60 protein-coding genes and 1 pseudogene are annotated in these 56,205 nt (G+C 50.6%); 32 read left to right on the top strand and 29 right to left on the bottom strand.

All coding sequences use genetic code 11. The annotated features are described in order from the left end of the window. Positions 1–167 precede the first annotated feature (167 nt). Positions 168–1,286 carry a hypothetical protein gene (locus tag H6F76_RS05595; protein WP_190506610.1) on the bottom strand — a complete coding sequence of 373 codons (1,119 nt, stop codon included), beginning with the start codon at positions 1,284–1,286 and terminating at the stop codon, positions 168–170. A gap of 225 nt (positions 1,287–1,511) precedes the next feature. Here H6F76_RS05595 and H6F76_RS05590 point away from each other — a divergent pair, with 225 nt between their 5' ends. Further along, a complete protein-coding gene (locus H6F76_RS05590) occupies positions 1,512–2,150 on the top strand; it encodes a hypothetical protein (protein ID WP_190506608.1) in 639 nt (212 codons plus the stop codon). On the opposite strand, the gene H6F76_RS05585 is transcribed toward H6F76_RS05590, so the two are convergent. The 6 genes from H6F76_RS05585 to H6F76_RS05560 all read right to left on the bottom strand — a co-directional run bounded on the left by H6F76_RS05585 (position 2,134) and on the right by H6F76_RS05560 (position 10,404). Beyond that, positions 2,134–3,237: an AAA family ATPase gene (locus H6F76_RS05585; protein WP_190506606.1), complete on the bottom strand. Its 1,104-nt coding sequence runs from the start codon at positions 3,235–3,237 to the stop codon at positions 2,134–2,136. The genes H6F76_RS05590 and H6F76_RS05585 overlap by 17 nt on opposite strands. A 260-nt stretch (positions 3,238–3,497) precedes the next feature. Continuing rightward, positions 3,498–5,303, bottom strand: coding sequence for a DNA polymerase (locus tag H6F76_RS05580; RefSeq protein WP_190506604.1), 1,806 nt, complete (start codon positions 5,301–5,303; stop codon positions 3,498–3,500). 70 nt (positions 5,304–5,373) lie between these two features. Next, entirely contained in the window at positions 5,374–6,750 is a 1,377-nt protein-coding gene (gene dnaX / locus H6F76_RS05575) for a DNA polymerase III subunit gamma/tau (RefSeq protein ID WP_190506602.1), read from the bottom strand. Between the two features lie 71 nt (positions 6,751–6,821). Then, entirely contained in the window at positions 6,822–7,313 is a 492-nt protein-coding gene (locus H6F76_RS05570) for a hypothetical protein (RefSeq protein WP_190455628.1), read from the bottom strand. Position 7,314: 1 nt separating this feature from the next. After that, a complete protein-coding gene (locus tag H6F76_RS05565; RefSeq protein ID WP_190506600.1) occupies positions 7,315–8,658 on the bottom strand; it encodes a ParM/StbA family protein in 1,344 nt (447 codons plus the stop codon). A 468-nt stretch (positions 8,659–9,126) separates the two neighbouring features. Continuing rightward, the gene (locus tag H6F76_RS05560) at positions 9,127–10,404 is read right to left on the bottom strand and encodes an RNA-guided endonuclease TnpB family protein (protein WP_190506598.1); all 1,278 of its coding nucleotides are present in this window, start codon (positions 10,402–10,404) and stop codon (positions 9,127–9,129) included. Positions 10,405–10,463: 59 nt separating this feature from the next. Between H6F76_RS05560 and tnpA the strand changes: the two genes are divergently transcribed. Next, a complete protein-coding gene (gene tnpA, locus H6F76_RS05555) occupies positions 10,464–10,877 on the top strand; it encodes an IS200/IS605 family transposase (RefSeq protein WP_190455616.1) in 414 nt (137 codons plus the stop codon). A 762-nt stretch (positions 10,878–11,639) separates the two neighbouring features. On the opposite strand, the gene H6F76_RS05550 is transcribed toward tnpA, so the two are convergent. From H6F76_RS05550 to H6F76_RS05530, 5 genes are all read right to left on the bottom strand, one after another. After that, a complete protein-coding gene (locus H6F76_RS05550) occupies positions 11,640–12,149 on the bottom strand; it encodes a hypothetical protein (protein WP_190455613.1) in 510 nt (169 codons plus the stop codon). 1 nt (position 12,150) lies between these two features. Then, positions 12,151–12,642 (bottom strand): hypothetical protein, encoded by a 492-nt coding sequence (locus tag H6F76_RS05545; protein WP_190455611.1) that lies wholly within the window; start codon positions 12,640–12,642, stop codon positions 12,151–12,153. A gap of 123 nt (positions 12,643–12,765) precedes the next feature. Beyond that, the gene (locus H6F76_RS05540; RefSeq protein ID WP_190455608.1) at positions 12,766–13,935 is read right to left on the bottom strand and encodes a tyrosine-type recombinase/integrase; all 1,170 of its coding nucleotides are present in this window, start codon (positions 13,933–13,935) and stop codon (positions 12,766–12,768) included. 63 nt (positions 13,936–13,998) lie between these two features. Beyond that, the gene (locus H6F76_RS05535) at positions 13,999–14,187 is read right to left on the bottom strand and encodes a hypothetical protein (RefSeq protein WP_190506596.1); all 189 of its coding nucleotides are present in this window, start codon (positions 14,185–14,187) and stop codon (positions 13,999–14,001) included. Positions 14,188–14,604: 417 nt separating this feature from the next. Continuing rightward, positions 14,605–15,258: a hypothetical protein gene (locus tag H6F76_RS05530; RefSeq protein WP_190455599.1), complete on the bottom strand. Its 654-nt coding sequence runs from the start codon at positions 15,256–15,258 to the stop codon at positions 14,605–14,607. Positions 15,259–15,833: 575 nt separating this feature from the next. On the opposite strand from H6F76_RS05530, the gene H6F76_RS05525 reads away from it, so the two are divergent. From H6F76_RS05525 to H6F76_RS29620, 5 genes are all read left to right on the top strand, one after another. Beyond that, entirely contained in the window at positions 15,834–16,490 is a 657-nt protein-coding gene (locus H6F76_RS05525; protein WP_199321944.1) for a hypothetical protein, read from the top strand. Positions 16,491–16,510: 20 nt separating this feature from the next. Further along, positions 16,511–17,323 carry a hypothetical protein gene (locus H6F76_RS05520; RefSeq protein WP_190506595.1) on the top strand — a complete coding sequence of 271 codons (813 nt, stop codon included), beginning with the start codon at positions 16,511–16,513 and terminating at the stop codon, positions 17,321–17,323. A 243-nt stretch (positions 17,324–17,566) separates the two neighbouring features. Then, positions 17,567–17,689: a hypothetical protein gene (locus tag H6F76_RS30925; RefSeq protein ID WP_277881192.1), complete on the top strand. Its 123-nt coding sequence runs from the start codon at positions 17,567–17,569 to the stop codon at positions 17,687–17,689. 5 nt (positions 17,690–17,694) lie between these two features. Next, on the top strand, positions 17,695–17,880 hold the full coding sequence (locus H6F76_RS29625) for a hypothetical protein (protein ID WP_199321943.1): 186 nt from the start codon (positions 17,695–17,697) through the stop codon (positions 17,878–17,880). 54 nt (positions 17,881–17,934) lie between these two features. Then, positions 17,935–18,081 (top strand): hypothetical protein, encoded by a 147-nt coding sequence (locus H6F76_RS29620; RefSeq protein WP_199321942.1) that lies wholly within the window; start codon positions 17,935–17,937, stop codon positions 18,079–18,081. Positions 18,082–18,140: 59 nt separating this feature from the next. Here H6F76_RS29620 and H6F76_RS05510 read toward each other — a convergent pair whose 3' ends face one another. After that, on the bottom strand, positions 18,141–18,917 hold the full coding sequence (locus H6F76_RS05510; protein ID WP_190455592.1) for an SDR family oxidoreductase: 777 nt from the start codon (positions 18,915–18,917) through the stop codon (positions 18,141–18,143). 154 nt (positions 18,918–19,071) lie between these two features. Between H6F76_RS05510 and H6F76_RS05505 the strand changes: the two genes are divergently transcribed. Further along, entirely contained in the window at positions 19,072–19,437 is a 366-nt protein-coding gene (locus tag H6F76_RS05505; RefSeq protein WP_199321941.1) for a helix-turn-helix domain-containing protein, read from the top strand. On the opposite strand, the gene H6F76_RS05500 is transcribed toward H6F76_RS05505, so the two are convergent. The 3 genes from H6F76_RS05500 to H6F76_RS05490 all read right to left on the bottom strand — a co-directional run bounded on the left by H6F76_RS05500 (position 19,403) and on the right by H6F76_RS05490 (position 21,631). Further along, positions 19,403–19,945: a hypothetical protein gene (locus H6F76_RS05500; RefSeq protein ID WP_190455589.1), complete on the bottom strand. Its 543-nt coding sequence runs from the start codon at positions 19,943–19,945 to the stop codon at positions 19,403–19,405. The genes H6F76_RS05505 and H6F76_RS05500 overlap by 35 nt on opposite strands. Before the next feature lie 120 nt (positions 19,946–20,065). Beyond that, positions 20,066–20,587: a MarR family transcriptional regulator gene (locus tag H6F76_RS05495; RefSeq protein WP_190455585.1), complete on the bottom strand. Its 522-nt coding sequence runs from the start codon at positions 20,585–20,587 to the stop codon at positions 20,066–20,068. Positions 20,588–20,692: 105 nt separating this feature from the next. Continuing rightward, a complete protein-coding gene (locus tag H6F76_RS05490; RefSeq protein WP_190506593.1) occupies positions 20,693–21,631 on the bottom strand; it encodes an AraC family transcriptional regulator in 939 nt (312 codons plus the stop codon). Between the two features lie 108 nt (positions 21,632–21,739). Between H6F76_RS05490 and H6F76_RS05485 the strand changes: the two genes are divergently transcribed. From H6F76_RS05485 to H6F76_RS05435, 12 genes are all read left to right on the top strand, one after another. Then, the gene (locus H6F76_RS05485; RefSeq protein WP_190506591.1) at positions 21,740–22,636 is read left to right on the top strand and encodes an NmrA family NAD(P)-binding protein; all 897 of its coding nucleotides are present in this window, start codon (positions 21,740–21,742) and stop codon (positions 22,634–22,636) included. 417 nt (positions 22,637–23,053) lie between these two features. Beyond that, the gene (locus H6F76_RS05480; RefSeq protein WP_190506589.1) at positions 23,054–23,593 is read left to right on the top strand and encodes a MerR family transcriptional regulator; all 540 of its coding nucleotides are present in this window, start codon (positions 23,054–23,056) and stop codon (positions 23,591–23,593) included. A gap of 121 nt (positions 23,594–23,714) precedes the next feature. Then, complete coding sequence (locus H6F76_RS05475; protein WP_190506587.1) at positions 23,715–24,494, top strand: glucose 1-dehydrogenase; 780 nt, start codon at positions 23,715–23,717, stop codon at positions 24,492–24,494. Positions 24,495–24,518: 24 nt separating this feature from the next. After that, positions 24,519–24,845: a putative quinol monooxygenase gene (locus tag H6F76_RS05470; RefSeq protein WP_190506585.1), complete on the top strand. Its 327-nt coding sequence runs from the start codon at positions 24,519–24,521 to the stop codon at positions 24,843–24,845. Between the two features lie 2 nt (positions 24,846–24,847). Then, positions 24,848–25,495 carry an aldo/keto reductase gene (locus H6F76_RS29615; RefSeq protein WP_199321940.1) on the top strand — a complete coding sequence of 216 codons (648 nt, stop codon included), beginning with the start codon at positions 24,848–24,850 and terminating at the stop codon, positions 25,493–25,495. Then, positions 25,468–25,848: an aldo/keto reductase gene (locus tag H6F76_RS29610; protein WP_199321939.1), complete on the top strand. Its 381-nt coding sequence runs from the start codon at positions 25,468–25,470 to the stop codon at positions 25,846–25,848. The genes H6F76_RS29615 and H6F76_RS29610 overlap by 28 nt, the downstream gene beginning before the upstream one ends. Positions 25,849–26,128: 280 nt before the next feature. Continuing rightward, positions 26,129–27,124: a gluconolaconase gene (locus H6F76_RS05460; protein WP_190506583.1), complete on the top strand. Its 996-nt coding sequence runs from the start codon at positions 26,129–26,131 to the stop codon at positions 27,122–27,124. A gap of 209 nt (positions 27,125–27,333) precedes the next feature. After that, positions 27,334–28,386 carry an alpha/beta hydrolase gene (locus H6F76_RS05455; protein ID WP_190506581.1) on the top strand — a complete coding sequence of 351 codons (1,053 nt, stop codon included), beginning with the start codon at positions 27,334–27,336 and terminating at the stop codon, positions 28,384–28,386. 42 nt (positions 28,387–28,428) lie between these two features. Continuing rightward, on the top strand, positions 28,429–29,181 hold the full coding sequence (locus H6F76_RS05450) for a glucose 1-dehydrogenase (RefSeq protein WP_190506579.1): 753 nt from the start codon (positions 28,429–28,431) through the stop codon (positions 29,179–29,181). Positions 29,182–29,210: 29 nt separating this feature from the next. Then, positions 29,211–30,092: a glucose 1-dehydrogenase gene (locus tag H6F76_RS05445; protein WP_190506576.1), complete on the top strand. Its 882-nt coding sequence runs from the start codon at positions 29,211–29,213 to the stop codon at positions 30,090–30,092. Positions 30,093–30,119: 27 nt separating this feature from the next. Beyond that, positions 30,120–30,533, top strand: a complete 414-nt coding sequence (locus H6F76_RS05440; protein ID WP_190506574.1) for a nuclear transport factor 2 family protein — start codon at positions 30,120–30,122, stop codon at positions 30,531–30,533. Between the two features lie 48 nt (positions 30,534–30,581). Then, complete coding sequence (locus H6F76_RS05435) at positions 30,582–31,142, top strand: GNAT family N-acetyltransferase (protein WP_190506572.1); 561 nt, start codon at positions 30,582–30,584, stop codon at positions 31,140–31,142. A gap of 10 nt (positions 31,143–31,152) precedes the next feature. On the opposite strand, the gene H6F76_RS05430 is transcribed toward H6F76_RS05435, so the two are convergent. Continuing rightward, positions 31,153–31,995 (bottom strand): AraC family transcriptional regulator, encoded by an 843-nt coding sequence (locus tag H6F76_RS05430; protein WP_190506570.1) that lies wholly within the window; start codon positions 31,993–31,995, stop codon positions 31,153–31,155. A 103-nt stretch (positions 31,996–32,098) separates the two neighbouring features. Further along, the gene (locus tag H6F76_RS05425) at positions 32,099–32,302 is read right to left on the bottom strand and encodes a hypothetical protein (RefSeq protein ID WP_190506568.1); all 204 of its coding nucleotides are present in this window, start codon (positions 32,300–32,302) and stop codon (positions 32,099–32,101) included. Positions 32,303–32,688: 386 nt separating this feature from the next. On the opposite strand from H6F76_RS05425, the gene H6F76_RS05420 reads away from it, so the two are divergent. Further along, positions 32,689–33,081, top strand: a complete 393-nt coding sequence (locus H6F76_RS05420) for a hypothetical protein (RefSeq protein WP_206754331.1) — start codon at positions 32,689–32,691, stop codon at positions 33,079–33,081. Positions 33,082–33,242: 161 nt separating this feature from the next. Here the strand turns inward: H6F76_RS05420 and H6F76_RS05415 are convergent, their stop codons facing one another. From H6F76_RS05415 to H6F76_RS05395, 5 genes and pseudogenes are all read right to left on the bottom strand, one after another. Continuing rightward, complete coding sequence (locus H6F76_RS05415) at positions 33,243–33,587, bottom strand: hypothetical protein (RefSeq protein WP_190506566.1); 345 nt, start codon at positions 33,585–33,587, stop codon at positions 33,243–33,245. Positions 33,588–34,015: 428 nt separating this feature from the next. Continuing rightward, positions 34,016–34,327 (bottom strand): annotated as a pseudogene (locus H6F76_RS31365) (nuclear transport factor 2 family protein); the annotation flags it as partial. A 126-nt stretch (positions 34,328–34,453) separates the two neighbouring features. Beyond that, the gene (locus H6F76_RS05405; protein WP_190506565.1) at positions 34,454–34,867 is read right to left on the bottom strand and encodes a nuclear transport factor 2 family protein; all 414 of its coding nucleotides are present in this window, start codon (positions 34,865–34,867) and stop codon (positions 34,454–34,456) included. A gap of 44 nt (positions 34,868–34,911) precedes the next feature. After that, positions 34,912–36,717, bottom strand: a complete 1,806-nt coding sequence (locus tag H6F76_RS05400) for an amidohydrolase (RefSeq protein WP_347275981.1) — start codon at positions 36,715–36,717, stop codon at positions 34,912–34,914. Positions 36,718–36,973: 256 nt separating this feature from the next. After that, positions 36,974–37,219: a hypothetical protein gene (locus H6F76_RS05395; protein WP_190506564.1), complete on the bottom strand. Its 246-nt coding sequence runs from the start codon at positions 37,217–37,219 to the stop codon at positions 36,974–36,976. A 102-nt stretch (positions 37,220–37,321) separates the two neighbouring features. On the opposite strand from H6F76_RS05395, the gene H6F76_RS05390 reads away from it, so the two are divergent. Both H6F76_RS05390 and H6F76_RS05385 read left to right on the top strand, forming a co-directional pair. After that, complete coding sequence (locus H6F76_RS05390) at positions 37,322–37,600, top strand: winged helix-turn-helix transcriptional regulator (RefSeq protein ID WP_242036542.1); 279 nt, start codon at positions 37,322–37,324, stop codon at positions 37,598–37,600. A gap of 140 nt (positions 37,601–37,740) precedes the next feature. Then, positions 37,741–38,286 carry a dual specificity protein phosphatase family protein gene (locus tag H6F76_RS05385; RefSeq protein WP_190506675.1) on the top strand — a complete coding sequence of 182 codons (546 nt, stop codon included), beginning with the start codon at positions 37,741–37,743 and terminating at the stop codon, positions 38,284–38,286. A 112-nt stretch (positions 38,287–38,398) separates the two neighbouring features. Here H6F76_RS05385 and H6F76_RS05380 read toward each other — a convergent pair whose 3' ends face one another. The 3 genes from H6F76_RS05380 to H6F76_RS05370 all read right to left on the bottom strand — a co-directional run bounded on the left by H6F76_RS05380 (position 38,399) and on the right by H6F76_RS05370 (position 40,808). Further along, positions 38,399–39,202 carry a hypothetical protein gene (locus H6F76_RS05380; RefSeq protein WP_190506563.1) on the bottom strand — a complete coding sequence of 268 codons (804 nt, stop codon included), beginning with the start codon at positions 39,200–39,202 and terminating at the stop codon, positions 38,399–38,401. Positions 39,203–39,349: 147 nt separating this feature from the next. Next, positions 39,350–39,910, bottom strand: coding sequence for a YdeI/OmpD-associated family protein (locus H6F76_RS05375; RefSeq protein ID WP_190506561.1), 561 nt, complete (start codon positions 39,908–39,910; stop codon positions 39,350–39,352). A gap of 139 nt (positions 39,911–40,049) precedes the next feature. After that, positions 40,050–40,808: a GNAT family N-acetyltransferase gene (locus H6F76_RS05370; protein ID WP_190506559.1), complete on the bottom strand. Its 759-nt coding sequence runs from the start codon at positions 40,806–40,808 to the stop codon at positions 40,050–40,052. A gap of 685 nt (positions 40,809–41,493) precedes the next feature. On the opposite strand from H6F76_RS05370, the gene ltrA reads away from it, so the two are divergent. Further along, the gene (gene ltrA, locus H6F76_RS05365; RefSeq protein WP_242036540.1) at positions 41,494–42,828 is read left to right on the top strand and encodes a group II intron reverse transcriptase/maturase; all 1,335 of its coding nucleotides are present in this window, start codon (positions 41,494–41,496) and stop codon (positions 42,826–42,828) included. A 158-nt stretch (positions 42,829–42,986) separates the two neighbouring features. Here ltrA and H6F76_RS05360 read toward each other — a convergent pair whose 3' ends face one another. Continuing rightward, complete coding sequence (locus H6F76_RS05360; protein WP_190506557.1) at positions 42,987–43,478, bottom strand: MarR family transcriptional regulator; 492 nt, start codon at positions 43,476–43,478, stop codon at positions 42,987–42,989. Positions 43,479–43,597: 119 nt separating this feature from the next. Here H6F76_RS05360 and H6F76_RS05355 point away from each other — a divergent pair, with 119 nt between their 5' ends. Both H6F76_RS05355 and H6F76_RS05350 read left to right on the top strand, forming a co-directional pair. Beyond that, on the top strand, positions 43,598–44,053 hold the full coding sequence (locus tag H6F76_RS05355; protein WP_190506555.1) for a DMT family transporter: 456 nt from the start codon (positions 43,598–43,600) through the stop codon (positions 44,051–44,053). Positions 44,054–44,379: 326 nt separating this feature from the next. Further along, positions 44,380–44,676 (top strand): hypothetical protein, encoded by a 297-nt coding sequence (locus H6F76_RS05350; RefSeq protein ID WP_190506553.1) that lies wholly within the window; start codon positions 44,380–44,382, stop codon positions 44,674–44,676. Between the two features lie 8 nt (positions 44,677–44,684). Here the strand turns inward: H6F76_RS05350 and H6F76_RS05345 are convergent, their stop codons facing one another. Then, a complete protein-coding gene (locus H6F76_RS05345) occupies positions 44,685–45,059 on the bottom strand; it encodes a hypothetical protein (RefSeq protein WP_190506551.1) in 375 nt (124 codons plus the stop codon). An 875-nt stretch (positions 45,060–45,934) separates the two neighbouring features. Between H6F76_RS05345 and topA the strand changes: the two genes are divergently transcribed. Next, positions 45,935–47,719, top strand: coding sequence for a type I DNA topoisomerase (gene topA / locus H6F76_RS05340; protein ID WP_190506549.1), 1,785 nt, complete (start codon positions 45,935–45,937; stop codon positions 47,717–47,719). Between the two features lie 90 nt (positions 47,720–47,809). On the opposite strand, the gene H6F76_RS05335 is transcribed toward topA, so the two are convergent. Then, positions 47,810–49,675, bottom strand: a complete 1,866-nt coding sequence (locus H6F76_RS05335; RefSeq protein WP_190506547.1) for a hypothetical protein — start codon at positions 49,673–49,675, stop codon at positions 47,810–47,812. A gap of 232 nt (positions 49,676–49,907) precedes the next feature. On the opposite strand from H6F76_RS05335, the gene H6F76_RS05330 reads away from it, so the two are divergent. The 5 genes from H6F76_RS05330 to H6F76_RS05310 all read left to right on the top strand — a co-directional run. Continuing rightward, on the top strand, positions 49,908–52,058 hold the full coding sequence (locus H6F76_RS05330; protein ID WP_190506545.1) for a SpoIID/LytB domain-containing protein: 2,151 nt from the start codon (positions 49,908–49,910) through the stop codon (positions 52,056–52,058). Positions 52,059–53,020: 962 nt separating this feature from the next. Beyond that, complete coding sequence (locus H6F76_RS05325) at positions 53,021–53,437, top strand: hypothetical protein (RefSeq protein ID WP_190506543.1); 417 nt, start codon at positions 53,021–53,023, stop codon at positions 53,435–53,437. A gap of 565 nt (positions 53,438–54,002) precedes the next feature. Beyond that, positions 54,003–54,281: a hypothetical protein gene (locus H6F76_RS05320; RefSeq protein ID WP_190506541.1), complete on the top strand. Its 279-nt coding sequence runs from the start codon at positions 54,003–54,005 to the stop codon at positions 54,279–54,281. A gap of 312 nt (positions 54,282–54,593) precedes the next feature. Next, positions 54,594–54,884 (top strand): hypothetical protein, encoded by a 291-nt coding sequence (locus tag H6F76_RS05315; protein ID WP_190506539.1) that lies wholly within the window; start codon positions 54,594–54,596, stop codon positions 54,882–54,884. A gap of 366 nt (positions 54,885–55,250) precedes the next feature. After that, positions 55,251–56,205: chemotaxis protein CheB (locus H6F76_RS05310; RefSeq protein ID WP_277881191.1), on the top strand; the 955-nt coding region annotated here is incomplete at its 3' end.

Raw genomic sequence — 56,205 nt, 5'->3', positions numbered from 1 at the left:
CCGTACTTGCAGAAGTGAGCAGGCGCGAGAAGGAAAGAGTGCGGCGGCGGCGGCGGCGAAAAACCAACCCCTCTAGCTTGACTAGAAGAGTTGGTTTTTACTAGCAGCGAGAACGCAGAAGTTTGCAACTGGGCTGGTTGTGACCGTTTGTGTAATTGCGGAGTTGGCTACTCCGCAATAGTGACGGTAGCCTCAGATTTGCGGTGAAACTGCACTTTGTACTCCTCCAGCATTTCAATTAGAGCGTTCATGTACCAGGTGCCCTCAATCCGTTTGGTGTCCATGAATGACACCAGCACAGGCGCTTGTCCTTCGCGTGCTTGAAGGTGCGGGATTTGGAGCGGCTTGCGCCACTTGCAATCTATGTCTTGCAACGCTCCAACCGTCCCTAAGGGGAACTCGTTTTGTGCGTCCCGAAAGGCTCGAATGAGCACTCCTTGAGGTGCTGCTTTCCGTTGTTCGTCAGCGTAGGTAAAGCTGCTTTGTTGGTTGCGAAGGCGCGCCAAGCACTCCCACTCACTCGTATTAAAGTCCAGCAGCAGCACACAGTACTGCCCCACACCTGATTGCTCTGTAACGACGAAGTTAGACGCACCAGGTTGAGCGACGGGTCCACCTCTCGCCATGACTGTGTCAATGTGGCTCTCTTTATGAGTATTCGAGCGATTGCCGAATTGGCGCTGTCTCGCTTCGAGTTCTTGTTGATTCAGTCGTAACAAACACTGTCGCATGTGCTTTCGCTGCTCCTGTTCGCTAACCTCAACCGGACGACCGTCCTCTAGCTTGACTTTAATGATTTCAGGCTGCCGCTTTTCAGTGTCAGGGTTGAGCTGCACTTCTACCCAGTACCGTTCCACTGCAAGGTCGAGCAGGCGCTCAATGAGAGCCCGGATCGTTTGTTCGCTATTGGCACCAAAGTTCTTGAGAAACTCAGCCTCTGTGCCTGCCGCTTGCAAGTTTTGCTCCATATATGCCTCGACTGCGGCTTTGACAGGCGCATAGATCATACGTCTGCGAGCTTCCTTGTACTCAGCCATTGCTGAAGGCAAGTTTTCGTCGGAGCGACGGGGCAGCTGATCGCGTACCGCCATGTACTGACGATCATTGATAAAGTTCGTCAGCAGGGTCTTAAAACCATATCTCAGACTGTTGTACAGCTTGTAGAGAGCCTGAGCTGTTTCTAGTTCCTCGCTGGTCTTTCCCATCGTGGGATTCAACACAATGTCTTGGGCCAACGCGAACGCTTGGGGGTCGCAATCAGAGGGAGTGGGAGTACGTTTTTGCATAGCGATAAGTTTGTTCCTGAACGTTGTGTCACTGGGGCGTCAGCCCTCACAACGGATACAAGCAAGGGAGAAAGGGCAGGAAAGAGAAGGAAAGGCGTTACAGCGAGCAACTTTTTGCTTTGCTGACTAATTTTTTGCGGTTCGACGACACGCTTAGAAAGCTGAGGTAAACTTGTTTGGCTTAGTAATTTTGTACTGTTTTATCAATATTAGGAGGCTGTTCTTATGTTTATAAAGGTTAGTGAGCTAGAAGACGGGGTACGGATGTGGTTTAACTGTGCCCTCAAGCTGCTTTATGTCAACACTATGCCCGCACTGCCGGGCTCGCCTGAAATGCTTATGGAGCCAGCTTATTGGGAAGCAAAACTAGCGCTCGATATTGTAATTCACGAACGTCCTCGTTGGGCAGAGGCTTACTACCACCGTGGTGTGGCCTTTGCAGCTCTGACGGAAGGCGTTTGGGTTAGTCCGTTAACAGGACGGGCTTTACAAGACTTTGGCACAGCGCTTAGTCTTGACCCTAACTTTGCTGAGGCTTACCAGGCACGCGCTGCTTTGTACTCTCAGCAACGCCCTCAACGAGCGATCGCTGACTTGGGCAGCTTAATTACGATTCAACCCACTGTGGACACATACTTGAAGCGGGCAAGCCTGCTACGTTGGCAGGGAGAGTATGCTGCTGCCGTTGCTGACTACCGGGAAGCCTTGAGACGCTATATATCGTATTGCGGGGTGGTCGAGCGTCAACAAGTTGAAGGTTATATGGATCGAGTGTCTCTAGAGTTGCAGAACGGCAATCTGCAGGGTGTCCTGAACAGCCTCGTTATGTTCTGGGAGCAGCACAGCTTTATGAGCTACCAGTAACAGTGCGCTTTGGGAATAGAGTGAGCTGTTTTAGGGCTGGTGTTTGTGGTGTTTGTACGTCTGAGGTGGCTGTTGTCTGTTCTACGTCAACTGGTATCACTGTTGCTATGCTTTTTGTTTTCTTTGAGCCGTTGGACTTTTGAGCCTGACGGCTTTTTGCTAGCTTGGTCCGCTCTACTGCTTCTTCGGCAGTGACTGGCATGGGTGCGTGCAGGCTTACTGGCTCTGGTAAGGTCACCGCCCAAACCCCATTGCGGTTCAGTTGGAGCAAGAGCACGTCCCAAGCTAGCTCTGGTTGTACGGACTGCTGGAGCTGGGCGATCGCGTGATCGAAGCATTCCAACAGGTGCGGCTGGTCAAACAGTGAGCGCTGCCACCACTGTATGAGCCACATCTGTTGGGTTTGCGTCAGTGCTTTGAGGCTTTGCGCTAGTCCTAAACACTCATGGGGTGACCGCACGCCTTGTGCCAAAGCACTGCTTATCGGTGCCAGTGCATTAACCATTCGGCAATGCTGCAAGATTTGCCCTGGTTGACCGGGTGCCAGTGCTACTAACTCAGCCGGTGCTGGTGTGACATAGGGCGCTAATACAGCCTGACACTCGGACTCTGAAAGCGCCTGCAGGTAGAACGTTTGGCAACGCGAACGGATTGTTGTGGACACTGCGTCTAGTTGGTCTGTAGTCAATAGCAACACCGCTTTACGCGGCTCTTCCAAGGTTTTTAGTAACGCATTGGCCGCACTGACTGTCAGCGTGTCCGCTTGGTCAATCAATATGACACTACGACTGCTGACCAACGGCTGTTGACGTAAGTAGCGAATGAGGGACTGCACCGCGTCTACTTTGATAACAGCGCGTTTGCCAGTTTCAGTGTCAAGCGGTTCCAGGGTATAGAAGTCTGGGTGTCCGTCCAGTAGTAAGCGTCGTTGACCGGGCAGATACAGCAACTGATCGGCAAGCCAGCGGGCTAGCGTCCGTTTGCCAACGCCTTGGCTGCCAACGAACAGGTAAGCATTGTGGATTCGCTCTTGGTCTAAAGCGTTTTGTAGTAGCTGTACACTCAGGGCATGTCCAATTGGTTTCATAAGAAGATTTGACGAATTTGGGACAGAATGGGTCAGGTAAGGTCAGCTTTGGGGCATTTAAGGCAACTTTAGGACTTACTGGGTCAATTTGGGACAGAATGGGAGAAAATGGGACGACTTGGGACAACACGGGATATTTCAGGTCTGATATGGGACAAAGCGGGTCGGTCTGATATGACTTTGGCTTTACCTTGAAAGCTGCGGTTAACCTTCTACCTTGTGTTTACGAAGAGAGGGGGGAAGAGAGAGGTACAAATTTTTTACGCCGGGTTGCAATTTTGAAATATTTCGGCTTGCACTGCGATCGCAATTTGTGGATACGTTTGTGTCAATTGAGCGCTTAGTTGAAGTTCTAGTTGCTCTGCTAAAGCCTTACTTTGGTCTGCAGGGCTGGAAATGTAAAAACTTGTCTGGTTGAGAAAGACAATGCGGTCGGTTCCTTCGGGACAGTCTTTTACCGTGCCAACGGCCGTTTTTAAGACCTCGTCCGAGGAACCCCACACTAGGAAATGACGCACGTCTCGATCAGACGCTCCCTTCCACCACCGCAGTCCGCCCAATAAGGTGCATCGGTCTCGGTAACGTCTTTTGTTAATCTCTGCGTGGAAACGGCTCAGTCCTGGGTAGAGCCTTGCCAATAAGTTTTGAACCGTTTTCGTTACAGAAGGAGAGCAGATTAGCCCTCGTTCCGCGTAAAGCCACTGACGGAGGTAAAAGTGTTTGATATTTAAAATGCCAAGTCCGTGCCAGAAAGCCTCCGCAACACGCTTCCTCTCATAGGGCGTTAATTTCACGTTTGCGTCTGCTAGTGCTTGCATTAGTTTCCGGGTGGGCGACACTCCCTTTGCAAAATCTTCTAGTAGTTGCGCCTCCTGACTGTAAAACGCAAGCAAGCGTAGTTCGAGTTCAGGGAAACTAACTCTAAGGAGTTTTTGGCCCGGGTTGACTTGGAGTAGACAAAGCGGCACTTTACGATAGCTCTGAGCCAAATTTTCCAGTGGTTCCACTCTTGTCCGTGAACCACTCATAACCCCACTCATTTTTTCGACCTGATTATGTTGAGGGTGTAATCTCCCTGTGACTGGATTGACACCTGCCACAGTTTGTTGGCACAGTGTCAGCTGTTTGAGCAAGACTCGGTGCTCCAGCGCTAACGCAATCTGCGGCATTTTTACCAGTCCTTTGAGTAGCTCTGCTTCCGTGCCAGCTTCAAGCTGAAAGGCTGTTTGTAATTCCTGCTCGGTGAATTTTGTGGGAATAAACGCTACAGGTTTGCCGAAATTGAGTTTCAACTGCTTTAAGTTGGGTCTCAGAAGACCAACTAACACCTTTTCGATTGTTTCAAGCCTGAGCTTTACGTCCTGTTCTAGCTCTGTGAGTGCGTCTTCATTGACAGAGAAGCCCCTCAGTTCTAGTGCAGCTAGCAGCGGCAAAAAGCCCTCTTCTCGCTGAGCACGGGCAACAATTTTGCTTCCTTCAAACTGATCCTTTCGTTCGAGCTTCGCTGTAATAATCTCAACTAGTGCTTCAAGGAACTCAACGTCTGCGGCGCAATAAGTAATTTGCTCAGTCGTTAAGGGTGCTCGGCTTTCATCACCGACAAACTTTTTCTGTTCATCTTTGTCCAACTTTACCTTAAGGTGCTCATAGACGATTGATCCGAGGTCGTGGTTGTAGACAGAATCCCCTAGATGCAGCAGTTTCGAGCGGAGGCAAGTGTCCTTGATGCTGCCGTTTAAAGGCAAGTCTTCAGCAGACAGCATTTTCAGATCAAACTTGGCGTTTTGGAGGACATTTAGACGTGATTCTGCTAAATATTCCCGTAGCGGTGCCCAGTCGCTTTTAGGGATTCTTTCGATTTGAAGGACGTAAATGGGAAGACCTCTGACTGCGATTTGCACAACTTTGAGCCTGTCAAAATATGGTCTGGCACCTGTAGTCTCTGTGTCGACAGCCCTAGGTTCAAACAATGGTCTTTGGCGTAATTTATGGACGGCGAGATGCAACGCTGCTGCACTGTCTACGTACACTACGTCTGACCGTTTCGCTTCATTTTGTGGCGGCATGGTGTTGGGCTGAAAATTTGCCCACTGTCAGGAGAGAGGGGCAGCAACGTTGAAAAAGGAGGAAGCTTGCTTATTTATGGCTGTTTACAGCCCTGGTTGTGCCCTGTGTATGCACTCGAAGTGCCACAGAGTAACCCAAGGCTTTGAAGGCGTTCTCAATGTTTTTGCTGTACGCCTTTACGGTTGCTGAAGCAACAGGTGTAGGAGCGTCTAGCGTCGCTACTTGCTCCTGTAGCTCCACCAGCTTGATGGGTTGTAAGAGCCGGTGCTGGTTAGGCGGTGTGTGTTCTACAACACGTTGCCACAGGTCATCCAGGTCAGACAAACGGTTGCTGCTCTTTGCTGCTGTGACTGTGACTTGTTCATTAACTGCCAGGTCAAGGATGCAACGCTCTAACCAGACGACTGGCTGACTGGTTAGCCGTATGAGTCCGATCGCACTGGACAGGTGCACACTGAGTAGCTGCAGCTGTGGGACACTCACACTTTTAGCTAAGATACTGAGCTGCGCCACGGTAGTTGGCAGACTAGCGTACAACCGTTCTTTTGACCCGGTTGTACACAACTGTTGCAGGTCAGTGAGGAAGCGTAGCAGTCCTTCGACAATGGCAACGGGTGTCCGTCCTTGGTCGCAGAGCCGTCGTAACGGTTTAAGTGGGCTAAGCTCTGGCTGCAGAATAGCGCTTAAGACTTCCAGCAGGTCTGGTTCACTGAGACCACCGCTTACCTGCCACACGTGTTGGGGTGTGATTTCTTCACTGAGCAAACTGAGTTGGTCTAACAACGTTTCGGCGTCTCGTAAACCGCCTTGAGCGATTTGAGCAACGAGCATCAGAGCACTGTCTGTGATGGCGATTCTTTCTGCGTTCGCAATGTGTTTTAAGTGCTGCGCGATTGCTTTAGTCGGAAGCCGCTGGAAGTCAAATCGTTGACAGCGCGAAATAAGCGTCTGCAACAATTTCTGTGGGTCTGTAGTTGCTAGCACGAACACCACGCGCTCGGGTGGCTCTTCAAGTGTTTTCAGCAACGCATTCGATGCCGCGTTGCTTAGCATGTGCGTTTCGTCTATGCAATAAACCTTGTAACGGTACTGCATAGGTTGGAATTGGGACTGCTCAATGAGCTCACGTATATTGTCGACACCGGTATGACTAGCCGCGTCAATCTCAATAACGTCAAGTGCACCTCCTTTAGTAATACTGATACAGGCTGAGCAGGTGCCACAGGGTTCTGGTGTCGGCACATTTGCGCTGAAGCAGTTTAGTGACTTGGCCAAAATACGAGCACTCGACGTTTTGCCGGTACCGCGTGCGCCTGTGAATAAATAAGCCGGAGCAATGCGCTGCTGGCGGAGCGCGTTAGCCAGCATGGTGGCAATTACCTCCTGCCCGACGAGTTGCTTTAATGTTTGTGGTCGGTATTTCTGGTGTAGGGGTTGGTAAGACATCGGTTGCTCATAAAAAACTCACCCTGTCAGGAGGGTGAGTGTGTGAGAAAAGGGGAGGAGGTTTGCTTACCTTAGTCGTCAAAGAGGCTCTCTCTTTCTGGTTTTGCGGTCACACTTGGTTTTGTGGCTCTACTGCTATTTTGTTTTACGTTAGTTGGCTCACTGGTCGGCTGGGGTGGTTTTGCCTGAGTGCCGATTGTGACCTTGCTTTCGGTACTGCTTGTCGCTGCCGCCGAATTTTTAAGCAGTTGTTTGAGACTAACAGCATTCGCCTTCAACCGCATTGGATCGAGGTGGTCGATCGGGAGGTTGGCGAGTAGGGCAATCTCTAGAATTTGGTCACTGAGATCGAGGATTGATTGCAGTGCTACTTCCTGTAAGGTCTCTGAGTCCTGGTAGGCATAAGGTGCCCAGAAGGCACAGATCGCTGCTTCAAGACGCTGCCTTTCCTTGTCTCTGCCGTCATCTTTAAGTCTGTTGACTGTCTGCTCCAGCATGGTGCCGGACTGCAGTCTTAACCTGAGTCGGTTGTCCTTGGGTGCTTGCCCGTTTTCGTTCGGCATATTAACTCCGTTTAGCAGCGCCTTGTCTTTGCTTTGGAACTACTGGGAGTTTGACGTCCTTAGCTTGTCTTCTTGACCCAGCTTTAGCTTTGCCGTTCGTGGGTTCGGTGTCAGTCAACTCTTCGCTTGTAGTTGCTACAGCGAGGCTTTCTTCACTTTCGTCTAACTCGGTTACTGACTCCGTTTCCCCAGGCCCTAAATTGGGGAAGCGGGCCATTGTATCAACATACAAACCGTAGACATCCGCCAGTCTCACAGCTAGCTCCGTGTCAATTTCGGAGCCTAACCATGCTTCGATCTCTGCTTGAGACTCCAAGCCACCCCAAATAATGCTGTCTGGGTCATGCAATCTGGGCAAGGCGCTAAAGAACTCAACAAGGTCTTCTTGTAGGTAAAGCGCAGTGCCTCCTGAAATGATCACACGATCAACAGTGGACAGGAAGGGACCCAGTGTCGCTTTGATCCAGTGGGTGAGAGTGCTGATGTACCATTTCTGACTCGCTGTAATGGCTTCTTGGAGACGAGCCACTTTTTTCTTGATCTCAGTTCCTGTTACAGCCATTTCAGCAATGCGCTGAATGTACTCAGGTTCTGCCTTCGCGCGGAACAAGTATTCCGGTAGCCTTACCTGGTTCCGTGCACTTAGGTTTAAGGCGGCACGGGTCACTACTTGTTTTTGCAGTTCGAGAAACCCGAGTTGATCACCTAACTGGTCACCCATACCGGTAAGAGGCTTGCCTTCTTCAAACGGTAGTAGAGAGGCGTCACGGTGTCCCACCATAAGTACCAGGGTGTTCTGATCTTTAAAGTTAGCTTCCCTATGCATGTAGCTAATTGAAATGCCTGCCCCTTCAGGCTTTACAGCTACGCTCTCGATTTTGCACCGAATCGGTGTTTTCCGAAAATTAAACTCTCTCAGTTGCTCCTTGAGCAGCTCAATAAACTCTTTCCTGTCCTGGTACTCACTGAACGGTAGCAGGGTGGCGATAGTGAGTTCAAGCCGTGTCACACCCAACCTGGTAGCGATTGCACCTACCGTCGCCAGAATCTTATACACACTCATTTGGTATTTGGTCTCTTCGACTGGGCTTTTGCCTCGCAAGTCTCGTGCTTGCTTACCAACAGCAAAGAGCCGCCCGTCTATGATTTCAATTAAGGCATTGTCTTCTGGACGACCGCCGAGCAACCCAGACTCCAAGAGGTTTTCGCTCTGTACTTCAATAATTTCTGGTGACAGCCGCATGAGTTGGACAGGTTCACCAGCGACATTCCAAAAGGCTTTTGTTTCTGACAACCCGTTGTCGATTGCGAGTAGTACAGGGACTGGTTCACGTGGTTCAGGCATGGAAACTCCTAATGATTCAACAGGCTTTGTGGTTCAGCCCGGGACAGTTAAGGGCAAGCTTGGGCTTATCTGGGACAGACTGGGTTTGATTGGGGAATTTGAAGCCACACTTGGGACGGAATGGGAAACTCTGGGACATTCAAGGTTACGTTGGGGATGTTCCGGGGTAAAACGGGACGACTTGGGACAACTATACACGCAGGCAGCACTTTTGATCACTTTGCCTTGCAGAATTGTGGGTTGCACACGCAAAAGCTCGCGCTCTCTACTATGGTTTGCCAGAAAGCGACCCTGTGAACTGCGTTTTAAGTAGGGCGTTGGTGCTTGTGTCTGTTAGTTCAGCGCGTTGGCGATCGCTGCACCTAAATGACGTAGCGTCTTTTCACGTGAAAAGTCAGCGGCGGCTCGTGCTGACTCTGCAAGATTGACTACTCCCCGGCATCAATGCGCGGGGATTCTAAACGGATGTTACGCGGCACTCTGAAGAGATGCCGCTTCACGTCTCCTTTTAGCTGTCACCCAGACTTGCATCCGAGTGGGGGCAGTCAAAGACCCCCTACCAACTCCGCTCAGATCAAGTCCAAGCATCGTCGCTACTTTACGCAGAATGTTGGCAGCGCCGTTGCAATCGGCGTTGATGTACCAGTTCATTGCGGTACGGTACAAACCGCGCTTCGTTCGCTTGCCAGAAGCTTGCCACCCTTCGGGTTTTGCACCGAAAACAGGTAGCTGATCGCCATCCACAAACGAAGCTTTTGAAGTGTACGATTCCTCTGTTTCCACGAACTGCAAGCCGTACTGCTCACACAGTTGAGCGATACGGTCTTTGAGTCGCGCTGTGGGAATCTGCACAAACTTTTGGTTGGTCTGATGCCCCAAATTGACTGCTTGTCTTTGCCCCTTGTTCCACCCAAACACGACCGTACCGATACTATGCTCAAGGCAGTGGTCAAGCACTAATCGTGCTGCTTTATTAATGGCATCGCGCATTTGTCGGTTGCGTGTTTCGGTGATGCCTGCTAAGCGCTTCGACCAGAAACCTTGCGGCTGACCTTCCTTCACGGTTGAAATCTGCTTGTTATACCAGCGGTTCACCGACTTGAGCTGCAAGCCATCCACAATAAAGCTAGTGCCTATATTGGAGATACACGTCAGCCAGTTATGCAAGCCAGAATCAATCCCCAACGCCTTACTGAAATCAACCTCAACCTTGAACTGAGGCAGACGGTAGACAAACTCAGCGTAGAAGCACCCGTTGCGTGGCAGTAGCCGCACTTCCTTAATGTCCTCAAACTTCAGGTTGCTTGGCATTGGCACCATGAAGCAATCCAAGTCAAACCACGCCTTGATTTGATTGCCTAACGGTAAACGTACCTGCCCATCAACTAGCTTGATTGCCTGTTTGGGGTACGAGACAACCGCTAAACCACCTTTCGTCCGGTAGTTGGGCAACTTGGGCTTATCGGCTAGCTCACCCGCTCTCCAGAGCTTCAATAGCTCACGGTAGGACTTGAACGCTTCGTAGACTGAGCCTAATACCTGCTGCGCTGCCTGTGCTGCTAACGCGGCAAAATGCTTGCTCGGTTTGTACTGGTAGTTTAGGTCAAACTTACTGACATATTTGCCCGTCTTGAAATACCACTGCCAAGCGTAATAAAGGCCCTGGTTTGTGAGCTTATTTGCTTCACTACAAACGAACTCCAAGACTGGGTTTGATTCGATCAGTATGGGTTGACAACCAAACAAACGTACTACCTCATAACTGTTGTTACACTAGCACCCAGCAAAAGATAAAAGTGTGAAGCATGGCTAAACTTTTGGCGAAAGATCATGAGTACAGGCACGAAGGGAACTCGGTTTCACTGATTAACTTTCACTTCGTTTTTGTACCCAAACGTCGCAGACCTGTACTCGTCAAAGGCATCGTTGACCGTGCTCAAGAAATCATCTTTGCTGTGGCAGTCGAAAACCGTTGGCGCATCCTCTCTCTGGGGGTTCAACCTGACCATGTGCACCTATTGGTCAACGTCACGGTCAACGATTCAGCGGCAAAGGTAGCCCATCGGTCTAAGGGCAGGCTTTCTCACAACTTGCGGCTAGAGTTCGAATGGCTGAAAAAGCTGCCCTCTACCTGGACTCCAAGCTATTTTGTTGGCTCAGTGGGCAATGTTTCCACCACCATTGTTAAGCAGTACATTGAATCTCAGAACGGCAAGTAACTGGCAGCTTCAAAGCTGCGGCGGCGTTTCATCCCCGGCTTGAAAGACCGGGGTTCTCACGCTGGTTTTCTATAGCAGCTTGCGTCGCACCCTCAGCTCCCTGATTGATCGGTCAGCTTTCTAGCGGCTAAAGTCCAGCAACTCGTACACAAGGGGCGTTGGTAAGTCTGAGCCGAGTCGTCAGCTGACTTACTATCTCAACAATGATGTTTTTACCTATCCTCAACGCTTGCTAGACAAGTGCAGTAGGAATTAACCAACCCCCTATGGACAGTTAGTAAAGTTTCCAATTCGCCCGGTTTTGCCTAAACCGTCCCAACAGTGCCCCATTTGCCCCGCATCGACCCAAATTACCCCGGAGCGTCCCAATTTTGCCCGTTCATGCCCATTGCTTCCCATTTAATCCCAGTTTTGTCCGAGACTGTCCCGATTTTTCCCGATTTAGCTCTAAGCAATTGGTATGAATGAGCGATGTTGGCAGACCTGTTGTTTAGACCGCGATCAGGGCATAGGCGTCAAAGGTACTGTGGTTGAGCAGACCCCACTAAAAGTTGTACACCGTTCACTTCGCTACACGACTTTTTGGCAGAACTTGTTAGTCCTGCGGTGAATGAGCGTTACCTTGCTGCGGCTCTGCTTCACTGCCTAGGAGGGGGGAGGGAGAGTTTGCCACCCGACCCGATCTTTCTCGTGGAATAGCTTTGTTTTGGATTGTCTGTCTAGTGCTGGTGCTAAACGTAACTACACAGCACTCAAACAGCCTTAAGCAGTGACGGTTGATCCTTGTGTTTGGACAATGGCAACGAGATCATAGCCACATGCGGGTCGTCCCTCAACTGGTTGAAACAGGTGTATAGTTTGCTCGTTAGAGGGTTTTGGTAGTGACAGGGCTGAACTGACCCACCAATCAGCCAGTCCCGGCTCACGTTCATAGATTGTGTCACCGTCCAGCCGTAGACCCAGCACACGGTAGTCAGTGTCACTGTCCTTACGGTCTAAAAGCACACCGTCTCTGGTACAAAGCACCGTGTGAAACCCGTCGATCGTGTTGGGAACCGTGGGTGCATACGACTCGACTTTAGTGATTACCCAACGCCCACCCGATTCAGGAAAGTCCCACCCTTTTCCTACAGCAGGTACTTGAGCGGCTGTCTGAAACTCATAAAGCTCATAGTTGCCGCTCAACTCCACGTCGTCTGGCGGCATGTCGAGCAAAGCGTCAGGGTGGCACTCACCAAGCGGGTAGCAAAGCGTGAATTGCAAAATGTGCATGTTAGCGTCCTCGGTGGGGAGTAGTCTCAGGATGGTTGTCAACGTGGCATTCCCAGCGTTTGCCCTTTTGACTCGTGCGTCTGACCTTGACGTACCGCAACCCTGCTTGTGCAGCAAGGCGTTTGCAGTTTTGTTCCGCCTCTGTGGCATTATTACCCCAAACATAATCAATGATTTGGGACTCAATCGGCTGGTCTGGGTCATCAATCCGTAACGGCTGCCGTAAGACCTCGCAGGTAGCAAAGGTACAGTATTCTGGTGGACGGCCTCGCCAATACACATACCAGACTCCGAAACCGACTACCACAAGTCCGCAGATTTCTGGTTGAGCGGCACAAGCTGCAACCGCTGCTGGAACAGTTTGTTGCGCTCTCGCTGGCATCGATAAAGTAGACAAATAGTTTAAAGGCAGAATCAGTGCCAGTGCCAGACGGGCGGCAACACGAGCAGGACCGACTGCAACCCTATTGAGGGTTGACCGTAAGATTAACATGGCTTCAAGGTTTTTCTAGTACAAATACACTAAAAAGTGCTGTACTTATGTGGGGAAAGAGAAGAGGGGGAGAGCGGAAGGTACAGCTTACCGGCCTCGGTTCAAGTAAAGACTGCTCTTTCCCTACTCCACCGTCTCTCCAATCAACCGATAATAGGCCGCCTCTGCCGCCTCTGCCTCTACCGCCTGCGTATACCGTCTCGTGGTCTGTTCAGAACTATGTCCTAACAGCCTGCGAGCATGAGTGGGGTCTAATCCCTGCCGGAACAACCCCGTTGCATACGTATGCCGTAACTGGTGGGGGTGGAGTTGCACCAACTCAGACGCTACTGCCCACACCCCATAAGGCAGTACAGGCGCTAGCGACAACAGTGACTCCGCGTTCAATGCCTGCACTCCCTCTCTCACGTGCCTTGCCTCTTCTGACTGCTGACTCAGCCAGTCCTTTAAGCTCAATTGTGCCGCCAACATCCCCAACCGCTTCACTGCTTGGTAAACCCCGTGGTAACTCAACCGCTCACTACGACTCAACGAGTGCATGAGCGGCCGTTCTGGGGTCAATGTCTCCCCGTCTATAGCTCTCCCTTCCAGATATTGATTCAGTGCAGATCTCCCTGCATCACATAGCGGCACCGTGCGCGGTTCGTTGGTCTTCGTGTGTGCAATATGCAGTCGTCTCCCGTCATAACTGCCCACATTCAGGCTCACCAGTTCACCAGCTCTTAGTCCATGACACAACACCTGTACCATTGCCCGATCGCGCGACTGGGTTTCCTGTGTGTACTCCAATGCAGTGTTTAACCACTCCAATGCTGTCTGACTCACGTCCTTAGGTGGTGGTAGCGGTACGCGTTCAAACTTTACTCCCAACGTGGGGTTCACTCGGGCGGACTGTCCCACTTCTATAGCTTGCGCACAGTACCAGTTAAAGAAGCTCCGCAGTGCAGTCAGTGCCACATTGACACTATTTACACTCGTTTCCCCGTCTTCTGCTTTCACCGACTTCAGATCGTCTTTGTAGAGGGCTATGTCTGCCTGAGTAAACTCCTCTAGGGCGCGATCACTCCATACCAGAAACCGTTTCAACTCCCTTGCATAGGCTTTACGGCTATTGGGTTTTAAGCTTTCACTGGCTAACCAAGTCTCCACAATATGCAACCGGGGGTCGTCTACTGCTGGGACGGGTAACGGGGGACGACCTCGCTGTTTGGGCACGTTGACTGTGGGCGCAACCGGCTTAAACGGGAACACCTCAATGACAATATCAGGTAAAGGCTTGCGGTCAAACTGCATGGTCTGCTAGACAGAGAAAGCATGGAAGAGAGGGCAGCGGGCAAGCGGGAAGTCACTCTGAAGCTAGTATACGCGTTCTGTTTCACCTTGCCCGGTTTGTGTTTTTGCCCATCCTGTCCCGCCTTGTCCCAACGTATCCCAACGTGTCCCAACGTGTCCCGTTTTGCCCCAACTTGTCCCGTTTTTGCCTTTGATTTCCCGCTTCACCCCAACCTGTCCCAATTTTTCCCGTTTTTGCCCTGTTTTGCCCAAAACAGCCCAAAGCTTTTCATACCGCCTTAAGCTGCCTCTCTGTACCTCAAACCTCGTTTTGGGTAAGCCGTTACAGAAGGACGGGTAGAGGAGAACTGTCTTCAGTTGTCATGGCTCACTCGTAACTAGAGATTTCCTGCTGGCTTCTCTGCGCTGTCGTCTTGCCCAAGTCTTGCCGTCCTTCCTGACAGCGTTGAGGCAAAACGCTAAAAAACTGCAAACGTTCGCAAAACTTTTTGGTTCTGGTCTTGCTGGAACTTAACACCACCGCCCTGAGGAGAAAGCTCCTAAGCCGAAGTCTAGAGAGCACACTACATGTTTCAAATTACTCTACTCTAGTGACTCGTACCTGTTTTGAGAGGCAGCGCAAGACAGGCTGTGCCTACATGCTGTGAACACTTCATACTACACTTCATACTAAGGTGCAACTCCTGTCTTAGTGGCAGTTTGGGGTTGTGTCAGTGGGTACAACAAAATCCCTATAACCACGTCCAGTTCTTCAGGGACTTTATAGATATTCACCCCCTGTACCAGTTGCTTGGTCTGTCGGTTCAATGTGGCGAACTGCCACACGCTCCCAGTCGTCACGGCTCCTAACAGGGTAGATTGAGCCGTCACATTAGGCGAACGCTCCCACTGATCGAGGGCAATCATTTCCGCCAGCAATTGAGTAAAGCCATAGTCCAGGTCGTCGTTTTTGGCTTCAATCACGACCAATTGGCTTAAGTTATGTACAGACAGCAGGTAGTCCACCACCCCTTGCAATTGCTCAGTCACCTTCAGGGGGTACTCAATACGGATCTGGACAGCTGTGTGTTCCAGGATGCTGCGTAAAATGGGTGATACCAGCATTTCCCGCTTCGTCTGTTCATTGCTCGACAGAATTCGGGGTAATGTCCGTTCAATCCGCTCGGTGAGCTGGGCAGCATCGAAACTTACGGTTGCCTGGGGCAAACTCAACCGCTGCTTCTGGTAGTCGTACTCAAAGTACAGGGCCAGGTCGATCGGGTCAATCTTTAAGTCAAAGTACTTGCGAAAGGTGTACGGTTCGTTGGGGTTAATGATCGGCATTTGTTGCTCCTTGGTAAAGCTACGACCAGCCCTCATACTGTCAGTATAGTTGGCTTGTGACAGGGGAGAGCTGTGTTCGCTCAGAGGTCACGCCTTCGTCAAAAGGTGGTTGGGGGAGAGACTGGGACAGGCTTACTGCTGCATTGGGTTGGTAGGAGCGCCTTGCTCTCTGGGAAACGGGTTTCTCTCGGCTGGTAGCTGCTGATTTGTCCTCTAGTAAGAAGGTCCGCGGTGAGAGAACTCCAGGCCAATGCCTAAGCGGGTGTGTAAAGCTGCCCCTTGGCGTTGTGGTCTGCCTTCCGCTCAAGTCTCTATTTTATTATTCTTTCAGAGCATAACGGTTGCCCGACACTTATCTCAACCCAAACGGTAAAGCAGCTCAGCGCGGGGGGTCGCGTTTGGCCCCTTAAACTCAACACACAGCTTATATAAGATATGTGATTAATATCTTATATGGCTCTTAATCCGACAACATTCAGGCAATTAGCGATTGCAAACGGTAAAAGCTTAACCAGCAAAGGTTTACAGCCTTCAAAGTCCTTCAGAAGCATGAAATTGTTGTCGGATTGGAGTGCGTGAGGTACACTGAGGGCACGCTTTTAACACCGCAAACCCCGATGCCGCCGTCTGCCAATCCCCTTTGTGTGCAATGTGCTAAGCTCTCGCGTGATGAGGCGATCGCTTTACATGGCCCTGAGGGGACTGGGGTGCAGTGCTGGAAAGTCAAAACCTGCGACAACCGCAGGCACTACCACCGCAACGCGCCCATGTTTAATCAGGTGCGGAAGCAGCGCAGGCGCCAACAAAAGGGACAAGCGCCTGCTGTGTCTTCCTTGGGAGCATCCTCCACCCTTCAGCTTCAGCGCGACTTCCATCCCGGTGAAGCAGTAGTCGCTGCCCCCCGTCGTTCACGCTCCAAACGGACTGAAACCGTGACGGTGCCTACCTTTGACGCTGCGACTCCTCATGCATACCTCTACTGGTACCGTCGTGCGAAAGATGCGCCTGTCCATGCGATCGCGGCTGAACTGTGGATTGGTGATCACCGTCGTGCTCGTGCCTGTTTCCATGTGACTGGCGGCGGTGCTGTGCAAATTAAGGAAACGTTGCTGCACGTCCTTCAGGAATTTAGTACGCTAGCAGGGTCTAAAGTGCGGCACTTTCGGGACGAAGTGGAACTCATGCCCGACCGCTGCCCGTTACGTCCCTGTCCGTTGCACCCCGAACCGTAGGGACTCTAAGTAAGGTTTATATGGTGCCAGTAGACGATGACAACCAACCGGTTCCAAGCCTTTCTGACTTGTGGCAAGCGCTCGATCAGGTGGTGCGTTACCCGGAGTCATTAGCACTCTCACCACTGCTTGGTTTTTTGGCTCAGGCGATCGCCCCGTTACCCCTTTCAGACCAACTGGCGATCGCGGGTCTGGTCTTTGACCAACTTGCAGGTGTGGTAGAGAACCGGGCGACGCTCCTGATTGAGTCCTGGGAGTCTTGGCACCGTCCGACTGACCCAATTCTCGACTTTAGCAATGACCCTGACCTGTTCGTGCAGTCGCAGCGCTTAGAGCTGTCTGACCTACTGGACACTACGCCTGACCCTCTGTTTTACCCATTTCAACGCAAGTCCCCCACTAGCCCCGATTCTGCATTCGATGAAGCGGGAGGGGAAGCAATCCTTGAGGGACTTTTGGGTGACATGCTCCCTGGTGGTAGTGACACAGAACTGCCTGAAACGCCGACTGCACCGCTTTCCGAGTCTGAGGTCATGGCGTCGATTAAGTCGCTCTCGCATGGAGAGAATATACCATTGTGGTCACGTCAGGTGTCTCAAGCCATGCGATCACTCTCTATGGAGCAGCGAGACCAGGTGAAGGGACTGCCTTTAATGGCTTTACAGCAGTCGTTACAGGTGCCCTTAGTGGAAGTGTGGTTAGCCTTGCTGTTGGGCGATAGTGGGTACACGTTGCAACGGAGTGAGTCGCCCATGCCAGAGAGTACAGTGGCTCTGGATGAAGCGACGTTGTTTTATAGTAGCGAGTTGTTACAGGTGGTGGCTGTAGAGTGAGCTTACTTAGTTAGACACCTAAGTTTGCGGCATTCGGGGCTGTTGTCGGTAAGGGTAGCTGACCTTCTACGACCTCAAGCCCTGACCTCAGTTTATTGATCGCTGACAACCTTTCTGGCAGCTCTTATGATTACCGGATGTCGAAAGCAATGCTTCTCGATGGCTAGCAAATCACTTTCAATCGCTTTGCAGCCGCTATAAATTGCGGTGGCGATTCTTCATCCTAATATGATCAGCGCCAATATGATAAGACACAAAGGTATTCTGGCTGCGGAGTCTATGCGAGAAATTTTGGAGCGCATTCATCAACTCAACCTACAAAACTCCAGTACAGTTTGGCACGCCAGCGGCGAGGAACTTCCCTAGTAACGATGAGCAATATTGAGATCATTCAAGAACTCTATCGATCGTTTCGCGAGAAAGATTACGATGCCTTTCTGCAAGTCTGCACTTCAGATCTGCAATGGATTCAGAATGAAGGATTCCTCTGTGGGGCGATACATCAAGACCCAGAAGCAGTTGTTGATCAAGTCTTCAAAGCATTCAACGACGACTGAAAAGTATGGTCATTTGAGCTTGAGCAGTGGCTTGATGCAGGAGAAACAATCGTCGTGATTGGCAGCTACATAGGTGAGCATCGGCTGTCTGCTCGGGCGTTTCGCTCACCTGCTGCCCATGTTGACGACCTACGAGATGGCAAAGTATGGCGGTTTCGCCAAGTTACCGACACCAAGCTGATTTGGGATGCTATGAAGTAGCGGAGATAGATGACTGTTCAAAGCCTAATGGGCTTAGAGTTGTCGATCGGTATTAGGCATCAGGCATTACGTCCTGCCATGACTCCACCATCTACGTTCCATATTGCACCCGTAACCCAGGCAGCACGATCGGATAGCAGGAATGCCACAACTTCGGCAACATCGTTGGGTTGTCCAACCCGTCCAATTGGATGAAAGCTGTCAAAGCTTTGTAGCGTTGCGTGAATTGCTTCAGGCGGCATGAAGGCTCCATAGATTGGCGTTTCCACAACTGCGGGCGCAACTGCATTAACACGAATTTGATACTGAGCTAGTTCCATTGCTAAATGCTGGGTGAGAGCGTGTAATCCGGCTTTTGCCATTGAGTAAGCAGACGAAGGGGTTGCTAGCACCGCCTGATGTGCCCACATCGAGCCGATGTTGACGATCACCCCGCCTTGCTGCTGCTGAATCAGATTGCGAACAACTTGCTGAGTTGCCAAAAAGGTACCGCGATTGAGGTCGAGGTAGCGATCGTAGTCAGCCTCAGCATGATCGAGAAACGATTGAGGCAGAAACACACCCGCAGCATTCACCAAATAATGCACATCGATTAGCTCAGCAGCAATCCGCTTCACAAGCTGAAAGGTGGCTTGGCGATCGCTGATATCAGACTGCCAAGCTTGGACGTGACCCAATTGCTGTAGATCGGCGGCGGCGGTTTGAAGCTTATCAAAGTTGCGTCCCACAATAGTGACGGATGCGCCGTGAATCAGGAGGGTCTTAGCAATCTCCTGCCCGATGCCGCTGCTGCCACCGATAATCAGTGCCTGTTTATGCTTAAAATCTGAATACATGCATGTTCCTTACTTAAAACTGCGAGTTGCCAGCAACTCATAGCTAGATAGTAAGCAACTCCCTCTATCTGCGAAAGTCAGCACTTTTTGGTAAGGTACGCACTTTTAGGTAGAAATTGAGGCAGAGCCTGAAGGATGTTTTTACACGGATAAAATGAGTCACGCTCGATTGAGCAAATCTAAATCCATGTCAGCCGCCGCGATGTTGGAGTACATTGTGGGCTGCAAATGGTCAATCCGGATTTTGACGCTGGTTCGGCAAGGCGTCGATCGTCCGGGAGCCATAACACGATCAATCGAGGGACTGACGACTAAAGTGCAAAGTGACTGCCTGAGCAAAATGGTCAGTTTCAATATTTTACAGAAGGTCGTTTATCCAGAAGTTCCGCCCCGCGTAGAGTACAAACTGACTGCGTTTGGGCAGCGATTTGTCACAATTCTGGATGCGGTTGCCGAGTTGCAGCGAGAACTAGAGACGGGCTGCTTTACTGAGCTGAGTCAACGTCAGATAGGTCGCTAGTCTGGCTCTTGCTGATGCGTCTGCCCCAAGGCTTTAGGATTGAAACTGCAATCACTGCGAACAGGCAAGCCACTTGAATGCTACCGCCCACCACAACTGCTGTGTGGTCGAAGGCATACAGTGGATTGTATAAAGCTTGCGATCGTTCTGCCTCTGAGAGAGCAGTCATCGCATTCACCCATGGACCTAACCAAATCGTGCCTGTCCCAATCAACGTTACCGTTGCCACCCATTTGGTAATCACCCAGTAGTGTTTCACAAAACCCCAATTGGTGAGCCAAGAAAGCAGCCCGCCCGTAACCAATGACAGAGTAGCAGTGGGAATCACAACCCAATCATCTAGAAACTTAAGTACAAAGTTGACTGCATACAGCTCGTCACCATTGGGAGTGTCGCGGTTGAGTAGGGCAATTGTCACCAAACATAGAGCAGTTCCCAGCCAAATTCCACTCAAGATCACATGAGCCGAGACCAGCCATTTTTTCGGCTTCACACTCAATTTCTTCATCACGTTTTCCTCAAAAGAATGGCGGGAGTTTATCAGATGGCAAATTTGTTAGCCGCCTAATAGTTAGGCTCCTAATTAAAATAAAACAAACTTAGCCATTCTGCAAAGCTCTATTCATCTTTATGGCTGCAGCATGGCAGGCGTACCCGCCTGCACTTTCTGAAGAAGTCTGATTAGCGTTTTTTTCTCAGTCGCGCTCAGATTTACCATTAGCTCTGTGGTGCGGCAGAAGTGATCGGGCAGCATCTGAGCGAGCAGGTTTTTCCCTTTCTCGGTCAGGTGGACACTTAGCATTCGTCGATCACCCGGCCAAGGTCGCCGTTCAACCAGGTCTTCGCGCTCCAGTCCATCGAGCAATCCGGTAATTGTGGCACGGGTGACGCCTGAGCGTTCAGCACACTCAGAGGGCGTTAGCCCTGATTCCTCAACTTGCAATAGCTGCATCAGGAGCGTGAATTTACCCATCGACAAACCGTATCGGGCAAGATGCGCTTCTAGAGCAGATTGGACATCTGCGGTTGCCCTCAAAAATGCTAAACAGGCTTCAACTGAGGCAACATCCAACTCTGGATAGCGAGCTGCCAGAGCTTGAAGAGCCTGACGATCGATGACGCGATCAACAAAAGGGCGCAAAATTACCACAATCGAATCATCTAATTAGGGAGCTAACTATAGGCTAGTTGATGAATGGAGCACTTCCACGACCTCAGTACAAAACGCTCATAAACCTTAGTATCTGGAACGACTTCAAGCTATAGAGTAGACGATTAATCGCTGCCGATATGCTCCAGGAGCATGACCGATCTGCCGCTTAAAGGCTCGGCTAAACGCTGCTTCCGATTCATATCCCACTGATTCGGCAATCTCTCTAAGCGATTTGGGAGTTGAGCGCAGCAGTCTTACTGCCTGATGCATTCGCCAGCGGCTCAGGTATTGCAAAGGCGCTTCGCCCACCAGTGTCTTAAAGCGGGCGGCAAAGGCAGAGCGGGACAAATTCACTTGTTTTGCTAGCGATTCTACTGTCCAAGCATGTGCTGGCTGCTGATGAATCAAGCCTAAAACCACACTCATTTGCGGATCAAGCAGTGCCCGCAGCCATCCCCCTTCGGCTTCTGGCAAACTGGCAATGTATGCCCGCACTGCCTGAATAAACAGAATGCTGGAGAGATAAGTAATCATCATCTCGGCACCCGGACGATTCAAATTGCTTTCACAAGTGATGAATTGCAAGGTTGTCTCTAACCATGCCACCGCTTGTCCGGCTTCACCTTTGATGTGGATCAGGGGCGGTAGTGCCGCCAACAGCGGATTACTGTCACGTTCGGCAAAGCTGGCGCGACCGCAAAGCACGGTAGTAGGCATGCCATCGCCGCCGTAGTTAAGCGCCAGTTGCCCTTGGCAAGGACGCTGTGCCAGCAACGTTGCTAGACTGACGATCGGGCTGTCGAAGGCATCACGCAAAGTATGAGCTACCCCGGTTGGCAAGACGACCAGATCACCTGCTGTCAGCAAAATTGGTGCGTTGTCTCCCTCCACTCCGAGCCAGCAGTTGCCACGGGTGATGACATGGAAGGATGCATAATTGGTGCGATCAATTTGCACACCCCAAGGGGCAGAAAATTCAGAGCGGCAGTGAACCGTACTGTGCAGTTGCACCGCTTTGAGCACTTCGGTCAGCGCATCCATTGAGGCTACCTGGGATTTGGACGATCTGCAATTAATTGTGGATCTTTTATCATTGTTTGTCCAGCTTGCTTGGCGTTACATGGAGAGGTACGCGCTGGAGCTAAACAAATGACGATCGTGATCACAGCACCAACCGGAAATACAGGTGGACGGATTGCCCAACAGCTCATTGCAGCAGGCGAAAAGGTTGCTGTACTTGTAAGAGATCCCGCTAGAATAGCGGACGTAATTCGTCAGAATGCCACCATTTACCAAGGCTCTGTGGATGACCCAGCGGCGCTGACGCAGGCAACTCAAAATGCCGATGCGCTCTACCTTGTTGTCCCTTACAACTTTGGCACGTTCCATCTGCGCCAATGGCAACGGCAGGTCGGAGCCGCCGCTGCTGCAGCCATTGCGACTAACGCCATTCCTCATGTCGTTAATCTCTCCAGCAACGGTGCCCATCGACCCAATGGGATGGGTCCGATTTCAGGACTACACGCTGTAGAGCAGAGCCTGAATGCGGTGGCTGCCAATGTGGTGCATTTGCGTCCAGGCTTCTTTATGGAGAATTACCTGCTACAGCTTGATGCTATTCGCACTACCCATCAGGTCTTCATGCCGATCGCAGGCGATCGTCGTCTGGCGATGATCGCCACTCAAGATATTGCGGATGTTGCCACAAAACTGTTGCGCGATCGCGCTTGGAGTGGACAGTCTGTTTTAGGTCTACATGGTGCAACCGATCTGAATTTCGACGAAGCGGCACAGATTTTAGGACAAGTCCTCAAGCAACCGGTCACTCATGTTCAAACAACCCTCGATCAGTTTCGAGATACGCTGCTGCAACTGGGCGCAACTGAGCATGTTGCAGGAGAATATGTTGAAATGTGGTCAGGTCTGGCGCATCCTGATTACAGTCCAGCCGAACCACGCACTCCAGAAACAACTACGCCGACGACCTTTGTTCAATTTGTGCAAGACAAGATGATGCCTCTACTGGCAGAACCCACAACTGCCTAGTTTAAATGAACGTCTCCGCCGCAAGCGGACGGAGTATCACTTCGCTGCGCCTTACACGCTTCGCGGCTCGGCTGCGCTCAACAGCGCCCATTTGGACTGCTCTGCCTTATGCGCTCTAAGGGGTGGGGAATTGACCCGTAGTGATTAAGGAACTAACGATGTTTCAAACCAAAGTTAGCCTGTGTTATTCAGAGTTTAGCGATGCTTGCCATCTTCAACAAATGAAGGAATTCTAAATTCTCCATTAGAAGCAATTTTGCCAAGCCTCAATCTATAGCCAGCTTCTACCTATTGACTTCAGCGAATTTAAACGATCGCTCCTCCGATCGGATGATATTTCCCCATGCGCTTCAACAGAGCTTGACTTAGAGCGCGCTCTAAATTCTAAGGTGGAACTATGCTTCTGAGGTAAGTGCCATGCAAGCCCTGACAATTCAACAGGTTGCCCAGCAAACGGGCTTGAGTGTCCATACGCTCCGCTACTACGAACGCAATGGATTGTTAGAACCCGTCGACCGCGCCAGCAGTGGACATCGTCGCTATTCGGCAGAAGACATTGCCCGCATTGAGTTTCTGACTCGCCTGCGAGCAACGGGAATGCCAATTCGCCAGATGCAGGAGTTTGCCCAGTTGTTTCGGCAGCAACCGGAAGCGATCAGAGATCGACGTAAACTGCTGGAAGCGCATGAACAGCAGGTACAGGCACACATTCAGGAACTCCAGCGCAACCTAGAAGCGATTCAGTGGAAGATTGGCTACTACAAAGGCTTGGAAGCACGGCAACAGGCGGATGCAACCTACTCCTATTCTGAGATAAACGAACGTCAGGAATGCTTGGCGGCAGGACGAGCCTTCATGTTGGAATGCGCTCCACAGCAGGGAGAGGCTGACGTAGAGGTTGAACCGCAACCGGAGGAAGCATCTCCATCCATTGCAGCGATCGCTAGCGATCGCTGAATGTCCTTTTCACTCTAGACTGACCGCGTTCAGCTTCACCCGTCGAGTATGTCTTCAAACGACAGACCTCATGGGTTCGCTTGGCGCTGCAATTAACCCTTACAACAATGGAGCATTCATAATGGATCTGCAAAACAAAGTAGCGTTAGTCACAGGCGGGAGTTCGGGCATGGGGCGATCAGGTGCCCTGCTACTTGCCAAACACGGCGCAAAAGTCGTCGTCGCTGCCCGTCGAGAAACCGAAGGACAAGCTGTCGTTGAGCAAATCCGCCAGTGGGGCGGAGAATCTAGCTTTATCAAAACCGATGTGTCGCAACCCGCCGAGATTAAGGCGCTGATTCAAAAAACGGTTTCGCTGTATGGACAGTTAGATTATGCTTTCAACAATGCTGGCACCGAAGGAGCGTTTGCTCCTATGCCTCAACTCACCGAGGAAAATTGGGATCACACTATTGACACGAACCTAAAAGCCGTCTGGCTTTGTCTGAAGTATGAGATGGAGCAGATGATTAAACAAGGTACAGGTGGAGCCATTGTCAACACCTCATCCTGGTTAGCAAAAGGCGGAATGCTCGGCTCCACCATCTACTCTGCCAGCAAAGGGGGCTTGGATGGCATGGTACGGGCAGCGGCACTGGAAGGTGCCCAGCACGGTATTCGCGTCAACAATGTCAATCCTGGCATCATTGATACTGAGATGTTTCGGCGCTTTGGCAACCCTGATGATCCAAGTGATGCGGTGGTGCAAGCTTTCACACACCACATTCCACTGAAACGGTTGGGTGAATCAGAGGAAGTGGCAGAAGCAGTAGTCTGGCTATGTTCTAAGGCGACGGCTTACATCACTGGACAGACGATCGCCGTTGATGGAGGTTTCGCAATTCCCGGCTTTCGGTACTAATCCCATCATTTCAGGAGGTTCACTATGTCAGATTCGCTATTGACGATCATTGCCCGCATCAAAGCCCAACCTGGGTTAGAAGCGCGAATGCGGCAGGATTTGCTGAGTTTGCTTGCCCCGACTCGCGCTGAATCTGGTTGCATCACATTTGATTTATTGCAAGACACGAACGATCCAACCGTTTTTGTGCTGTACGAAAACTGGAAAGACCAAGTGACACTAGATGCCCACTTCCAACAGCCTTACGTGAAGCAAGTTTTGCAAGCCTATGAGGAGACACTAGCGGAGCCGATCGCGATTTTATCCCTGAGAAAAATCGAATCATCACGGCGATCTCAAACTAGAGAATGATCATGCAATACAAACTTTTGGGCAACACGGGATTAAGAGTCTCTGAACTCTGCTTGGGTGCAATGACCTTTGGCGAAAAGTGGGAATGGGGCGCGAATCGAGAAACTAGTCAGGCGATGTTTGAGACCTTTGCAGAGGCAGGGGGAAATTTCATCGACACTGCAAATGTTTACACCAATGGCACGAGTGAGAAAATGCTGGGTGAGTTTGTGCGTTCTGAACGAGATCGCTTTGTCATCGCCACCAAATACACAGTGATGATGAATCCGAATGACCCGCATTCTAGGGGCAACCAGCGCAAAAACCTGGTGCGATCGCTCGATGCTAGCCCCAAGCGTTTGAACACTGCCTACATCGATTTGTACGGGGTGCATATGTGGGATCCGGTGACTCCAGTGAAAGAGATGATACGGACGTTGGATGATGTGGTTCGCTCCAGCAAAGTGATGTATGTCGGCATTTCCAATGCGCCTGCCTGGATTATCAGTCGTGTTCAGACGATCGCTCAGTTAAAGAACATGACCCCGTTTGCCGCGATTCAACTTGAATATAATTTGGTGGAACGCACAGTAGAACGAGATTTACTACCAATGGCAGAAGACTTAAATTTGAGCATTCTGGATTGGTCGCCGCTGGCGGGGGTGTGCTGACGGGGAAACACTTGAACGCTGATTCTGACCATGATCGACTTAACAAAGCTGAGTACTTTCAGCATTACAAAGTCGAGCGTGCCATGCAGATTGCTCAAATCGTGATCGATATTGCGGCTGAAGTCGGCTGTAGTGCTGCTCAGGTTGCCCTTGCTTGGATTCGGCAACAATCACCTTGCCACATTCCCATCATTGGAGCCAGAAATCTCGATCATCTCAAAGACAATCTTGGTTGCCTGAATGTCACGTTGAACCAGGCTCAACTCACTCGTCTCAATACAGCCAGCGAAGTTGATCCAGGTTTTGCTCTACAGTTTTTGCGTGGATTGCAAAACCTATTTCTAAGATCATAAATAATTAGAATGAGAAAAAATGGGTAGTCCTAAAAATTTAATGATAGCTATGAATGCTTCCAGATCAGGTTTTCAGGACTTAAAGCTAACTTTGTAGACCTGAAGTAGCTCGACTTTTTTCACGTCTTTGCAACAACACATCCAGGAGCGCAACGAGAAAAGCAGCACTGTGGCTTCTGTCTTAGACCGATACTTAGAGCTGCTCATACGACAGTCTCTCAATAAAATCCAGACAGGCAAGGTGTTTCAGCCATCATTACCTTTAGGGCACTGCCAAAAAATGAATCGAACTCTCCTCCACACAATTACCCTGATTTTGATCGCCGCTTCTCCTATTTTGGCTGCTCCTGCTCAAGCACAAAGTTTGATTCAACTGCCAACGGGGTTTCAGTATCCTAATGGCATCACTCACAGCCGCGATCCGATACGGCTCAGCTCCGCTGCAAGTACGTTGTATGTTGGCTCTGTTACGAGTGGACAAATTCTCCGCATCACGCCAAATGGCAAGACAGAAACCTTCTTTCCAGGAACAGACGAGATTTTTGCCGCAACCAGTCTACGCTTGGATGAGCAACGGGGCGTTCTCTGGGGAGCCTCACCTGACTTTCTTGGCGTTCGCGGTGCCGATGGTCAGGTGACTCGTCGCCCTCACCGAATTTTTGCGATCGATATTCGCACCGCTAAAGTCCTGCAAGTAATTGCCATGCCTGATGGTGGATTTAGCAATGATATTGCACTGGATGAGAATGGAGGAGTCTATGTAACGGATAGTTCGCGTCCACGCATCCACTACCTTGCTCCTGGAACCACGCAGTTCCGAGTTTGGGCAGAAGATGAGCAGTTTCGCTCTCGTCAAATTGGGTTAGGTGGCATTGCCCGTGCTGCCAATGGCGTTTTGATTGTAGGCATGTTCTCAGATGGCAAGCTGTTGAAAATAACTCCGCAAGCGCAGGGAAACCCGAAAGTGGAGGCGATTCCGTTACCGCGATCGCTAGAGAATCCCGATGGAATGCAATTTGCACCTGATGGTTCGCTGCTAATCACCGAAGGAGCAGTCTCCAGCGGTAATGGTCGTCTACTGCGGATCAGGAATATTTTGGATACCAAGACACCGAAGGAGATCGAAACGCTGGCAAGCGGACTGGAATCACCTGTAAACTTGACGATCGCGGGTCAAACCATCTGGATTACCGAATCCCGCATTCGTCATCGCTTGCTGCCAGGAAAAGAAGCCGCTGTTCCCAATACGTTTTTCGTGCGTCGGTTTGCACTGTAGGATGTGACCCGCCAAGTAGAGCAATCACGGCAATCGTTTTGCGGCTTTTAAGCGGTTGCGATCGCCCTTGCTTACTCAATAAATTGGTGCAGTACCAAGAGCGCAAGAATGCAACAAAACAGCGCAAGAATTGGGCTTTAGTTCAGCGAGGCTTTTTTCTAATCTTGAGGTATCCAAACGGAACACTACTCAAGGAACAGGAAATTGCCATGAACACCACAAAGCTCTTCTCGCTTGGAACGATCGCCCTGCTTGCGCTCACCCCCATTCCCACTGTTTTGTCAGAAACACCCAATCCTTCGCTTCAGCGCAGGGAGCCAACGATCATGACCACTCAACCCACGTTCAGACCGGGAATCAATCGAGTCACCTTTCAAGGTGAAGGCGAAACCCTAGTCGGCAATCTCTATCTCCCTGCGACTTATCAAACCGGAGATCGCTTGCCCACGATCATCGTCACGGGTGCATGGACAACGGTGAAAGAACAGATGCCTGCGGTGTATGCTCAACGGCTTGCCGATCGGGGGTTTGCTACCTTTGCGTTTGACTTCCGCTATTGGGGCGAAAGCAGCGGCACCCCGCGTCAGTACGAATCGCCTGCGGCAAAAGTGCAGGACATCAAGAACGCAGCAGCATTTCTGAAGTCGCTGCCAGTGGTAGATGCAAACCAGGTCGGTGGCTTGGGCATTTGTGCCAGTGCAGGTTACATGGCAAAAGCGGTGGCTGAAGATGCTAACTTCAAATCGTTTGCGACGGTGGCAGCATGGCTGCATGATCCAGAATCTCTGCAAGCTCTATTTGGCAAAGAAACCGTGCAGCGTCGGATGGCAATTGGCAAAGCGGCTCGTCAAGCGTTCGATCGCACAGGCAAAGTAGAGTATGTCCCTGCGTATGCTCAAGCGAACTTCAATGCTGCCATGTCGGGCGATGTCAGCTACTACGGTAGCAAAGAACGCGGCGTGATTCCACAATGGACAAACCGTTTTGCCGTGATGTCGTGGCACGAATGGCAGGACTTTAATGGTGTGGCGCTTGCCTCTAGCATCAAAGCTCCCACGCTGATCGTGCACAGTGATGGGTCTGCGCTACCTGATAATGCCCGCAAGTTTTACAGCCAATTGGGTGGACAGAAGCAACTGGTGTGGACAGACGGACAACACCTCGATTTCTACGATCGCGATCCGCAGGTTTCCACGGCCGTTGCAGCCGTCGCAACTCACTTTCAAAAAACACTTGCCAGCCCAACGATTTCACAGAAATAACGCTCTTTGTGCAAGAGATTACCTTAATCAGGAACACAACCTATGAGTGGACGTATGGATGGAAAGGTAGCACTAGTGACAGGTGGCAGTTCGGGGATTGGTCGAGCCACCGCGATCGCCTTTGCTAAAGAGGGAGGCAAAGTCGTGATTGCCGCACGACGAGTGCCTGAAGGTGAAGAAACCGTTCGGCAGATTGTGGAAGCGGGTGGTGAAGCGACTTTTGTTCAAACCGATGTAACGCAAGCATTAGAGGTACAGACATTGGTTGATCGCACGCTGGAACGTTATGGTCGGCTTGATTGTGCCTTCAACAATGCTGGGTCAGGCAAACCAGGCAAACTGATCGAGCTTGCGGAAGCAGATTGGGAGCAAGAGATGGCGGTGAATCTCAAATCTGTCTGGCTGTGTTTGAAATACGAGATTCCAGCTATGTTGCGATCGGGCAAAGGAGCGATCGTTAATATGTCTTCTCAAGGCGGCATTTTGGGAGTACCAAACTACGGCGCTTACGCAGCGGCAAAAGGTGGAGTGGCGGCTTTGACACGGGCAGCAGCGGCAGAATATGCAGCCAATGGTATTCGGATCAATGCAGTTAGCCCTGGTGCGGTGGAAACTGAACTGTGGGCAAACGCACCCGCAGGTATGTTAGAACAGGTTGCCACCGGGATTCCATTACAGCGCGTTGGACAACCGAATGACATCGCTGAAGCCGTTTTGTGGCTCTGTTCGGATGCTGCTGGTTTCGTGACGGGACAAAATCTGGCGATTGATGGCGGCTACACTACAAGCAATTAACAGGATGCATATCTGAAAAGGAGAAAACCATGAAAGGTCTGAATCGTCGGCGCATTCTTTCGATCGGAGGTTTAGGATTAGCAGGTGTGGCAACAACCCTGACAGGAAAAGCGCACGCCAATACGCCAACCCCGCAACCCTTGCAAACAACAACTCAAACTGGCAAATTTGCTAACAAAGTTGTCCTGATTACGGGTGCAACGTCTGGCATTGGGGAAGCGACTGCCAGACTGTTTGCTAAAGAAGGGGCGAACGTCTTCTTCTGTGGTCGGCGTGAGACGTTGGGCAAGCAAGTCGAAACCTCAATCCGCAGCACCGGTGGTGATGCCACTTACATGCGGGCTGATGTTCGCAAAGAAACCGAAGTCAAAGCTTTTGTCGATGCCTGTGTCGCCAAGTATGGTCGGTTAGACATCGCCTTCAACAATGCCGGGATTGACTATCCACCCAACTCGATCGCGGACACCGCGATCGCTGAGTTTGATGATCTGATGAACACTAACGCCCGTGGAGTGTTTCTGGGCATGAAATACGAAATTCCCCATCTGCTTAAAGTTGGTAGCGGAGCGATTATCAACATGGCAAGTATTGGTGGACAGCGGGCCTTTGCCAACATTGTCGGCTATGGTGCCAGCAAAGCCGCCGTGATTCATATGACCAAAATGGCCGCACAGGAATATGGCAAAACCATCCGCATCAATGCGGTCTTACCGGGAGCGATCGACACTGCCATGCTCGATCGGGTGGAGCGGGATTGGAAAGTGACGAAAGAACAGTTGGCTTCTGGCTACCCAATTAAGCGGGTGGGCAAACCAGAAGAAGTCGCTGCCGCCGTGTTGTGGTTGGCTTCGCCAGAAGCATCCTACGTTTCAGGCGTAGCTTTTAATGTGGATGGTGGCGGTCTTGGTTAAGCTGATAGCCTCAAAGGAACAAAGCTCATGCAAGCTGAAATTATTGATGTGGTCAATCGCATTGGTTTGATGGCAGACCGGCGAGATTGGCAAGCCTGTCGGGATGTCTTTAGCGATCGCGTTGAAACCGATTACACCTCGTTGAACGGTGGGCAACCTACGTCGGTCAACGCAGACGACCTAATCAACGGATGGAAGGCGTTCTTCACCCAAACCTTTACAACGACTCAGCATCTCATTGGTAGCCATGTTGTCACCATCACTGGCGACAGGGCCATTTGCCTTTCCAACTTTCAGGCGCATCATGTTTACCTGGATACTCAGAAAGGAACCTGGACATTGGGAGGGTTCTATGAACATACTCTCGTCCACACCGCTGATGGTTGGCGAGTCAATCGCATGAAAATGACCTGGACATGGGAGCAAGGAACTCGCCCCTAGCAAAAGTCTCAGTTATATTGCTATCAAAGTTGATAGTAAACTGCCCTCATGCTCCCTCTCATCACGCTTGAAACTCCCAGGTTAGTCTTACGTCCGCTAGCGCTCACTGACGCGCCAGCTATCCAAAGACTTGCCAGTGATCGTGCAGTTGCCAATACGATGATTTCGATTCCTCATCCTTACCCGGAAGGCGAAGCTGAGAACTATCTCTCTACGAGAATCTCTGAGTTTCAAGAGCAGCATTCTGTTGCGTTTGCGATTGAACGTAAGCCAGAGAAGTCAGTGAGCGGAGTGATTGAAATCCGAGAAATCGATCGAGAACATTCACTTGCTGAACTGAGTTTCTGGTTAGGAGTTGAGGCATGGGGGCGGGGATACATGAGTGAAGCTCTACTTTCAGTACTTTGTTTCAGCTTTAATGACCTGCATCTCAATCGGCTCTACGCTCACCACATGTTGAGAAATCCAGCGTCAGGTAGGGTGTTGAAGAAAAATGGGTTTGTTCAAGAGGGTGTGCTGCGGCAACGCGTTCAAAAGTGGGGAGTGTTTGAAGATGTAGTGCTGCTAGCAATTCTGTACAAGGATTGGAAGCGAAACGTGGCTCCTTGAGTATCAGAGTCTAGCTGCACTGCGATCGATAATTTTTGGGTGTCACGCCAGTCACTTTGCGAAAGTGCGCCGTGAAGTGGCTTTGATTGGAGAATCCTACCCGGTAGGCAATTTCAGCAACGGGTAGTTTGGTAACAGTTAAAAGTACTTTCGCTCGTTCAAGCCGACGCTGAGTCAAGTATTTGTGTGGTGAGTCGCCGCTCGCCGCTTTAAACGCACGGGCAAAATGAAACTGACTCATGGGAATTAACGCTGCCAGATCTTCAATGACAATCTCATCTGCTAGATTCTCCTCAATGTAATCCTGAATTTGCTTCAGTTTCACAACATCTAGCGCGCCTGCGGGAATCACCAATTTTTTCGCTGGAGCCTGTTCACAATACTGACGCAGTAAGTGAACCGCCAGCAGATTCTTCAATGATTCCGCGAACAGAATGCCTGCCAGTCCTTCACTGAGCAACTCGCCCTTAAACAGGTGTGCCACTTGCACAATGATGGAGTCAGGAAAAATTACCCGATGAGCCAGTTTGGTTTCGGCGGATAGTTCGTTTTCGATCGCAGTCCGGCGCAAAAACTCTGGCTCCAGAGAAATCGTGACATACTCACTGGGTTTCGTGCGCTGATGCCAGATAAACTCACGATCACCATACAAGAAGGTGCTTCCGGCTGGTAGCGGTGTGGTTTGCTTCAATCCATCCACTGACCAAGTGACGCGATCGTGAGGGATAAATGCCACACTGATAGCATGTTTCGGCATGGTAAAGTCAAAGTCACCGACTGCTTCCATCAAGCCATACTCGACCGTGATGTCTTTCCACTCTTTTCTGAGCAACAGCGCTGGCTGGTCAGTCATACCTTGCACCTAGAGAACGCTCTACGACTGGGGTTTCTACACTTTCAGTCTAAAACTACCTCAAGTAGATGAAGTCCACCTCCTCCAGGTAGGCAGTCTACGCTTAATTTACTCGGTAAACGCAACGACGATCACCCATCAAAATATGTTCAATTCGCTCGATCGTGACATCCTCACCCAGTACCGCTTGAAAGATTTCTAACTCCATCTGACACAAGCCAATGCAAGCAGTCGCGACTGCACAAATCGGACAATGCTTTTCAGCCAAGAAAAACGTGCCATCAGTTTGAGCCATCACCTCTGCCATATAGCCTTCCTCAGTGCGTTGATTCGCAAGTGCTTCTAGCCGCTGTTGTAGGGGAGCGTCGTGAGGAACGATCGCTTGCTATGCCCCAATCTGCTCACGGGTTCTCATACCAATTTAAATGAGAGATAGGGCAGATGAACTAGAGTGGAAGAGGCGTTTCGATTTCTGTACTTATGGCTGGTGTAACCTCAATTGAGGTGAAGGAAAGTTTAGCTGCTTTGGCAGCACAGTGGCGCCAAGTCGAAACGCCAACCGCTAAAGAACGCTTGTAAGTCCTTTACTGGTTCAAACAGGACAAGGCACCGAGTATCAGTGCGATTGCCCAAGCGGTCGGAAAACATCGAAACACGGTGCAAACCTGGTGATGGCATTACCGTGAAGGTGGTGTGCCAGCGATGCTGGCGGTCAAGCAACCACAGGGGGGCGTGCGAGTGATTCCGCAGTTGGTAGCAACGGCTTTGGCAAAGCGGCTACAAGCAAGTCACGGGTGCCAAAGCTATAGAGCAGTGCAACAGTGGCTAGCCGAAACGCTGGGGGTGGAAGCGGCGTATCACGCGGTCGATCAGATGACTTGCCACCGACTCAAAGCCAAGCTCAAGGTTGCCCATCCTGGTAGTGCTAAACAGGTAATGATAACTGTAAGTTCTTCCAGATGGAGCTTTCAGAGTCCACAGCCAACTTGGCAGACCGGAAGTATACCGACTTTTTTCACGTCTTTGCAGCAACATGCCCAAGGGAGCAACGAGAGCATCAGCCTTGTAGCTGCCGTCTTGAGCTGATACTTGGAGCTTTCCAAACGACAGTGTCTCGATAAACTCAAGACTGGCAAAGCGTTTTAGCCATCCTTACATCTTTAGGACTACCCCCATCCTCAAAACTACAAGCAGGACAGTGAGCAGCGCGCTGCCTTTCAGCAAACCTTGCCGACGACCTCAGACTATTAAGTCAGCATGACCGCCAAGTTCGGCAGGCGGAGCGCGAAATGCGCTACTTTGCTCAGGATGAGAGCCGCTTTGGACTCAAAACTATCATTGGACGCTTGCTTACTGCTTGTGGTGTCAAACCCGTTGGCGCTTGGCAGTAGTTGTTCAAAGCGTTTTGGCTTGACGGTGCGGTTGAACCGACCACAGGGGAAGCCTTTTTTCGGCGATTCTCCCCTGTCGCTACCGAAGGCTAGCAACGCTTTTTCGATGAGTTTTCCAAGGCGTATCCCGATCGTCTCAATACCCTTCAAGTGGATAATGGACGGTTTCACAAGGGCAAAGGTCTGGTGATGCCAGAGCATGTCATTTTGTTCTTTCAACCGCCTTACTGTCTAGAACTAAACCCCAGTGAACGGTGGGAGCATCTCAAAGCAAAGCTGAAGTGGGGTGCATTCAAAACTCTGGCTTAACTGCAAACCAAAGTTGATCAACTCCTAGCCCAGTTGACACCGGCAAGCACTGCTTCCATCACTGGTTATCCCTTCATCTTGGATGCCCTATCTGCCTTGAACGCCGTTTAACTTGGTATCACTACGGGCTGCCGACCAATCCTCTGAACACGGCTATGTTTTTGTGCCAGCCTGAGCAAGAGCAAACTCCTAGAGGCGATCACGTTGGATAGTTGCATCCGGAGCAACTGTGCAAGTGCTGGCGCGGTCAAGCGTGGAGTGCAGAAAGGAGCTGAACGCCAGCCTCGGTTCGCTGGAGCACGTGGTGAGGCACCGAGACCGGACGCTGGCGGTGGACAGACTTCCAGGGCTTGATCCAAGCCCTGCTCAAGGGTGAAATGGTGGCCAACGTGCTCATCGGCAAGCACGGCTCCGGCCAGATCGCGCACGACCTGATGCACCTCGACCAAGATCTGCCCATCCTCCTCTAGGTAAAAGGCAATCGGCTCGACGTGGACAAAACTACCTTTGAAGGCTCTCGACCAAGCCACGTTGGGAGTCATGAGGGCAAGGGCGGCATCAATGTCACGCGCGTTGAAGACCGCGTACGCTGCGCGTAGCAGCTCAATGTCTGGTGCAAATTGAGCTGGCATAAGAGAATAGGTGAAAGAGATGGGATAGTGCCGAACGACCAAGCTCACCGGACACAGATAACCTTTGGTACTCAACCAACAGCTTGCGGCGTTCCGGTGCAGCGGCTTGTTATGCTATCAACAAGGTCACGAACCTTCTTCAGAAGTCGGTTTGGATAAGTCTTGATCTGACTCTACACTACGGTAAGTGAACTTCCAGCCAGCAGCCGTTTTCTTCAGCTTTTCATGAATTCTTGCAGAGCCGAGAAAACCACCTGTGCTGGCGTTGATGATGTAGAGATACGCAATAATTTCGGCGCGATCGCCGTTGATATGAACAATCGGATTGTGAACATAATGGCGTGTTCCACCATTCGCAGAGGTCTGCGCGTAAAACCCGTTAAACCAGGTTTTGTAAGACTCCAAACTATCCGCAGAACCAAAGGGTGTTTCAAGGAGCACCTCATCGCTCCAGGTCTGGATATTCTGTTCTAAGTCTCCCGAATCAAACGTTTGCTCTGCAACATAAAGTGTTGTCAGAATATCAATCCGCTCGTCCACTGGTTAAGCTCCTGTAGTGATTTGAAATCTGTGTTGACGCGACCCTAAAACGCCCAACAACTGCAACCGATATTCGAGATTTTCGCGCGCCCCCACAAGGCGTTCTGTACTCCAGATGCCAAACGGTGTGCGGTGCAGCAAGTGGTAGAGGCAAAAGCAGCAGGAGCCGACTGACCTTGACGGGTGCGATCATAGAATCCGGGTGCGCCCCAGCCCCCATAGTGAATCACCGGCGACCAGTCTGGACTGATGGGCAGCGGAGGTGGCGATAGGCTTTCAAAGCGATCCGCTGCATAGACCACTTTGCCACCAACGATTGTTAAAACTGCCGTTATCGATTGAATTTCCGTTTCAGGTACAGAAAAATAATCGGCTGATAACACGGCTAAATCGGCTAAGTGACCCGGTATGATCGCTCCTTTTTGCTCAACCTCGTTAGAAAACCAACTGCTGCCAACCGTCCATAATCGTAATGCTTCAGTGCGATCGAGCCGATTAGCCGCAGAGTATAACGTCGTACCACCCACCGTCTTGCCTGTAACTAACCAGTAGAGGCCTGTCCAGGGGTTGTAGCTTGAGGCACGAGTAGCATCTGTTCCGCCACCGACTGGCAACCCCATCTCCAGCATTTTACGGATGGGAGGCGTACGCTCTACAGCCTGTTGACCATAGCGATCAATAAAGTACTCGCCCTGATACGCCATGCGGTGTTGAATGGCAATGCCACCCCCAAGGGCGGCAACTCGCTCTAGATTGCGATCGCTAATGGTTTCAGCATGATCCAGAATCCAATTTAAACCTTGAAAGGGAATGTCTTGATTTACCCGCTCAAATACAGTCAAAAACCGAGAAATCGACTCATTATAAGTTGCATGGAGGCGAAAGGCCCAACGCTTTTCCAGTAACAGTCTTAACACTGCTTCCAAAGAGGTTTCCATGCTGTCAGCTAATGGCGGGCGAGGTTCCAAAAAATTCTCAAAATCCGCTGCGGCAAGCACGAGATTTTCTCCGGCACCATTCAGACGATAAAAATCATTGCCTTGCCCCATCTGAAGCGTATTCACGTAGTTAACAAAATCTTCCTGCTCACGTCCAATATTTTGGGAGACCAAATTGTAAGCAATCCGAACGGTTAGCTGATCAGCTTTAGCTAACTGCTCAATGACGTTGTAGTTATCGGGGTAGCGTAATCCGCCTCCTGCGGCATCAATGACGCTAGTGATGCCAAGTCGATTCAGCTCTCGCATAAATTGCCGAGTCGAGTTGATTTCATCATCGGGGGAAAGCCGTTCTGCCAGGGCAAGGGCTGCCAGGAGCGATAGCGGACTGGGTTTGGCAACGATTAGACCCAGGGGGGTTCCGGCGCGATCGCGTTCAATGAAGCCTCCCGGTGGATCGGGAGTGTCTTTGGTATAGCCTATTGCTCGAAGAGCAGCTCGGTTGAGCAGTGCGCGATCGTAGAGGTTCAAGACAAAAACGGGTGTGTCTGGAGCGGCTGCATTGAGTTCTGCTAACGTCGGTAGACGACGTTCTGCAAATTGAAATTCGGAAAAGCCGCCAATTACTCGTACCCACTGGGGGGGGGTTCGCTCTGCCTGTTGACGCAGCATTTGCATGGCATCTGCCAGAGACGGAACCCCATCCCAGCGCAGTTCCATGTTGTAGTGCAAGCCCCCGCGAATCAAATGGGTATGGGAATCATTGAGCCCCGGAATCACCGTGCGTTTGTTCAGATCAATCATCTGAGTTTTAGAACTGCGCCAGCGCATGATGTCGCGATCAGAGCCAGTAGCAACAAAACGTCCTTCACGGATGGCAACGGCTGTTACTGAAGGCTGAGACTCATTCATGGTAGTGATGCGACCATTAAAAAGAATGAGGTCTGCCTGTTCTGGAGCAGGTGTTTCAGGCTTGCCAGAGACGGCCAATTCTGGAGCTGCGGCGTTGCCGCGCCCAGTGATTAGCGTTGCCAGTCCTGAAGTCGCCCCCAGCATCAAAAGCTTTCTGCGGCTGAGTGAATTAGGTGAACCAACACATTTCAAGCACTCGCACAGGTCTTTTTTCATCTAACTTTCCAATGCTCCAAATGAATTGTGATGCCATGAGTTAGCGTTGCAGTGCTTTCAGCCCAAGATTTGAAAATAATTGACTAGCAACTGCAAACTGTACCCAAACAGTTGCCAAGGTTTCTAGAGAACGAGCTACAACTAACATGCCTGCGTCAATGGCTTCATACTCACAATCCTCCATGAGTTGAGCAACCGTCTTCTTAGCATCTGAATTGTTGCCACAATAGAAAATGCTGGGGCGATCGCCACGACTTCCGCAGGAAAAAGCATAATCATCTCCCAAGCATTTAAATCAACTATAAAGGTATACTTCAACTGTTTTTTTGGGAAGTACTTACTTTTTTGTAAGCAACTTGTAAGTCCATGCTCTGAGGAGTCCAGGTAAATGACAGCAACGCAACTAGAGGAAACCGTATTTGTACAAACTACGATCAAAATCATTGGTAGTAAATGGAAGCTTCTAAGTTTGTGGCACCTGAAAGATGTCGGAAAACGCTTCAGCAAACTCAAATGTTTAATTCCCGAGATTACTGAGAAGCTGCTGATACAACAGCTTCGAGCATTAGAGAAAGATGAGATTGTGAATCGTAATGTTCAATCCGATGTACCTCCCAGAGTGGAGTACTCATTCACAGCTTATGGAAAAGCCTTATTCCTGTGTTAGAACCTCTTTGTGATTGGGGGCAAGAGCATTTAAAACGGCTAGAGCGTCGATCTCGAGACAAGCTTTCCAGTACAGAAAACTCAATGACCTCGTTGATCATCAATCAGCAATCAACCGTTGAGCAACTCAATGCACTCACTATGTATAAATTTGCTGCCGCTTCAAAGAATGAATCGATCGTGTTTGGCTCTGCTCGCCCTGGCTATAGCAACGAGCAAGTAACTAAGTGGATTGAATTTATGCAGAATCAGGACATCAAGCATGTTTGCTGTTTGCTTCCTGAATCTCAACTGACTCGCTATGCCAATCTACTTGATATTTACCGACAGACCTTTGGACTCGACCACGTATGTTGGACACCGATCGAGGATTTTCACTTTGCCACTCCAGAAGTTCTCACCCACCAAATTTTACCGTTCTTAGCAACTGCTAATCGGAATGATGCAAAGGTTGTTGTTCATTGCTCTGGCGGAGTTGGGCGCACGGGGCATGTTTTAGCAGCTTGGCTTGTAGCTGGACGAGGACTTTCTAACAAAGCCGCGCTCGATGCTGTTAAACAAACTGGGAAAAATCCTTACGAAGCAGTTATCGCTGCCCCATTCAAAGGGCGCAATCCGTGGAAAGTTGCCGCGGAACTCAACGTGCTACTAGATGAATGCAATCGATTGAGAGGCAAGCTATCTTGATGCTGGCTAACCACAGCTACGTTCCCAACTACCGCCACCCGAAACTCAAGCGGCATAACGATTGCGTTCAGCGGATGCAAGTAACATCGAACTCACCACTAAAAGCTTCGTGCTATGTGCTGCGATCGATTATTTTCCAATCAGCGTAACCCCAATTAGGCGGTATGACCATCATATCCATCCTTTCCACAGTTGAGTCCCATTTCTGGAAATCTGAGTTCCATTCACCATGATAGTGATATGGAGTTTCCTCCTTCAGCGGAATGTAAGCGCTGTAATACTTAAGGCAAGCATCTAGAAAACCTCTGTTGTCCCTGTCATGTTTCCTTGCTAAAAATGCCGCTCTTAATTCTGCTTCGGAAACTTGCCTGATGGAGCTTTTGAATCGATGTTCATAGTTGCTCCAAGTGTCAAACTCAGAGTCCTCTAGCTTGATGTCCCAACCATCCTTAAAGTCTTTTCCACATTCAAATCCAAATAAATAATGCTCAACGAGTCGATCTCTGCGAAAAACCTTGAACTCATTGAAAGAAGCATGATGAGAATCATGAAAGGTAATGACATCAGTATTTAAGAGTAGCGCTAATGCAAAAGCAATCGATTCTTCTGTACCTGAAAGAGGCAAAATAGCCCACTGGTGCTTGAGATATCGCCAAAACGGAACTGCCCACAATATTGGAGGTAGCGATTTATTAGGTCTTAAGTTTCTAACTTGTCGATGTCGCTCAACTTCCTTCCATGAAGCTTTATTGGCATCAACATAGTCAGCAAGCTTGCAATGAGATCGCACCTCAAACCCAAAAGATTGCTGAACAACAGTGTTGACAGCTTCAACGGGGGCTTTAACAAGAATGCAGTTGTCTAGCGCATACTTATCACAGCCAAGCTTTTGAGCAACAGAAAAATCTTCAGCCATCAATAAATAAGTGTACGTCCCCACAGATAACTCAAGCCATATAACGTTCGCGATCACCGGACTCAGACAACTCCGGGTACTAGCTAGCTTACTCCAAAGTTCCGGTGCATCGCGGTTGCCATGTGGATTAAGATTCCTGCAACTAATTTAAATAAGTCTTCCTTGATCATTCCAATTGCCAAACATTTGGTTGCGGGCAGTTTTGTTCACAAAATTCCGAAGTCGCCGCTCAAATTCGCTTTGATTTTTTCGTATTTTCTCAATATATCCGATGCGTACTCGCCGATACAAAGCGGGGAATGTAAGGAAGTTAGACCAAGCATCAGGTTCTGCCTTAAGTGCCTCAACAATATCTTTGGGAACCTTAAACTTGGCGGTTAGATCAGGGAGCGTTGCAAATCCAGCATCAGTCATCATGCCCAATCGAACCAGACGGCAAGCACGTTCCTTATTTAATTCTGTCCAGTTACTTCGCTTTTTCCGAGGCGTAAATCGCTGAACACGCTCATGGGTTGAGAAGCGTTTTTGTACACTGTCAATCCAACCAAAACAAATTGCTTCCTCAACGGCATCAAGGTAGGAAATAGTTAAGGCCTCAGGAACATCATCAAACAACAACCAAATCTCCTTGGTTGTAGCATGATGTTGCTCAAGCCAAGAACGCCATGCGGTTCTATCCACTGCTTTATAGGTTGTAGTGATCTCCATTTACCCTCTATTGGCTTTCCACATAACGGTGCCCATCACCCGCTGCAAAGCTCCTTGGATTTCCAAGGATAACCGCTCGGTGGTCGGTGTGCATGGGCTTTGTTATGCTGCCATCGCTGACAGGCTTAATTGTCATTGTCTACGTTATTGGGCGCGAGATATGTAGGATCTTGCCAACGACAGCAAACCCTGCACGCGCGTAAAGCCTTTCCTCCGCTTCATGTGCTGCCATTAGGAAGGGGACTGAAATGTTTGCCGTAAACGCTTCTTGTACCAATCGAGTTGTCAGCGCTCCTGCCACACCTCGACGGCGGAAGGCTGCACGCACACCAATACCTGCAATTTCCGTTGTTTGATGATAAGGAACCGTACAGACACCCGCACCCACAGGTTCACCGGTTGCCTCCATTCGAGCTAAAACAGCGATTCCACCGACTTCAAGGCTGTGTTGCAGTTGGGCGATCGCGGCGGAGTCTGGAGGAGGAGCACCATACGCTTCGTTCTGAACCGCGACTGTAGCCAGCAGATCAGCATCAGAAGCTGGCAAAATCAACTCGATCCCTGAAGGAACGGGCAGGCCTTGCTCTGAACCAGGAGCGCAAGCCATGAGCGGCAGACGTCCTTCAACGTGAAAGCCCGCATCCATCAGCACCCCTTCAACCGCAGGGGCTAACTGTGCAACATACTCTAAGCGCGGTTTGCGCAAACGTTTCTCGTAGGCAGCGATCAGAGCGATCACATCTGCCAGTGATGGTGTGGCGTTGTCATCGGGAATCGCGTAGTTGAGGAAAGGATTAGCGTTGGAACGAGAGAAGGTAGCGAGAAAGGAACCAATGCGCTCTGTATCGCGTTGATGGCTAGCTGCAACACGTAGGTACGACTGAATACGTGACTCCATTGCAATGTCTCATGAAGCTGATGAAGATGCATTAGGAATCTAACTTAGCACTCAACAAAAACAGCTTGCCTTTAAACTACAGCTACCATCCATAACCGAAGCCGCATAACGCTGCCGTTGAGCGGCGACAAGCAACACCGAAACAAAGCGAAAAGGCTCTGTTTGCCGCTCCAACAATTTGTGTACGCCCAGCATGGGCGTGAACTAATGGGGTGAAAGTCCCCTGTCGGAGAACCAGTGTCCAAATGCTCGAAAGTGATAGGAGCCGAGTGACAACAACGACTAGCCTAAGGCAAGGGCGCTTCCGTGAGGAAGGGTCTGAAGGAAGCCAGCGGCAAACCTGCAAGCCGACGAACAGAAACGTCATAGAAGGCTGAGATTCTTGGGGCGAGTTGGCACAACACAACGAAGCCGTCTGGTTCAGGGAACACAGTAAATGACGCGGTTGTGCAGGGACAGTTCACGTTCTTATCTGGGGAGGTCTGTAAGGAAGCGGTTCAAGCCGTCATGGGAGCCTGATTGAGGTCTAGCTGGAAACGGTTAGGAAGCCACAGAACCCTAAAGCTGCGAGAACAGCCCGACAGGAGGAAACTCCTGCCGTCCAGCCTTACAGAAGTCAGCAGAGTCCATAGTAGTTCCCCTTGTGGGAGCGAAGGGACAAACATGAATGAACTAAGGAGGAGCCATGAACAACTCAAGCTCATCAATGAACCCGCATGGGGGAGATGGGGTTTGGCGTGCTGACAGAGAGCCAGCCTTAGACAACCTGATGGCGCGAATCTTAGAGCGCGACAATGTGAAACGAGCCTGGGAACGAGTGAAATCGAACAAAGGGGCACCCGGCAGTGACGGAATGACCTTGGAAGATTTCCCAGCCCATGCGCGGGAGCATTGGAGTGAGATTCGCCAATCCCTGATGAATGGCAACTACCAACCGCGTCCCGTGCGACGGGTGGTCATTCCCAAGCCCCACGGCAAGGGAGAGCGAAAGTTGGGAGTCCCTTGTGTCGTTGACCGGGTGATCCAACAAGCCATTCTGCAAGTGCTGACTCCCATCTTTGACCCTGGATTTTCCGAGTCAAGTTTTGGGAGCCGACCCAAACGTTCTGCTCACGGTGCCATCCGGCAGGTGAAGACCTTTGTTAAAGAGGGCTATCGGTATGCGGTTGACCTGGATCTAGAGAAATTCTTTGATACGGTCAACCACGATGTCTTGATGTCCCGCCTTGCCCGGCAAGTCACTGACAAAGTGCTTTTAAGGCTGATAGGTCGTTACCTGAGAGCAGGGGTGTTAGTCGGTAGCGCGATTGAGGCGACGGACTGGGGGACGCCGCAAGGGTCGCCCTTATCACCGTTATTGTCCAATATCCTGTTGGACGATCTCGACAAACAGCTTGAAGCGAGAGGGCATCACTTTGTCCGTTATATGGATGACCTGGTGATCCTGGTCAAAAGTAGACGGGCAGGGCGACGGGTGATGGCGAACATTAGCCGTTACCTAACCCAAAAGCTGAAGCTGAAGGTCAATCGCGAGAAAAGTCGGGTGGTCAGGATCGAAGACCTCGAATACCTGGGATTTACCTTCCGGGGCATTCGGATCTTTACCTCTAGCCAAGCTCTGCAAGACTTCAAACACCGACTGAAGGGGTTAACCTCACGCAGTTGGGGAGTCTCAATGGCAGCACGAATCGAGCGATTGAATCGATACCTACGAGGCTGGATGAACTACTTCGGCATTTCCCAACATTACAGTCCCATTGAGGCGTTAGACGGTTGGTTGAGGCGGCGGATTCGGATGTGTTACTGGAAGCAGTGGCGTAGACCCAGAACCCGCATCACCAACTTGCTCAAACTCGGGACAACAAAGCGTCAGGCGATTTGGACGGGCATTAGTCGTAAAGGCTATTGGCGCTTGTCAAAGACGTTAGCAACGCATACGGGAATGACGAATGAGTGGTTAGAGCAACAGGGATTGCTAGCGATTAAACAACTTTGGATGAAGGTTCAAGGATACGTTTAAGTCATCAGTCTTGTTTGCGCATCGTCATGAACCGCCCATTGCGGACCCGCATGATGGGTGGTGTGGGAGGGGAAGGTTAAATGCCTTCCTCGACCCGATTCTGTTGCCTTGCTGCGCTTAGCGCTCAACTTGAAACAGCCTTCAATGAGTTGCAACGGCTACTCCTCGAACGAAACTAACAGTTTACGAAGCAAGAGGATGAGTGCTTCACGTTCTGGTGCTTCCAGAACGCTAAGAAGGCGATGTTCATTAGCAACATGCGCTTCAACAGCCTTCTCAATCAGCGTCAAGCCTGCATTTGTCAGCATGATGAGCGTGCCTCGTCGATCGCTTGGATCAGGAGTACGCCTCACAAGGTCAGCTTGTTCTAAGCGATCAAGACGATGCGTCATCGTCCCTGATGAAACCATGAGCGTGTGAAACAACGCGGTGGGTGACAGTTGGTACGGTTCACCAGAACGACGGAGCGTTGCTAACACGTCAAACTCTCCAGCGGTTAAACCAAAGTCTGAAAATGTCTTTTGAATGGCTCGTTCTAAGTGCTTGGCTAACCGCCCCATGCGCCCAATGATGCCCATGGGTGAAACATCTAAATCAGGACGTTCTCGCTGCCATTGCCCCAAAATCTGATCGACTGGATCAAGTTCCATCGTCCCATGCACTCATCAAAGTTTCTGGCTCCTAACTATCTTGACATCAAAAGAACTTCTAGAATAATCTTACCTTCAAGTATCTCAATATCAAGATAAATCGAACGAGAGGTTCTACGATGCATGGACGAACGCTCTACCTGCTGGCGGCGTTGGTTGGCGGCGCTATTCTACCGATTCAAGTGGCGCTGAACACGCTGTTGCGGCGCTATGTGGGTGAACCGATGCAGGTGACATTTATTTCCTATCTTGCCGGCACCTTAGCATCACTCGCGCTTTGCGTCGCTGCACGGTCTCCCCTTCCCGCTGCAACGACGCTGGCTCAAACCGCTTGGTGGATGTGGGTGGGCGGCTGCTTAGGCACGTTGTATGTCTGGTCCACCATTTTCGCCACACCGAGGATTGGAGCCGCGCTGGCACTGGCGCTGACGATCGCCGGTCAGATGATTGCCGCCCTCTTGCTGGATCACTACGGCGCGCTTGGGCTGGCAAAGTATCCCGCTAGCCCAACACGCATTGCAGGCGCTGTACTGGTGGTTTTAGGCGTTGCGTTAGTTGCTTATGCGAAGCGCTAAGTGACTGAGACTGACAAACACTCACCCTAACCAAACACAAAACTTGACGGATGGAACTCACAGAGGGATGCTTAACTACCGTCGCCACCCATAATGTAAGTGGCATGACGCTTGTGGTTACCGGCTGCAATAACCGATGCCTCCTAACGCTAGCTTGAATGTATGCCGGTGCAGCTAGTTGCTTGGGCTGTTGCTACAACGGCATTTCAAGCCAAAGCTGACGCCCCCTTGCCACCGCGAGCGTTCAGCAACAAACCCAACTTTAGTGTAAAGGTGCAAGGCTGCGGTATTTCGCTCGAGACAAGTTAGGGTGGGCGGATTATCGAGTGACGCATTATATCCAGATAGAGCGGTGGTGGGAAAGCGTCAGTAGTGCCTATCTGCTGGTGAGCTTACCATGCAGCGGGCTAAATTCTGGCAAGGCTGCCCCTCAAGAGCCGTTCATTGAGAAATTTCGTGCTCATGCTTGCTGGCATTCATCATGCAGTTGGACGAGTCGCTTCCACAACTTACAACTGATGATTCAGCCCTATGTTTATTTTTGCTTACTTAAGCCTTGGCTCTTAGTGTTTGCGCTCTTACTGGCATTCTACGGCTGGCAAGGTCAGCCAAGCGGTGATTGAACGTTAAATCAACGATCCACACCATACGCACTAAACAGCCAGGAGACGGCGCTTAAAAGCTCGTTGGACTTTCCACCTCGACCTGAAGGCGCGGGGCTACCAGTCCTATCCGCTAATCTTGTGTGCTCTGACACCTTTTTGACGACTGCCTTGACTTGTGGTTGGGTTGGTGTTTCAGCCAGTCGCTCGCTGAGCGCCTGGTACTCGTCGGTCTCGGCTTTAAGTTGTTGTGCCTGCGCCATAACCAAGGCAGTTAACCAGACAAGGTTCACTTCGCCTTCTACCACCCACTGATCGAGGCACTGGTTGAAGTCTTGCTGCAAGCTACGATCTGTAGCGTCAGTGGACTCGGTCTTGGCGTTGGGTTGGGTTGGTTCTGACATGGGGTTTGTGGCTGTGGCGTGAACGGCTGTCCACTGTGGGAGCAGTGGCGTTACTTGTCTTGTGGCATGGCGTCTTGCCCCTAGCACTATCTCACTGCCAACAAAAAGCCCCAAACATGGGTAGTCTGGGGCGGGTAGTACAAACTGTTATTGGGTGTAGCGCCTGACGCTTAACGCTGGAAGGGAATCACGTTGCTGGCTTTAAGGGCCGCTAGCATTTCATGTTTCTTGAGGTGCTTGTGTTTCCCATATGCGTCACGCCATTTGATCCCGACTTGCTGACATTGTTGCCGTAGCTGCTCCACGGGGGAGCGTAGTTTGGACGGTGGGACGGTCTGAACTGGCAGATGGGGACTCAATTCCCGTAAGACGGGTGTGGTCTGTCGCCGCGTCTAGAACTTAGTCTGGAACGGCTGGGTGAAGTGAAGGTGTGTGCGCCAGGCGAGTGACCCCGCCATATAGCCCAAACTAAACCACTCGACGGCCACCGTTGCCTGGGTCAGTAACTCTTCCATGTCAAAAACTCCTGGTATAGCCCCTCTGCCGCCAACGAATGTAGCGAAGCTGGGGACAGACGGGGAATTTGCTTTCTATAGTACTAGAGTCCCCCGGAAATGGATCACTCTAGCGCTTTGTCAAGACCCTCGTTTTAACAAAGCGCCAGTCAAGCAAGCAACGAAAGTCTAGTGGTGTTGCTAGTTTTGTGTTTTGTTTTAAGTTACAGCTTGACTTTTAAGCTCAAGGACGATTATCAGTGCAGCTGTTTGACGTGCCACGCTTAGCAACCGTACTGTTTGGGCACTCTAAGGTTGTACAGCGGTCAATGTCGCCACCTTGGTAAGAGCGCATTGGACGACTTCAACCTTCTAAGCATTATGGAAAAGCTACTGCTCATCATTGAGTCTCCCGGTAAGCGCGAGAAAATTACGAAGTACTGCAAGGACTTGGGCATAGACGCTGTGGTTAAAGCGAGCGTCGGTCACATTCGTGAACTTGGGGATTCCGGCGAAGACAGCCGTGGGTTCGACATTCACGGCTCTAAAGTAGTCTCAAATTGGGAAGTCTCCAAAGACAAAAAGAAAAACCTGAGTGCAATTAAGCAGGAAATGAAAGGTCGCCGAGTTGTTCTGGCGACAGACGGCGATCGCGAAGGTGAAAGCATTGCCTGGCATCTAACTGAGGAGTTGAAGCTGAAGAACCCTGATCGCGTGGTCTACCAGGAAATCACGAAGGACGCGATTCAAAAAGCGTTGGCGAACCCACGCAAGCTAGACGTTGATCTTGTGGGCGCTGCTTTAGGACGAGCACACCTGGACAAAATGGTGGGCTACTCTGGCACCAAACGGATTGTGTGGGCATTGGACATTGGTGCTAAGTCAATGGGTCGTGTTCAATCCTCAGCACTGTGGTTGTTGGCTTCTCTAGAGCTGCGGATTCGTGCCTTCAAGCCAGAAGACTACTTCACACTCTCAGCAACCTACCCTGAAGGGTTCAAAGCGCTGTACCGTGCGTCTAAAGCGGGTAGCCAAGACACTGAAGCAGCAGTCTCTGAAGAACAGGAAGCTAAAGAGTCAGAGTCTGACCGTATTACAGACCCTAAAATAGCGGCTCAAATCGTGTCAGAGGCGCAGTCTAAGCCTCATAAAATTGTGAAGGTTGAGAGTCAGCAAGCCACGCTCAATGCTCCAGCACCGTTTACTACGTCCTCTTTGCAGCAAGCAGCAGGGGCACTCCTGAAATTAGCCCCAGAGCGGACGATGGAGTTGGCTCAGGTGCTTTATGAGCAAGGCATGATCACGTATATGCGGACTGACTCAGTGGCATTGTCTGCTAGCTTCTGTGAGGCTGCCCTGGCATACCTCCAGCAGACAGACCCGACAAATGTGCCTGCAAAAACGGCAAAACATAAAAGCAAGGACGGTGCTCAGGAAGCTCACGAGGCAATCCGTCCTACTGATTGCGCAATGACAGCAGAGAAGGCTCAGTCTCTGGCTGAAGCGCCTTTTCAAAAGTTGAAGGGGAACGGCAAAGCAGAGGCAATCAAACTGTATGACCTGATTTGGCGGCGGGCGATCGCTACACAAGCAGCACCCGCACTGATAGCTAAAACGAAAGTGCTGCTACAGTCCGGCACAACAAATTGGGAGGCTCGTGGTCAGGTGCTAACCTTCCCTGGCTACACCAAGTACTGGAACAACCTGAGTGGTGATTCAGTGCTGCCTGCTGTTAAAGAAGGTCAAATGATGACTAGTGTTAAAGTCCAAGCTGACAAAAAACGCACGTCCCCACCCGGTCGCTTCTCGGAACCACGCTTGATTCAAGAAATGGAAAAGAAGGGCATTGGTCGTCCTTCTACATATGCCAGCACGGTCAAAACCTTGAAAGACCGTAACTATGTCCAGGTGGAAAAAGGTAAGTTAGTTGTGACTCCAACTGGCATGGAACTAATGTCCTTTCTGGATGCTGTTATTCCTGATCTAGTGCGTCCGAAATTCACAGCTCAAATGGAATCTCAACTAGACCAAATTGCGTCTGGCAAGTTGGATTGGCAAACCTTTTTAGTTGATTTCTACAACCAAACATTTGCGCCATCGCTTGACAAAGCTGAGTCAGTGATCGCCCAACTTAAACTACAGCGTAAGGCTACTGCTGCTAAGTAGCGCTTGTTTAGTCTAATTATTATGCGAGGCTTCAAAGAGCACTGATGTGCTGACTGAAAGCCTCTTTTTTTGCGGTTATATCAATCCGTTTCAGTTTAAGAAGCGTCTCAGGCTTTCGAGTATATTTAAGCCTTTATTGTTAGCTGCTCCTTCTTCCTTTCGCTTCGTTTGTTTCCCGTGCTGTTCAAACTGATCAGCATGAAAAGCGATCGCTTGACGAGCTTCTTCAAACTTACTTGGATATTCTTCCGAAGCCGTTACTATAGTCTGTTGATTTCGGTTTATACCTCTTAGATCTAATGGTTTCTGTGGGTCATAGTAAGCTACTTTGTTAACGGGCACTCCGTTCAAAGTAACTGACTCCTGACTGCCCTTTTGAGACAAGTGTAAGTGCCCATAAGTCTGCATAGCCTTAGCCTTAGCCAAGCTTCCGAGCAGGTTGAGGAAGCGGTGCATGGAAACAGACTGAAAGCCCTCTTTGTAAATCAGTTCAATACCGATATTTACACCCCAACAGTCTTCTTGATTCAACCGGTTTCTTTGTTGAGCCAGTAAGAGCCACGTTTGGAAAAGGTTTTGACCAAACTCCGCTAATTGCTCAATTTCGGCTGGTGTTGGTAGTGCTTCTGCTGGTAGAGCTTCAATTGTTTCAATTACCTTTGATTCACTACTGTTGGGTAAGTCTTGAAGTACAGTGGTTGGTTCGGTAACAGAATCATTGAGTGTTTCTGTCACAGAATAAAGATTCTCTGGTCTGGAGTCTTGCTTTCCTTGCGTGGCAATGGCTTCAAGCTTTTTAAGAGTTTTTTCAGCAGTGCTACTTACGACAAATTCGTTAAAGGTTACGGGCGTGGCTGTTTTGAACGTAGTTACTGAATTGAGTGCCTCTTTCAATTCTGTAACGCTGTTTTCTACTGCTTCGAAGGTGCCTGTTTCACTTTCAGTTAATTCTCCTGGAAGGGTATTGCTCGTGTCAGCTTTGAATTCTGTTACAGCATAGAGCTCCTCTTTTTGTTGCCCTTGCAATTCTGTAACAGAATATGGTTTGGCTGCACTTTCACTTACTTCAACGTGTTCTTCTCTGTAGCTATCGGTGTCAACACTCGTCTTGCCAAACGTCTCTTCAATGGTTGTCACTAGAGTCTGCAACCAAATAATTTCGGTTAGGTTAGGCGCTTTCGTTACTACGCTTTCTGTTGTTGCTTGTGTTTTCTCCGGTTCAGTAAGAAGCGCCTCAATGGCTTCTGCTTGGCCTGCATTGTCAGGGTTTGAATTTGCTTCTTCAGCGTCCGCAATCTTTACTGTTACAGCATGTGGTTGTGTTATCAGGTCACTGCCTTGATGACCAGGAGTTGCCTTTTCAAGCAGTGGTTGTGTTGGTTCGATTGACTGTTCTATGACAGCATCTCTTTGTGGATCTATAGATTCAGTTAAGCCACTTGCAACTTCAGGACCGACAGCCACAACAGTACCTTCTTGAGTGCCACTCATTGTGCCTTCAGTTTCCTCGGTTATCAGCTCTAATGAACTGGTAACAAGGTCTGAGCCGCTGCTAACTTGCTCAGGTGAAGCACTGGGTTCTGCTGCCGGGTTATCGTCTTCTAGCAAAGCAGAACTCTCTGTTAGTCTTGTTACAGAGCTAACAGGGACTTCTTTTTGAAAGACTTGTGACAACACTTCAACGGGAATTGGTTCGTCTTCTAAAAAGAGATCTTCTACAGCGCTAGAGCTAACAGCCTTGGTTGCTACTGGAGGGGTAAATTCACTCCATTGTGGCTCTTCAATCACTGCCTCCATGGGCTCGTATTCTGCTAGCAACTTATTTAGAACTGCTCTAGCTTCAGCGCCATTGCCGGCATCAATGGCTCTCGCTATTTTTTCAATTCCTACCTTAAACACCTTGGGCAAACGAAGTGTGTCGGTAGGAGCAAAATTCCAGGTTGATGTTCGAGACATAAGTTCTTCAAAAGAGAGGTAGCGTTAGTACTGCCAAACTTGCTGTGGCCTCTAGAGACATTTACCCCGTTAGTATGCCCGTTTGAACAGTATTTACGTAGAGACTTTTTAATTGCACCAATTTTATGACGGCATAAGCTGAATTATTCTGAAACAAAACGATTAATTCTCCGTAATAACGCCTGCTAACTAACTTTTTGAGGCGCAATTCGGTAGATTTGGCGAGTTCACTTTGGCTTCAGAGCGGGGCAGTCTGCGTAAGGGCGATGACGTCTTTATTTTCACATGGATTGTTATGCACGGTGCTGTACGACGAGGATTGATTGCAGGAATCGGAACCTTAACGACGTTCGTTGTTACTGGTCTTTCGGGTCAGGCTTTGCCGAAACCGGATCACTTTCTCGTACCGACCGTGCAATTAGAAACTAGTTTTTCAGTCAATCAATTGGCTCTTTCTGAGCCTGGAAGTTTAGGACGCTCATCCCCTCTACTATTATTGAATGACTACAGCGCTACAGCTGCAACTGAGCCTATAGGGCACTCGGCTTCAAGCTCAGCGAGCGAACCCCTACCTCTTAATCCGGTTGTTTCTGGTGAGTCGACTGCGACGTCAGCACCTCTACTGGAACCTTCGTTTACGCCTGACGCTGCGAGCGTGCCTGGGGGGACGTTAGAAACACCTGAGGCTCCAGGTTCTTTGCATGACGACCCGCTTGCCCCGACTGTAGAGATGCCTACAACGACAGTGTTACCTCCCACTGAGTTACCTACGCTAAAGGCTACCAGGAAGCAACCGACTTCAGTACCCCCAGACATAAAGCTAATTCGCCACAAAGGTGAGGGGTACTGGCTCGAAGTGTCGCCGCCGACTGAAGCGATTACGGTAGCATCGCCGGTACCTCCAGCAAGCCAGTCACCTCCAGTTACGACTCCAGTCGTACCGACTGCGTTACCGTCAGCAGCAGTTGTGAGACAAAGTGAGCCACAGCAGCTTTTTGTGCCACCAACTCAAACCACCGGCTACCAAGGTTTGCCTGCTCCTCCTTCGGCACCTGTTGGTGGTTACATAAACGACTATTTCACGGTGGCGACTCAGTCTCATTACCGTCCTCAGCCCCGCTTCCCTCAAGCCCTTGATCTGCCGTCTTCTTTAGACCAGGTCGGGGCTTTGTTGCGTTATCCACTCCCTACTTCAGTACCAATCACGTCGGGTTTTGGTTGGCGGACGCACCCCATTACGGGCAGGCGTCGCTTCCATGCTGGCGTTGATCTGGGTGCTGCTTCTGGGACACCTGTTCTGTCTGCTTTAGGGGGTCAGGTTGTCTCTGCTGCTTACGACGGTGGCTATGGCCTGCGTATTCTCGTCCAGTCTCAGTGGGGCGGACGTTCCTTACAAACGCTTTATGCCCATTTGTCTGCCGTTACTGTGCGGACTGGTCAAATGGTCCAACCAGGTCAGGTCATTGGTCGGGTGGGCAGCACCGGTATGTCCACTGGTCCGCACCTTCACTTTGAACTGCGGGAATTTATAGACGGGCGTTGGGAAACTGTGGACAGCCAACCACTGCTGACAGCTGCAACCCAAGCAGCTAAAGCGCCTGCTCAATCATGGCAACAGAACGGTAGTGTACCTTTAGTCATGTCACAGCCAACTTCAGGTGTGACAATGCGCGTTGCTTTGGTGCAAGACGTGATTGCTCTACAGCTTGCTAGCTCTACACCTGCCTGGATTCTGGACTCATCTCAACGACCGCTTGGTATGGTGCCCGCAATGGAAAGCCTGGTCACGTCTCCGAACTCTAAGGGCATTCAGCTAGGCTCGGTGCAGTTGCCGTCAACTTTTCTCATTCGACCCAGTGCCGGTGGCGCGATCGCTGTTGGTGGGAAGTGGTATCGCGGCACTTTAATGGTCACCTCTCGGCCGGGCGGCTTGACTGTAGTGAACTGGGTCGCTTTGGAGCAATACCTGATTAGTGTAGTCGGTGCTGAAGCGTCCCCGTCCTGGGGTATGGAAGCGCTGAAGGCTCAGGCGATCGCTGCTCGGTCTTATGCGTTAAATCACCATATCAGTCCTGCTCACTCACTGTACGATTTGGATTCCAGCACTCGCTACCAGTCATACCGGGGCATTGACAGCGAGTTCAATACGACCGCTGAGGCTGTTGCTCAGACCCGTGGGCAAGTCATGCTCACCACAGACGGTCAAGTGCTGTTAGCTCAATATGCTTCCACTCAGGCAATTACTGACAAAGCTCACGGAGGGCTTGGTATGAGCCAATGGGGTGCTGCTTCAATGGCTCAACAGGGCTATGGCTATCGAGAAATTTTAGGTCACTATTATCAGGTCGCTGCTTTAAGTATGTTGGCAATGGGCGCCCGCTAGTTCCATGCTGCTACACAATGCGGTAGCTGGCTCAAAACCTTTCGTCAGCCACTGCCATAGATCGTACTGAGCGTCTTGTTGAGAGAAGCCATTAATCGCTCCAGAGTCTCTCCAGCAGTCCAATCATCCGGGTTATCGAATTTCGTGCCCACACCACCAAAGTTTTAGCTGTGCAAGCTGTCTGCTAATTTGCTTGCTCGCTAACAAGGGCAGGAAGGTAGTCGCCTGGTTCAAGTGCCGCTGCAATGCTTGCAAATAAATCGGCAGCAAAAAGGGGCTCCGACTGTTCATTGATTGTTGTTTTAAGTTGTTCGTCAAACTTCGCACTTTCTATAGAGCCTTCTTGGGTTTCCTATGCATTGCCACAGTTTATTTGAGCAAAGGATTTGGTCGTTGTCAGAAAATGACATCAACTCAACTACCCAGTCTTAGCAGTTGATTAGCCCTACGACTCCTGGCGCAAAGGCGTTGGAACGTGCTAATCAGGGAACTGGGGAGGCTTCAGGCCACTAAAGAACCCTTCCTTAAAAAGGGTGTCACTACTTTGCCTTACTTAGAGGTTAAGTCCGTTTTGCGGCTGTGGCAGCTTAGCCAAACCGGTGGGCATGGTACACAAAACCACTGCTTGCTAGTCGTGAGTTTGGTAGCGTTCCAGGGCTTTACCTCGGTCGTGCTGCCAGGTCGGTTGGCGAGTGGTAACAGGTACTTTCTGCCTGCGCTTTAGGTCTGAAGCGGTAGAGGCTTAGTTGTTGTTAGTAACTGAGTGGAGCGATCGCTCTGTCTGCCTCTAGCAGTGCCTGTAGCACTGTTGTTGACTGCTTCTGGCTGCCTTAAGACCGGGCGATCGCCCTTGATGCTTGACTACAGGCAGCGGTTTTAAGTGCTAAGTACCGATTACAAATCTCAGTTTCGATCTTGTTAGCAACCAAATCGTAACCGCTTCAGAGGACCGTACAGCAAAAATGTGGAAGCTTAATGGGCAACTGATTCAAACCTTGAAGCATCCAGAACTGGTTCTTAGTGCTAGTTTTAGCCCGAACGGTGAAAAGCTAGCAACTGCTTGTGCCGATGGGATAGCCCATTTGTGGACAATCCAGGGTAAACTGCTGCAAACCTTTAACAGCAATTTAAGCCCGGTTCGCGACGTTCAATTTAGCCCCCATGGTTCGCAACTTGCAACCGCTTCAGATGATGGTACTGTCCGATTATGGGACTTGAATGGCCAGCAACTACAGATATTTTCAGACCATCTGAATCGCGTTTATAAAATTCGGTTCAGTCCAGATGGCTCCATAGTTGCCTCAGTATCGAGTGACTCCACAGCCCGTTTACGGAAAGTGGTGGATTTAGATGAACTACTAGCACAAAGTTGTCACTGATTAAAAAATTATCTAACCTACAGTATCTATGCGAACGATGGAGCTCGTGCCCTTTGCAACTTATCCCCGCATCGTTAACTTATGCTGTGAGTGAGCAGAAAATGTGGCGTAATCTTGCAAGGTTAGCACCCGTCAGTGTTCTAGGCTTTTGAACCACGCCTAAGCTGTGCTGTTTACCCATAGCTTAGCCCAGGTCATCACAAGCTAGAATGCTAGTCTGGAGGAACACCGACCCATAGCGCTACTCATTGGTCAGCGGCACCACATTTTCGACTCATTCACACTTCCAGTCCTTTTTAGGCTTGCCTTTGCCGCTTCCCGTCTCTGCAAAGCAGTGCTCTATGTCGATCTTGCTACTGTCTTGACAGGCAAGCCTAGCGTGAGCGCTTTGCAGACGCCAGCGCTCGTCTGTTGGGTATCCCAGTCGCGGCAGCAACGCACGCGCAGTCCCAGGGCAAAACCAGCTTGAGCAAGGCTACGCCTTGGGTCGAGCCTTTGGCTCGACCCAAGGGAATAATGGTGGAGAAGACAAAGCGAGCGATTGAACATGACTTAGCTGGTGCAGGTGCTCAAAATCACGAATGAACATGGTCATGATACGGACAAATATCGGCAAGTGGCTCTCTCCGATGGCGAAGGTGGGATGTATCCGCTTTGCGAGCATCAGCATGACTCCATGGACGAGACGGAAAACTGTCCGGAAGCGCTAGCGAGAACGGAAGCAATGGCGGGTGTCTCTGACGGTGGCCATGCGGATCGTGTGACCCAGCTGGAGGTTGAAGCAGCACAACTGTTGGCTGAGGCGGCGCAATTGAAAGGTCAAGAGGACGCGTCAAAGGTCTGATACTGAGACATAGAGAGGAAGGCGATCGCTCTGGGCTGGGTTGAGTGTGGCGTTGCTCAACTAGGCGTGTAGAGCTGTAGACGGCGCCGGCGCTGCTGCTCTCCTGCTTGCGGTGGTCTAGCAAGCGTGGTCAGTCAGCGTGTTGCGCAAGAAAGCTGGCCTGGCGGCGTGAAAGTAGGCATGATCCTCAGCCCTTCTCACTAGGGAAAGGAGTGCTAAAGCTCTTGTTCCCCCTCCTGGTGGGAGAGCAGTGTTGGCCGTTAACCTGTACTAGGTTGATCAGCAAAGCCGCTTTGAACTTGAGGTCGGGCGATGCAGCTAAGCGAAGTAGGTGGACAGCTGACAGCACAGCAGACAGCCAGTGATGTGATTCACGGGTTGGACGCTTTGAGCGAGTTTCAGGTTTCAGCACGGGTCGCTTATGAGTTACGGCAGTCTGCCATTTTTTTGACGAAAAACTATTTGTCCTTAGCGGTCGGTAGACCAGATCAAACTGCCTCTCTGCTGGAGTGGGAAATTACCGTGCTAGGTAATGCTACTTCTGTGCACGTGCCCCTCAAAGGCGTGGTTGATATTAAGAACGGCTGCCAGTGCTGTTATTAGGCTCATACCTGCCGCCCCTGACCGCCCCAATACCCTTGAGTCGTTGCCACCAAAGGCGCTGTACTAGTGGTCTTGGCCTAAAATTGGACTCATGTGCAGCAAAAGTGAGTAGTACAGAGGCGCTTTTTGCCCCTTTGCAGCGGCTGAAAGTCTTATGCTGCGTTGCACCGTTGCTCCGGGGTACAACTAACCAAAGTGATCGCCCGCTGCCTTTAGAGCCGATTGGGACCAGCACTACCGCTTGACTGTCCTTGCCCAAGCAGAGGCGTTTACCCTGGCTTGGCTTTCGATTCCTGCAGAAAGATTCGGTAAAGCATTCTACAGTGGAGAGGATGTTTGTCAACCTGTGGTGCCACACTTGCGTCTATGACTGTTGATCCCTCGGCTCAACCACCGTCTGCTGCTACCGACGCTGCCTGCGACTCCGGGCAGCAAAACTTAGTGGAAGCCCCCTTTCCCGTGGTGGGAGTCGCTGCCTCTGCGGGCGGGTTAGAAGCCTTTACGCAATTACTGAACCATCTGCCGACTGACACAGGGATGGCGTTTGTCCTGATTCAGCATTTAGCCCCGGATCACGAGAGCTTGCTGAGCGAAATTCTTTCCAGGGCAACGCCTCTGGCTGTGCACGAGGTGCAAAACGGCATGCTCGTGGAGCCCAACCAGGTGTATGTGATTCCGCCGAACACCAAGATGATTCTCTCTGAGGGTGTGCTGCAACTGTCGCCCCGCGAGAAGGTCTTTGGCAAATATATGCCAGGGGATGCCTTTTTTACTTCGTTAGCGGCAGATCGCGGACACAAAGCGATCGCCGTCGTGTTATCGGGCGGCGACGGCGATGGGTCGTTGGGGCTCAAGGCCATCAAAGCGGCTGGCGGTGTGACGTTTGCCCAGTGTGAAGACACGGCACAGTTTGACAGTATGCCTCATACGGCAGTAGCGACGGGGAAGGTGGATTTTGTGCTGCCGCCCGCCCGCATTGCGGAAGAACTGGCAACCCTCAGCCGCAATCCGCTGCTGGTCAACCCTTTGTCAGTGAGCGTGCCCAGTGCCGCACCGGAGACAGAGGATGCCTTGAGCACGATTTTTGCACTGCTGAAAGCTGCTACGGGGGTTGATTTTAGCCGCTACAAGCCCAACACGGTCCATCGCCGGATTCAGCGGCGGATGCTGTTGTACAAGCTGGAACAGTTGGACGACTATGCAACCTATTTGCAGGAGCATCCGGCGGAAGTCAAAGCGCTGTATGAAGAAATGCTGATTCATGTCACGAGCTTTTTTCGTGATCCAGAGGCGTTTGAACAGCTCAAAGAGCGCGTTTTCC

It is taken from the genome of Leptolyngbya sp. FACHB-321, assembly GCF_014695975.1.
In the GTDB taxonomy this organism is placed as follows: Bacteria; Cyanobacteriota; Cyanobacteriia; order Leptolyngbyales; family Leptolyngbyaceae; genus Stenomitos.
Note: the sequence above shows the minus strand (reverse complement) of the source record. Positions and strands in the feature narration are given on the sequence as shown.

Coding starts and splice junctions, on each gene's coding strand:
- dnaX (WP_190506602.1), bottom strand. CDS start 6,750: ATGTCTTACCAACCCCTACACCAGAAATACCGACCACAAACATTAAAG.
- H6F76_RS05335 (WP_190506547.1), bottom strand. CDS start 49,675: ATGTCTCGAACATCAACCTGGAATTTTGCTCCTACCGACACACTTCGT.
- H6F76_RS05485 (WP_190506591.1), top strand. CDS start 21,740: ATGACGATCGTGATCACAGCACCAACCGGAAATACAGGTGGACGGATT.
- H6F76_RS05550 (WP_190455613.1), bottom strand. CDS start 12,149: ATGCACATTTTGCAATTCACGCTTTGCTACCCGCTTGGTGAGTGCCAC.
- H6F76_RS05345 (WP_190506551.1), bottom strand. CDS start 45,059: ATGTCAGAACCAACCCAACCCAACGCCAAGACCGAGTCCACTGACGCT.
- H6F76_RS05455 (WP_190506581.1), top strand. CDS start 27,334: ATGAACACCACAAAGCTCTTCTCGCTTGGAACGATCGCCCTGCTTGCG.
- H6F76_RS05590 (WP_190506608.1), top strand. CDS start 1,512: ATGTTTATAAAGGTTAGTGAGCTAGAAGACGGGGTACGGATGTGGTTT.
- H6F76_RS05440 (WP_190506574.1), top strand. CDS start 30,120: ATGCAAGCTGAAATTATTGATGTGGTCAATCGCATTGGTTTGATGGCA.
- tnpA (WP_190455616.1), top strand. CDS start 10,464: ATGGCTAAACTTTTGGCGAAAGATCATGAGTACAGGCACGAAGGGAAC.
- H6F76_RS05380 (WP_190506563.1), bottom strand. CDS start 39,202: ATGGCTGAAGATTTTTCTGTTGCTCAAAAGCTTGGCTGTGATAAGTAT.
- H6F76_RS30925 (WP_277881192.1), top strand. CDS start 17,567: ATGATAAGACACAAAGGTATTCTGGCTGCGGAGTCTATGCGAGAAATT.
- H6F76_RS05435 (WP_190506572.1), top strand. CDS start 30,582: ATGCTCCCTCTCATCACGCTTGAAACTCCCAGGTTAGTCTTACGTCCG.
- H6F76_RS05400 (WP_347275981.1), bottom strand. CDS start 36,717: ATGAATGAGTCTCAGCCTTCAGTAACAGCCGTTGCCATCCGTGAAGGA.
- H6F76_RS05570 (WP_190455628.1), bottom strand. CDS start 7,313: ATGCCGAACGAAAACGGGCAAGCACCCAAGGACAACCGACTCAGGTTA.
- H6F76_RS05540 (WP_190455608.1), bottom strand. CDS start 13,935: ATGCAGTTTGACCGCAAGCCTTTACCTGATATTGTCATTGAGGTGTTC.
- H6F76_RS05355 (WP_190506555.1), top strand. CDS start 43,598: ATGCATGGACGAACGCTCTACCTGCTGGCGGCGTTGGTTGGCGGCGCT.
- H6F76_RS05520 (WP_190506595.1), top strand. CDS start 16,511: ATGGTGCCAGTAGACGATGACAACCAACCGGTTCCAAGCCTTTCTGAC.
- H6F76_RS05530 (WP_190455599.1), bottom strand. CDS start 15,258: ATGCCGATCATTAACCCCAACGAACCGTACACCTTTCGCAAGTACTTT.
- H6F76_RS05505 (WP_199321941.1), top strand. CDS start 19,072: ATGAGTCACGCTCGATTGAGCAAATCTAAATCCATGTCAGCCGCCGCG.
- H6F76_RS05475 (WP_190506587.1), top strand. CDS start 23,715: ATGGATCTGCAAAACAAAGTAGCGTTAGTCACAGGCGGGAGTTCGGGC.
- H6F76_RS05500 (WP_190455589.1), bottom strand. CDS start 19,945: ATGAAGAAATTGAGTGTGAAGCCGAAAAAATGGCTGGTCTCGGCTCAT.
- H6F76_RS05390 (WP_242036542.1), top strand. CDS start 37,322: ATGACAGCAACGCAACTAGAGGAAACCGTATTTGTACAAACTACGATC.
- H6F76_RS05510 (WP_190455592.1), bottom strand. CDS start 18,917: ATGTATTCAGATTTTAAGCATAAACAGGCACTGATTATCGGTGGCAGC.
- ltrA (WP_242036540.1), top strand. CDS start 41,494: ATGAACAACTCAAGCTCATCAATGAACCCGCATGGGGGAGATGGGGTT.
- H6F76_RS05565 (WP_190506600.1), bottom strand. CDS start 8,658: ATGCCTGAACCACGTGAACCAGTCCCTGTACTACTCGCAATCGACAAC.
- H6F76_RS05375 (WP_190506561.1), bottom strand. CDS start 39,910: ATGGAGATCACTACAACCTATAAAGCAGTGGATAGAACCGCATGGCGT.
- H6F76_RS05595 (WP_190506610.1), bottom strand. CDS start 1,286: ATGCAAAAACGTACTCCCACTCCCTCTGATTGCGACCCCCAAGCGTTC.
- H6F76_RS05460 (WP_190506583.1), top strand. CDS start 26,129: ATGAATCGAACTCTCCTCCACACAATTACCCTGATTTTGATCGCCGCT.
- H6F76_RS29625 (WP_199321943.1), top strand. CDS start 17,695: ATGAGCAATATTGAGATCATTCAAGAACTCTATCGATCGTTTCGCGAG.
- H6F76_RS05425 (WP_190506568.1), bottom strand. CDS start 32,302: ATGGCAGAGGTGATGGCTCAAACTGATGGCACGTTTTTCTTGGCTGAA.
- H6F76_RS05360 (WP_190506557.1), bottom strand. CDS start 43,478: ATGGAACTTGATCCAGTCGATCAGATTTTGGGGCAATGGCAGCGAGAA.
- H6F76_RS05325 (WP_190506543.1), top strand. CDS start 53,021: ATGTGGAAGCTTAATGGGCAACTGATTCAAACCTTGAAGCATCCAGAA.
- H6F76_RS05470 (WP_190506585.1), top strand. CDS start 24,519: ATGTCAGATTCGCTATTGACGATCATTGCCCGCATCAAAGCCCAACCT.
- H6F76_RS05585 (WP_190506606.1), bottom strand. CDS start 3,237: ATGAAACCAATTGGACATGCCCTGAGTGTACAGCTACTACAAAACGCT.
- H6F76_RS05385 (WP_190506675.1), top strand. CDS start 37,741: ATGTATAAATTTGCTGCCGCTTCAAAGAATGAATCGATCGTGTTTGGC.
- H6F76_RS05545 (WP_190455611.1), bottom strand. CDS start 12,642: ATGTTAATCTTACGGTCAACCCTCAATAGGGTTGCAGTCGGTCCTGCT.
- H6F76_RS29615 (WP_199321940.1), top strand. CDS start 24,848: ATGCAATACAAACTTTTGGGCAACACGGGATTAAGAGTCTCTGAACTC.
- H6F76_RS05480 (WP_190506589.1), top strand. CDS start 23,054: ATGCAAGCCCTGACAATTCAACAGGTTGCCCAGCAAACGGGCTTGAGT.
- H6F76_RS05450 (WP_190506579.1), top strand. CDS start 28,429: ATGAGTGGACGTATGGATGGAAAGGTAGCACTAGTGACAGGTGGCAGT.
- H6F76_RS05315 (WP_190506539.1), top strand. CDS start 54,594: ATGCAGCTAAGCGAAGTAGGTGGACAGCTGACAGCACAGCAGACAGCC.
- H6F76_RS05415 (WP_190506566.1), bottom strand. CDS start 33,587: ATGCTCTGGCATCACCAGACCTTTGCCCTTGTGAAACCGTCCATTATC.
- H6F76_RS05490 (WP_190506593.1), bottom strand. CDS start 21,631: ATGGATGCGCTGACCGAAGTGCTCAAAGCGGTGCAACTGCACAGTACG.
- H6F76_RS05370 (WP_190506559.1), bottom strand. CDS start 40,808: ATGGAGTCACGTATTCAGTCGTACCTACGTGTTGCAGCTAGCCATCAA.
- H6F76_RS05445 (WP_190506576.1), top strand. CDS start 29,211: ATGAAAGGTCTGAATCGTCGGCGCATTCTTTCGATCGGAGGTTTAGGA.
- topA (WP_190506549.1), top strand. CDS start 45,935: ATGGAAAAGCTACTGCTCATCATTGAGTCTCCCGGTAAGCGCGAGAAA.
- H6F76_RS05430 (WP_190506570.1), bottom strand. CDS start 31,995: ATGACTGACCAGCCAGCGCTGTTGCTCAGAAAAGAGTGGAAAGACATC.
- H6F76_RS05580 (WP_190506604.1), bottom strand. CDS start 5,303: ATGCCGCCACAAAATGAAGCGAAACGGTCAGACGTAGTGTACGTAGAC.